Source organism: Consotaella salsifontis (assembly GCF_900167365.1).
GTDB classification, from domain to species: Bacteria; Pseudomonadota; Alphaproteobacteria; order Rhizobiales; family Rhizobiaceae; genus Consotaella; species Consotaella salsifontis.
Genome location: NZ_FUXL01000006.1, coordinates 1 through 53236 on the forward strand (window position 1 = coordinate 1; position 53236 = coordinate 53236).

General features: G+C 62.4%; 64 protein-coding genes and 1 tRNA gene (1 of these 65 cut by a window edge). 9 read left to right on the forward strand and 56 right to left on the reverse strand.

Annotated elements, in window-relative coordinates; all coding sequences use genetic code 11:
• Nucleotides 1-233 precede the first annotated feature (233 nt).
• A complete protein-coding gene (gene trmFO / locus B5D38_RS09855; RefSeq protein ID WP_078708262.1) occupies nt 234-1628 on the forward strand; it encodes a methylenetetrahydrofolate--tRNA-(uracil(54)-C(5))-methyltransferase (FADH(2)-oxidizing) TrmFO in 1395 nt (464 codons plus the stop codon).
• On the opposite strand, the gene B5D38_RS09860 is transcribed toward trmFO, so the two are convergent.
• The 5 genes from B5D38_RS09860 to yajC form a co-directional block, all read right to left on the reverse strand.
• Entirely contained in the window at nt 1602-3428 is a 1827-nt protein-coding gene (locus B5D38_RS09860) for a DUF4153 domain-containing protein (RefSeq protein ID WP_165690825.1), read from the reverse strand. The genes trmFO and B5D38_RS09860 overlap by 27 nt on opposite strands.
• A gap of 37 nt (nt 3429-3465) precedes the next feature.
• Entirely contained in the window at nt 3466-4305 is an 840-nt protein-coding gene (locus tag B5D38_RS09865; RefSeq protein WP_078708264.1) for a phytoene/squalene synthase family protein, read from the reverse strand.
• A 24-nt stretch (nt 4306-4329) separates the two neighbouring features.
• Nucleotides 4330-4716 (reverse strand): Mth938-like domain-containing protein, encoded by a 387-nt coding sequence (locus B5D38_RS09870; RefSeq protein ID WP_078708265.1) that lies wholly within the window; start codon nt 4714-4716, stop codon nt 4330-4332.
• A gap of 79 nt (nt 4717-4795) precedes the next feature.
• Nucleotides 4796-7366, reverse strand: coding sequence for a protein translocase subunit SecDF (secDF, locus tag B5D38_RS09875; RefSeq protein WP_078708266.1), 2571 nt, complete (start codon nt 7364-7366; stop codon nt 4796-4798).
• A 126-nt stretch (nt 7367-7492) separates the two neighbouring features.
• A complete protein-coding gene (gene yajC, locus B5D38_RS09880) occupies nt 7493-7834 on the reverse strand; it encodes a preprotein translocase subunit YajC (RefSeq protein ID WP_078708267.1) in 342 nt (113 codons plus the stop codon).
• A gap of 151 nt (nt 7835-7985) precedes the next feature.
• Between yajC and B5D38_RS09885 the strand changes: the two genes are divergently transcribed.
• Complete coding sequence (locus tag B5D38_RS09885) at nt 7986-8885, forward strand: ATP-binding protein (protein ID WP_078708268.1); 900 nt, start codon at nt 7986-7988, stop codon at nt 8883-8885.
• A gap of 69 nt (nt 8886-8954) precedes the next feature.
• On the opposite strand, the gene B5D38_RS09890 is transcribed toward B5D38_RS09885, so the two are convergent.
• From B5D38_RS09890 to B5D38_RS09940, 11 genes are all read right to left on the reverse strand, one after another.
• Complete coding sequence (locus tag B5D38_RS09890; protein ID WP_165690826.1) at nt 8955-10406, reverse strand: peptidoglycan DD-metalloendopeptidase family protein; 1452 nt, start codon at nt 10404-10406, stop codon at nt 8955-8957.
• A gap of 298 nt (nt 10407-10704) precedes the next feature.
• Entirely contained in the window at nt 10705-11355 is a 651-nt protein-coding gene (locus B5D38_RS09895) for a protein-L-isoaspartate(D-aspartate) O-methyltransferase (RefSeq protein WP_078708270.1), read from the reverse strand.
• Nucleotides 11355-12110, reverse strand: coding sequence for a 5'/3'-nucleotidase SurE (gene surE / locus B5D38_RS09900; protein ID WP_078708271.1), 756 nt, complete (start codon nt 12108-12110; stop codon nt 11355-11357). Before surE ends, B5D38_RS09895 begins: the two co-directional genes overlap by 1 nt.
• Nucleotide 12111: 1 nt before the next feature.
• On the reverse strand, nt 12112-13404 hold the full coding sequence (gene serS / locus B5D38_RS09905; RefSeq protein ID WP_078708272.1) for a serine--tRNA ligase: 1293 nt from the start codon (nt 13402-13404) through the stop codon (nt 12112-12114).
• A gap of 84 nt (nt 13405-13488) precedes the next feature.
• Complete coding sequence (gene tatC / locus B5D38_RS09910; RefSeq protein WP_078708273.1) at nt 13489-14295, reverse strand: twin-arginine translocase subunit TatC; 807 nt, start codon at nt 14293-14295, stop codon at nt 13489-13491.
• A 4-nt stretch (nt 14296-14299) separates the two neighbouring features.
• Nucleotides 14300-14791, reverse strand: coding sequence for a Sec-independent protein translocase protein TatB (gene tatB / locus B5D38_RS09915; RefSeq protein WP_078708274.1), 492 nt, complete (start codon nt 14789-14791; stop codon nt 14300-14302).
• 80 nt (nt 14792-14871) lie between these two features.
• The gene (locus B5D38_RS09920) at nt 14872-15102 is read right to left on the reverse strand and encodes a twin-arginine translocase TatA/TatE family subunit (protein WP_078708275.1); all 231 of its coding nucleotides are present in this window, start codon (nt 15100-15102) and stop codon (nt 14872-14874) included.
• 457 nt (nt 15103-15559) lie between these two features.
• On the reverse strand, nt 15560-16588 hold the full coding sequence (locus B5D38_RS09925) for a glycoside hydrolase family 3 N-terminal domain-containing protein (RefSeq protein WP_078708276.1): 1029 nt from the start codon (nt 16586-16588) through the stop codon (nt 15560-15562).
• Between the two features lie 101 nt (nt 16589-16689).
• Complete coding sequence (locus tag B5D38_RS09930; RefSeq protein ID WP_078708277.1) at nt 16690-19383, reverse strand: SPOR domain-containing protein; 2694 nt, start codon at nt 19381-19383, stop codon at nt 16690-16692.
• An 87-nt stretch (nt 19384-19470) separates the two neighbouring features.
• Nucleotides 19471-21222 (reverse strand): arginine--tRNA ligase, encoded by a 1752-nt coding sequence (gene argS, locus B5D38_RS09935; protein ID WP_078708491.1) that lies wholly within the window; start codon nt 21220-21222, stop codon nt 19471-19473.
• A 101-nt stretch (nt 21223-21323) separates the two neighbouring features.
• On the reverse strand, nt 21324-22541 hold the full coding sequence (locus tag B5D38_RS09940) for a deoxyguanosinetriphosphate triphosphohydrolase (protein WP_078708278.1): 1218 nt from the start codon (nt 22539-22541) through the stop codon (nt 21324-21326).
• Nucleotides 22542-22649: 108 nt separating this feature from the next.
• On the opposite strand from B5D38_RS09940, the gene erpA reads away from it, so the two are divergent.
• Nucleotides 22650-22997, forward strand: a complete 348-nt coding sequence (gene erpA, locus B5D38_RS09945; RefSeq protein WP_078708279.1) for an iron-sulfur cluster insertion protein ErpA — start codon at nt 22650-22652, stop codon at nt 22995-22997.
• Between the two features lie 60 nt (nt 22998-23057).
• Nucleotides 23058-23837 carry an exodeoxyribonuclease III gene (gene xth / locus B5D38_RS09950; RefSeq protein ID WP_078708280.1) on the forward strand — a complete coding sequence of 260 codons (780 nt, stop codon included), beginning with the start codon at nt 23058-23060 and terminating at the stop codon, nt 23835-23837.
• A gap of 141 nt (nt 23838-23978) precedes the next feature.
• On the opposite strand, the gene B5D38_RS09955 is transcribed toward xth, so the two are convergent.
• Complete coding sequence (locus tag B5D38_RS09955) at nt 23979-24818, reverse strand: tetratricopeptide repeat protein (RefSeq protein WP_078708492.1); 840 nt, start codon at nt 24816-24818, stop codon at nt 23979-23981.
• Between the two features lie 490 nt (nt 24819-25308).
• Here B5D38_RS09955 and B5D38_RS09960 point away from each other — a divergent pair.
• The 3 genes from B5D38_RS09960 to B5D38_RS22015 all read left to right on the forward strand — a co-directional run bounded on the left by B5D38_RS09960 (nt 25309) and on the right by B5D38_RS22015 (nt 26688).
• Nucleotides 25309-25384: transfer RNA gene (locus B5D38_RS09960), tRNA-Lys, on the forward strand.
• Between the two features lie 355 nt (nt 25385-25739).
• The gene (locus B5D38_RS09965; protein ID WP_078708281.1) at nt 25740-26492 is read left to right on the forward strand and encodes a hypothetical protein; all 753 of its coding nucleotides are present in this window, start codon (nt 25740-25742) and stop codon (nt 26490-26492) included.
• Nucleotides 26485-26688 carry a hypothetical protein gene (locus tag B5D38_RS22015; RefSeq protein WP_131829892.1) on the forward strand — a complete coding sequence of 68 codons (204 nt, stop codon included), beginning with the start codon at nt 26485-26487 and terminating at the stop codon, nt 26686-26688. The genes B5D38_RS09965 and B5D38_RS22015 overlap by 8 nt, the downstream gene beginning before the upstream one ends.
• A 343-nt stretch (nt 26689-27031) precedes the next feature.
• Here B5D38_RS22015 and B5D38_RS09970 read toward each other — a convergent pair whose 3' ends face one another.
• The 16 genes from B5D38_RS09970 to B5D38_RS10045 form a co-directional block, all read right to left on the reverse strand.
• The gene (locus tag B5D38_RS09970) at nt 27032-27472 is read right to left on the reverse strand and encodes a hypothetical protein (protein WP_131829893.1); all 441 of its coding nucleotides are present in this window, start codon (nt 27470-27472) and stop codon (nt 27032-27034) included.
• 83 nt (nt 27473-27555) lie between these two features.
• Complete coding sequence (locus B5D38_RS09975; RefSeq protein ID WP_078708283.1) at nt 27556-27777, reverse strand: hypothetical protein; 222 nt, start codon at nt 27775-27777, stop codon at nt 27556-27558.
• Nucleotides 27774-28169, reverse strand: coding sequence for a hypothetical protein (locus B5D38_RS09980; RefSeq protein WP_131829894.1), 396 nt, complete (start codon nt 28167-28169; stop codon nt 27774-27776). The genes B5D38_RS09975 and B5D38_RS09980 overlap by 4 nt, the downstream gene beginning before the upstream one ends.
• An 11-nt stretch (nt 28170-28180) precedes the next feature.
• Nucleotides 28181-29209 (reverse strand): phage major capsid protein, encoded by a 1029-nt coding sequence (locus B5D38_RS09985; RefSeq protein ID WP_131829895.1) that lies wholly within the window; start codon nt 29207-29209, stop codon nt 28181-28183.
• An 82-nt stretch (nt 29210-29291) separates the two neighbouring features.
• Nucleotides 29292-29552 carry a hypothetical protein gene (locus tag B5D38_RS09990; RefSeq protein WP_078708286.1) on the reverse strand — a complete coding sequence of 87 codons (261 nt, stop codon included), beginning with the start codon at nt 29550-29552 and terminating at the stop codon, nt 29292-29294.
• 412 nt (nt 29553-29964) lie between these two features.
• Complete coding sequence (locus tag B5D38_RS22830) at nt 29965-30279, reverse strand: DUF6074 family protein (RefSeq protein WP_425349327.1); 315 nt, start codon at nt 30277-30279, stop codon at nt 29965-29967.
• Nucleotides 30280-30418: 139 nt separating this feature from the next.
• Nucleotides 30419-31003, reverse strand: coding sequence for a hypothetical protein (locus tag B5D38_RS09995; protein ID WP_078708287.1), 585 nt, complete (start codon nt 31001-31003; stop codon nt 30419-30421).
• Nucleotides 31000-31890 (reverse strand): hypothetical protein, encoded by an 891-nt coding sequence (locus B5D38_RS10000; protein WP_078708288.1) that lies wholly within the window; start codon nt 31888-31890, stop codon nt 31000-31002. The genes B5D38_RS09995 and B5D38_RS10000 overlap by 4 nt, the downstream gene beginning before the upstream one ends.
• Before the next feature lie 202 nt (nt 31891-32092).
• The gene (locus B5D38_RS10010; protein WP_078708290.1) at nt 32093-32392 is read right to left on the reverse strand and encodes a hypothetical protein; all 300 of its coding nucleotides are present in this window, start codon (nt 32390-32392) and stop codon (nt 32093-32095) included.
• The gene (locus B5D38_RS10015; protein WP_078708291.1) at nt 32389-32763 is read right to left on the reverse strand and encodes a hypothetical protein; all 375 of its coding nucleotides are present in this window, start codon (nt 32761-32763) and stop codon (nt 32389-32391) included. The genes B5D38_RS10010 and B5D38_RS10015 overlap by 4 nt, the downstream gene beginning before the upstream one ends.
• Nucleotides 32760-33074, reverse strand: coding sequence for a hypothetical protein (locus B5D38_RS10020; RefSeq protein ID WP_131829897.1), 315 nt, complete (start codon nt 33072-33074; stop codon nt 32760-32762). The genes B5D38_RS10015 and B5D38_RS10020 overlap by 4 nt, the downstream gene beginning before the upstream one ends.
• A gap of 4 nt (nt 33075-33078) precedes the next feature.
• On the reverse strand, nt 33079-33648 hold the full coding sequence (locus B5D38_RS10025; RefSeq protein WP_078708293.1) for a KilA-N domain-containing protein: 570 nt from the start codon (nt 33646-33648) through the stop codon (nt 33079-33081).
• The gene (locus B5D38_RS10030) at nt 33645-33842 is read right to left on the reverse strand and encodes a helix-turn-helix transcriptional regulator (RefSeq protein ID WP_078708294.1); all 198 of its coding nucleotides are present in this window, start codon (nt 33840-33842) and stop codon (nt 33645-33647) included. Before B5D38_RS10030 ends, B5D38_RS10025 begins: the two co-directional genes overlap by 4 nt.
• A 67-nt stretch (nt 33843-33909) precedes the next feature.
• Nucleotides 33910-34431, reverse strand: a complete 522-nt coding sequence (locus B5D38_RS22025) for a hypothetical protein (protein ID WP_131829898.1) — start codon at nt 34429-34431, stop codon at nt 33910-33912.
• The gene (locus tag B5D38_RS10040) at nt 34431-35651 is read right to left on the reverse strand and encodes a tyrosine-type recombinase/integrase (protein WP_078708296.1); all 1221 of its coding nucleotides are present in this window, start codon (nt 35649-35651) and stop codon (nt 34431-34433) included. Before B5D38_RS10040 ends, B5D38_RS22025 begins: the two co-directional genes overlap by 1 nt.
• Before the next feature lie 337 nt (nt 35652-35988).
• Complete coding sequence (locus B5D38_RS10045; RefSeq protein WP_078708297.1) at nt 35989-36210, reverse strand: hypothetical protein; 222 nt, start codon at nt 36208-36210, stop codon at nt 35989-35991.
• Between the two features lie 230 nt (nt 36211-36440).
• On the opposite strand from B5D38_RS10045, the gene B5D38_RS10050 reads away from it, so the two are divergent.
• Together B5D38_RS10050 and B5D38_RS10055 are read left to right on the forward strand one after the other, a co-directional pair.
• Complete coding sequence (locus B5D38_RS10050) at nt 36441-38042, forward strand: helicase HerA-like domain-containing protein (protein ID WP_078708298.1); 1602 nt, start codon at nt 36441-36443, stop codon at nt 38040-38042.
• 212 nt (nt 38043-38254) lie between these two features.
• The gene (locus B5D38_RS10055; protein ID WP_078708299.1) at nt 38255-38785 is read left to right on the forward strand and encodes a GNAT family N-acetyltransferase; all 531 of its coding nucleotides are present in this window, start codon (nt 38255-38257) and stop codon (nt 38783-38785) included.
• 6 nt (nt 38786-38791) lie between these two features.
• Here B5D38_RS10055 and B5D38_RS10060 read toward each other — a convergent pair whose 3' ends face one another.
• From B5D38_RS10060 to rplP, 23 genes are all read right to left on the reverse strand, one after another.
• Nucleotides 38792-40141, reverse strand: a complete 1350-nt coding sequence (locus B5D38_RS10060) for a replication-associated recombination protein A (protein ID WP_078708300.1) — start codon at nt 40139-40141, stop codon at nt 38792-38794.
• Nucleotides 40142-40190: 49 nt separating this feature from the next.
• Complete coding sequence (locus tag B5D38_RS10065; RefSeq protein WP_245319096.1) at nt 40191-41603, reverse strand: DegQ family serine endoprotease; 1413 nt, start codon at nt 41601-41603, stop codon at nt 40191-40193.
• A gap of 263 nt (nt 41604-41866) precedes the next feature.
• Nucleotides 41867-42127, reverse strand: coding sequence for a hypothetical protein (locus B5D38_RS22375; protein ID WP_131829899.1), 261 nt, complete (start codon nt 42125-42127; stop codon nt 41867-41869).
• A 142-nt stretch (nt 42128-42269) separates the two neighbouring features.
• A complete protein-coding gene (locus B5D38_RS10070; RefSeq protein WP_078708302.1) occupies nt 42270-43289 on the reverse strand; it encodes an NAD-dependent epimerase/dehydratase family protein in 1020 nt (339 codons plus the stop codon).
• A gap of 100 nt (nt 43290-43389) precedes the next feature.
• Nucleotides 43390-43815, reverse strand: a complete 426-nt coding sequence (rplQ, locus tag B5D38_RS10075; RefSeq protein ID WP_078708303.1) for a 50S ribosomal protein L17 — start codon at nt 43813-43815, stop codon at nt 43390-43392.
• A gap of 146 nt (nt 43816-43961) precedes the next feature.
• On the reverse strand, nt 43962-44984 hold the full coding sequence (locus B5D38_RS10080; RefSeq protein ID WP_078708304.1) for a DNA-directed RNA polymerase subunit alpha: 1023 nt from the start codon (nt 44982-44984) through the stop codon (nt 43962-43964).
• Nucleotides 44985-45100: 116 nt separating this feature from the next.
• Nucleotides 45101-45490 (reverse strand): 30S ribosomal protein S11, encoded by a 390-nt coding sequence (gene rpsK, locus B5D38_RS10085; RefSeq protein WP_078708305.1) that lies wholly within the window; start codon nt 45488-45490, stop codon nt 45101-45103.
• A gap of 75 nt (nt 45491-45565) precedes the next feature.
• Nucleotides 45566-45934, reverse strand: a complete 369-nt coding sequence (gene rpsM, locus B5D38_RS10090; protein WP_078708306.1) for a 30S ribosomal protein S13 — start codon at nt 45932-45934, stop codon at nt 45566-45568.
• Nucleotides 45935-46129: 195 nt separating this feature from the next.
• On the reverse strand, nt 46130-46777 hold the full coding sequence (locus tag B5D38_RS10095) for an adenylate kinase (protein WP_078708307.1): 648 nt from the start codon (nt 46775-46777) through the stop codon (nt 46130-46132).
• Nucleotides 46774-48117 carry a preprotein translocase subunit SecY gene (secY, locus tag B5D38_RS10100; RefSeq protein ID WP_078708308.1) on the reverse strand — a complete coding sequence of 448 codons (1344 nt, stop codon included), beginning with the start codon at nt 48115-48117 and terminating at the stop codon, nt 46774-46776. The genes B5D38_RS10095 and secY overlap by 4 nt, the downstream gene beginning before the upstream one ends.
• Nucleotides 48118-48196: 79 nt before the next feature.
• Nucleotides 48197-48673 carry a 50S ribosomal protein L15 gene (gene rplO, locus B5D38_RS10105; RefSeq protein ID WP_078708309.1) on the reverse strand — a complete coding sequence of 159 codons (477 nt, stop codon included), beginning with the start codon at nt 48671-48673 and terminating at the stop codon, nt 48197-48199.
• 16 nt (nt 48674-48689) lie between these two features.
• Nucleotides 48690-48893, reverse strand: a complete 204-nt coding sequence (rpmD, locus tag B5D38_RS10110) for a 50S ribosomal protein L30 (protein ID WP_078708310.1) — start codon at nt 48891-48893, stop codon at nt 48690-48692.
• A gap of 57 nt (nt 48894-48950) precedes the next feature.
• Nucleotides 48951-49502, reverse strand: a complete 552-nt coding sequence (gene rpsE / locus B5D38_RS10115) for a 30S ribosomal protein S5 (protein WP_078708311.1) — start codon at nt 49500-49502, stop codon at nt 48951-48953.
• A gap of 88 nt (nt 49503-49590) precedes the next feature.
• Nucleotides 49591-49953 (reverse strand): 50S ribosomal protein L18, encoded by a 363-nt coding sequence (gene rplR, locus B5D38_RS10120; protein ID WP_078708312.1) that lies wholly within the window; start codon nt 49951-49953, stop codon nt 49591-49593.
• A gap of 11 nt (nt 49954-49964) precedes the next feature.
• Entirely contained in the window at nt 49965-50501 is a 537-nt protein-coding gene (rplF, locus tag B5D38_RS10125) for a 50S ribosomal protein L6 (protein WP_078708313.1), read from the reverse strand.
• A gap of 35 nt (nt 50502-50536) precedes the next feature.
• Nucleotides 50537-50935: a 30S ribosomal protein S8 gene (gene rpsH / locus B5D38_RS10130; protein WP_078708314.1), complete on the reverse strand. Its 399-nt coding sequence runs from the start codon at nt 50933-50935 to the stop codon at nt 50537-50539.
• A 13-nt stretch (nt 50936-50948) separates the two neighbouring features.
• Nucleotides 50949-51254: a 30S ribosomal protein S14 gene (gene rpsN, locus B5D38_RS10135; RefSeq protein WP_078708315.1), complete on the reverse strand. Its 306-nt coding sequence runs from the start codon at nt 51252-51254 to the stop codon at nt 50949-50951.
• A 24-nt stretch (nt 51255-51278) separates the two neighbouring features.
• Nucleotides 51279-51848: a 50S ribosomal protein L5 gene (gene rplE, locus B5D38_RS10140; RefSeq protein WP_078708316.1), complete on the reverse strand. Its 570-nt coding sequence runs from the start codon at nt 51846-51848 to the stop codon at nt 51279-51281.
• Nucleotides 51841-52155, reverse strand: coding sequence for a 50S ribosomal protein L24 (rplX, locus tag B5D38_RS10145; protein WP_078708317.1), 315 nt, complete (start codon nt 52153-52155; stop codon nt 51841-51843). Before rplX ends, rplE begins: the two co-directional genes overlap by 8 nt.
• Before the next feature lie 12 nt (nt 52156-52167).
• Nucleotides 52168-52536 (reverse strand): 50S ribosomal protein L14, encoded by a 369-nt coding sequence (gene rplN, locus B5D38_RS10150; protein ID WP_078708318.1) that lies wholly within the window; start codon nt 52534-52536, stop codon nt 52168-52170.
• 59 nt (nt 52537-52595) lie between these two features.
• A complete protein-coding gene (rpsQ, locus tag B5D38_RS10155; RefSeq protein WP_078708319.1) occupies nt 52596-52841 on the reverse strand; it encodes a 30S ribosomal protein S17 in 246 nt (81 codons plus the stop codon).
• A gap of 11 nt (nt 52842-52852) precedes the next feature.
• Nucleotides 52853-53053, reverse strand: a complete 201-nt coding sequence (gene rpmC, locus B5D38_RS10160) for a 50S ribosomal protein L29 (protein ID WP_078708320.1) — start codon at nt 53051-53053, stop codon at nt 52853-52855.
• 10 nt (nt 53054-53063) lie between these two features.
• On the reverse strand, nt 53064-53236 hold the final stretch of the coding sequence (rplP, locus tag B5D38_RS10165) for a 50S ribosomal protein L16 (RefSeq protein WP_078708321.1). Its footprint extends 241 nt past the window's final position; only the last 173 of its 414 coding nucleotides appear in the window; its start codon lies off the right edge, out of view; the stop codon is at nt 53064-53066.

The following is a 53236-nucleotide window of genomic DNA, read 5'->3' on the forward strand; positions in this document are numbered from 1 at the left end:
CGCCTGCGGTTCTCCTCCTCCCAATACCGCAGGCACCCTAACGACGCTCGCCGGATCCTCCCCCGGCGGGCGTTGTTGCTTTTGGGGCCTCCTTCACTCTCGAACAGATTGTCCCCGCGATGGATAACGACGGAGGAATGGAAGCCGCGCCCGCTTCCACCCAAGGTGGATGTTCACATTGCAAGGATGCGATGGCTCTCCCCAATCGGCCGCAAACTGCGTTAGAAGACACCATGACCGATCACACCATTCACATCGTTGGCGCCGGCCTCGCTGGCAGCGAAGCCGCCTGGCAGATCGCCGAGGCTGGCCTTTCCGTCGTCCTGCACGAGATGCGCCCATCGCGCTCGACCGACGCGCACAAGACCGACGGGCTCGCCGAACTCGTCTGCTCCAACTCCTTTCGCTCCGATGATGCGACGGCCAATGCCGTCGGCGTGCTTCACGCAGAGATGCGGCTCGCCGGCTCGCTGATCATGGCGTCGGCCGATGCCAATCAGGTGCCGGCCGGTGGCGCGTTGGCTGTCGACCGCGAGGGTTTTTCGCGTGCCGTGACCGAGGCGATCGCTCGCCATTCGAGGATCGAGCTTCGCCGCGAGGTAGTGAGCACAGTTCCTCCAGAGGAGTGGGGCTCGACGATCGTCGCCACTGGCCCGCTGACAGCGCCGGAGCTTGCCGAATCGATCAGGCTGGCGACGGGTGCCGATTCTCTGGCGTTCTTCGACGCCATCGCGCCGATCGTTCACTTTGATTCGATCGACATGAACAAGGCTTGGTTCCAGTCGCGTTACGACAAGGTCGGCCCCGGCGGCACGGGCAAGGACTACATCAACTGCCCGATGAACCGAGAGGAGTACGAGGCTTTTGTCAACGCTCTGATTTCGGGCGAAAAAACAGCCTTTCACGAGTGGGAAGGCACACCCTATTTCGACGGCTGCCTGCCCATCGAGGTGATGGCCGATCGCGGCATCGAGACCCTGCGCCACGGCCCGATGAAACCGATGGGGCTGACCAACGCCCACAAGCCGGACGAAAAGCCCTATGCGGTGGTCCAGCTTCGGCAGGACAACGCGCTCGGCACGCTCTACAACATGGTCGGATTCCAGACGAAGCTGAAATACGGCGAGCAGACCCGCATCTTCCGTACGATTCCCGCGCTGGAAAACGCGGAGTTCGCGCGCCTCGGCGGCCTTCACCGCAACACCTATCTTGATTCGCCGCGCCTTCTGGACCAAAGCCTGCGACTCAAGGCGCTTCCACGTCTGCGTTTCGCCGGTCAGATCACCGGTTGTGAGGGCTACGTCGAATCGGCGGCCGTCGGCCTGATGGCCGGGCGCTTCGCAGTCGCCGAAGCAAACGGGCTGTCGGTCACGCCACCGCCGGTTACGACCGCCACCGGCGCTCTTCTGGCGCATATCACCGGCGGTCATCTCTCGGCCGAAGAGGAGGGCGGCAAGCGCTCCTTCCAACCGATGAACGTCAATTTCGGCCTGTTTCCGCCGGTTCAGATTCCGCGTCCGGAAGGTCGGCGCTTTCGGGGCAAAGAGAAGACCACGGCCAAGAAGCGCGCACTCGCCGAACGGGCGCTCGACGATTTCGCTTCATGGTTGGCCGGCGGCCAGCCCTGATTCCGACCAGAGCCCCTCGGCCCACTCCGCACGTCGCAGGAGGACCGCCGCATCGGCGCTGACCAGGACGTCTCCATCCTCGATCTGCGCCGACGCAACGAACAACCGTATTTGCCGTCCGCTTTGGCCTGTCAGGTCAAAGCCGATCGGACCCTGCGCGGACGGTCCGTCATGTCGCGCCAGCAGACCCTGGACCACGTCGTCGAGAGGGAATCGATCAATCTCCGCCGCTTTCGTCCACACCATGAGATCACCGTCCTTCAGGGCGAAGTGTGCCATGCCGTCCTGGGGGCCAAAGCCGACATCGCGGGAAAGCGGCACCTGGACCAGGGCCATGTCATAGCCGCTAAGGTCCAATGCCGTTGTCCAGGACGCGCGAAGGTTCATCCGCTTTTCCGGATGCGGATCGATGGCGAGCGCGGCAAGCAAATGCCGGGCGGCATCCCTGCGTTCGCCCGGAGTCGCGCGCTCGGCCGCTTGCCGCGCTTGACCGTCAAGCAAGGGGGCGAGCCGGTCGAGCTGCCCGACGTCGGCGAGCGCCATGATCCGTGATCGCAGTTCGTCTCGCCTCCGAAGCGCCCGACGATCGGCTTCCAGGCGACCATTGCGCGCGAATTCGGCGGCGATCCGCGTCGCCTGACTGCGCCCCACGATGTCGACCACACCCCACGGGCCAAATGACGAAAGAAGCAGCAGAGCGACCGGGACACCCCACATCATTCGGATATCACCGCTCCAGCGCGGCGCGAGTTGCGTGAGGACGACAATCCCGCCAGCCAGCGCGGCAAGCGCGAGATAGTAGCGCTCCTCCGTCACTCCCTCGGCGGTGACACGCTGAGCCAAGGCAAATACCATCAGCCCAAGCGGCACCAGCAGCATGGGCGCCCAGACGAAGGCGAACGTCGCGGTCAATCCCCGACGCGCGTCGGCAAACGGATCGATCATCACCCGTAGCGAGAGCACCAGCGCCAGGAAGACGAGGGTGATCCATCCGATCTCGTTCTTCGGCACGGCGCCGGATAGGACGATCTTCGCCGCGTAGAGGTGAAGCACCACGCCGGCAGCAAGAACCAGGGGCACCGCCACCCAATTGAACAACACCCGCACGCCGATCAGCAGGCTGTCGCCGCGAGCCGTCCGGCTGTCAATATCGATCCCTTCCCGCTCCAAATTCACTTCAGGAACGCGGCCCAGCGCGAAAAGCGGGCCTACGAAGGCGAAGGCGGTCGTAAAGATGTGCGAGTCGATCCGGTTGTCGAAATCCACCTCGAACAGGAAGGCGCACATTTTCAAAATGGCCCAAAAGCCGAAGGCGAAGAGCAGCACCGAGAGGAATGCCAGCCCGGCCCCTACGCCGAGTTCGAACGAAAAGAACCAAAATCGCTGGGGAGACCCGCGACCGAAGGAAGATGCCAGCGGAATCATCAGGAAGACGGAGGCTGCCAGCGCAGCCGGATAGACCGCGATGTCGAGGCCAAGCCACATGAGCAGCAAGGTGGGCAGGGCAGCCGCCAGCGAAAGAACATGCCGCACGACCGATCGTGCGGAGTAGGCCTCCGCCGCAAGAGAGGCGGCGACAGAGACGGCGGCAGCTCCGGCAAGGGCGCCGATGAGCGCGTCGTAACGAGCCTCGTCTGGAAAGTAGACGCGTTGGGCGGCACAATTGGCCAAAACGCCGATCGTGGCGATCAGCAGGGTCGCAAGCGGGAAACGCGCGATCGCCGCGCTCGTCTTGCTCCAAAGCGATTCGAAGCGATCGTGCCAGCGGCCGCCGAGATACTGCGTTGTCTCGTTGGTCATTGAAGCCCCTCGCGACAGTCCGCGAGGCAAGCGGTCCTCAGCGGCGCATCGCTGTCCAATACTCCCACAGGCGGCGGAACGTGCCGGCCTCAACCCGCCCATCACCTGGCAAGCCATGCCGGGAGATTCGATCGAGAATGAGGCCGCTGAGCATTGGCGCGAGAAACGCCGGGCGAATCGACCTCGGAAGAGACGCGAAGGCAGACTTGGCCTTGGCAAGATGCTCCCGACCGAAGGCGGTCATGGCCGCCACGGCCCGCGCCGTGGGCTCGGCCTCGCCCGCGAGAAGCGCCTGAGGGGAACAGCCGGCCGCATCGAGGATGTCGCCGGGAATGAAGATCTGCCCACGACTGCGATGGAGAGGCAAGAGTTGCAGAACCCCCGCCGTCAACTGCGCCACACCGGCGTGTCCCGCCGCCTCGGCCGACTTTGCGGCTTCATCGCGGTCGAGCACCATGACCGCGAGCATGATGAGCGCCGAGGCGGTCTCTCCCGCATAGGCCTCGAACGCCGACCGCTCGGGCATCGGATCATCATAGAGGTCGAAGATGCGCGCCTCGAGGAAGCGGTCGAAGGCATCCAGCGGAAGATCATGCCTCTTGATCGTTTCGACCAGGGCTTCGGCGTATGGATTCCCTGCGCCGCCCTCACCCGCTTCACCCGCCGCGCCAACGACCGTGTCGCGCCACCACTGAAGCCGTATCTCGCCCGGCAGCGGTTGGCTGACCCGATCGCGCACCCGCCCCGTCTCGATGTTGAAGGCATAAAGCGCGTTCAGCGAATCGCGCTTTTCAACGATCGCGAACAGCGTGGACAGAGCCCTGTCCGGGTCCTCGTCCCGTACAAGATCGGTGCTTGGTTGGAAGTCGGCGGTCATCGGATGGCTCGCCTCTCGGCCCGATCAATCAATGGCGACCAGCGCCGCAGCCACGGGACGATTTTCCGCCACCATCACGTTGAAGGTGCGCACGGCCGCGCCCGTCGACATGGGATCGCAGGACAGGCCCGCCTGTCGTAGCCGCGCCGCAAGAGCCGGCGGCAGCCGACGAATGTCCGGTCCAGTGCCGTAGATAAGAAAGCGGAAACTCTCCGCTTCCTTGAAGATCAGATCGAAGCGGTCTCCGCCGAAGGGCGATTCGGGCGTGGCGTCCCAACCATAGATGCCCGACGGCAGGCAAAGCAGCGACCCACGGTGCGACATCTCGGCAAACCGGAAGCCACCGTTGCCATAGGCTTCGATCGGCGCACGGCCGGGGAAATGGGCTTGCCGGACTTCCATCGCACTCATGACTCCAGGGTGGGTATGAGCCGAACGGCCTCACCCGAGTGATGTTCCACGCGCCGTGAGCGGCGCGTGGATGGCCTGATCAGGCCTTTCCGGTGGAGGCCTGATTGGGCGGAACCGGGTCTTCCTCCGCCGGCGGCATGACGTCGACAGGCCTCAGCTTGAAGAAGATCAGCATGGGCGCGGCCACGAAGATCGACGAGCCCGTGCCGATCACCACGCCGAACATCATCGCCGTGACGAAGGACCGGATGACCTCGCCGCCGAAGAAGAACAGGGCGGCGAGCGCCAGGAACGTGGTGAGCGACGTGAGCGTCGTTCGCGACAGCATCTCGTTGTCCGAGAGATCGAGTAGCTGGCCGAGCGGCATCCGCTTGTACCGCCTCAGGTTCTCACGCACCCGGTCGTAGACGACCACCGTATCGTTCAGCGAATAGCCGACGATGGTCAGAATCGCCGCGATCGAGGAGAGGTTGAACTCGATTTGCGTCAGCACCAGAAAGCCGATCGTGAGGATCACGTCGTTGACGGTCGAGACAATCGCGCCGATGGCGAACTGCCACTCGAAACGGAACCAGATGTAGATCAGAATTGCCACCAGCGAGGCGACAACGCCGATCGTTCCCGCCCAGGCGAGTTCCCCCGAGACAGTCGGCCCGACGACCTCGGTGCGCTGGAAATTGTAGTCCGCGTCAAGCGCGGTATGAACGGTGTTGACCGTCTGCACCTGCTGGGCATCTCCGCCCTCACCCTGAGCGCCGATACGGATCAAGGCTTCGTTGGGAGAGCCGAACTCCTGAACCTGAACGTCGCCGAGACCCGCGGCCCCTAGCCGCTGGCGAATGTCGCCGATATCGGCAGCACCATTCTTGGCCTGGACCTCGACCAGAGAACCGCCGGTGAAGTCGATGCCGAGGTTGAGCCCCACGGTCGCAAGTCCGCCCAAGGACACCACGCACAGCAGCAGCGAGATGGCAAAGAACTGGAGGCGAACCTTCATGAAGGGGATTCGCGTCACCTCGGGAACGAGGTGTAGATAGCCGCGAGGCAGCTGCTTCGGCCGCCGGCGCCGAACCCACTCCGACACCATCCAGCGCGTCAGCGTGAAGGCGGTGAAAACGGTGGTCACGATACCAACGGCGAGCGTCACCGCGAACCCGCGCACCGGACCGGATCCCAGGAAGAACAGGATGACGGCGGCGATGAGGGTTGTGATGTTGGAGTCGACGATGGTGGCCAGAGCGCGTTCGAAGCCTGTCGAGATGGCCTGAATCAGCGGCTGCCCCTTGCGACGTTCCTCGCGAATGCGCTCGTAGATCAGAACGTTCGAATCGACGGCCATGCCCACAGTGAGGACGATGCCGGCGATGCCCGGCAGCGTCAGCGTCGACCCCAGAACGGAGAGCGTCGCCAAAAGCAGGACGATGTTTCCGATCAGCGCGATGTTCGCGATGATGCCGAGGAAGCCATAGGCCGCCAGCATGAACACCACGACGAGAATGGCGCCAATGATGCCGGCGATCTCACCGGCGGCAATCGAGTCGGCACCGAGGCCGGGGCCGACCGTCCGTTCTTCGATGATATCGAGCGTGGCCGGCAGCGCGCCGGCGCGGAGCAGCACCGCGAGATCGTTGGCGGATTGCGTCGTGAAGCTTCCGGAAATCTGCGCCTGACCGCCGAGAATCGGCTCGCGGATGTTCGGGGCCGAAAGCACCTTGTTGTCGAGGACGATGGCAAAGGGCCGCCCGACGTTCTGTTGCGTCACCGCGCCGAAGCGTTGGGCGCCGCGCGTGTCGAAGCGGATGTTGACCACGGCTTCGTTGGTCTGGCTGTTGAAGCCCGCCTGCGCATCGGTGAGGTTCTCGCCCGAGACCATGACCTGTCGCTTCACGACGATCGGGCGGCTCGGATTGTCGTTGGTATAGAGCAGCTCTGAATCAGCCGGCGCCCGCGCGGCGCCGCGCGCCACGTCCTCGCCGGAAACCGTCGTGTCCACCAGCCGGAAGGTCAGCTTCGCTGTCTGGTTCAGCAGCGACTTCAAACGCTGCGGGTCCTGGAGTCCCGGCACCTGGACCATGATGCGGCCGGTGCCCTGGCGCTGGATCAGCGGCTCGGTCGTACCGAGTTCGTCGACGCGCCGCCGCACCACCTCGATGGACTGATCGACGGCGGAAGAGATGTAGTAGGCGACCCCCTGGTCGGTCAGCGCAAGATGGAAGGTGCCGGGCCTCGGCTCCGTCACGGCTACCGGCGAGACATTGCCGCGCCCGAGAATCCCGGCGGAGACAGGTTGAGCGAGAGCCTGCAACGCCTGACGCGCCGCATCGACCTGCCCCTCGTCGCGGACAGTCACCTCAACCGAGCGGCCCGACGTGCCGAGGCCCGTATAGCCGATGCGAGCCTCGCGCAGCGCCTGGCGGGCATCGTCGCGCAGCGTCTGAAGATGCTCGTTGACCAGCGAAGCCTCGTCGACCTCCAGCAGGATGTAGGACCCGCCCTGCAGATCGAGGCCGAGGGTGATCTGATCCTTCGGCAACCAGGACGGCAACGCCGCCAGCTGTTCACGGGTAAAGAGATTCGGCAGCGCCAAGACCACGCCAACGACGACCGTCAGCCAGATGAGAATGGTCTTCCATCGCGAAAAGTAGAGCATCGGGAGCCCGATCGTTCAGCCGCCGGGGGCGCATCAACCCGGCTGGCACTTCATTCGTTGCCGCTCGGCGCGCCGACCGTGCGACGTTGCTGGACCAGCGGAAAGCCGGTGCTCAAAGCAACCCGACTACTTGGCGTTAGCCGCCGCCGGCTCGCCCTTCACCCGGACGTCCGTCACCATCGTCTGGAGCACGCGGACCTTGACCTGCTCGGCGATCTGCACCTCGAGCTCGCCGTTCTCGAGAACCTTCGTCACCTTCCCGATGATGCCGCCGCTAGTGACGATGGTATCGCCACGCCGGATCGACTTCAGCATGTCTTCGCGCTTCTTGGCCTGAGCGCGCTGCGGCCGAATGATCAGGAAGTACATGATCACGAAAACGGCGACGAAAGGCAGAACGCTGATCAGAAGATCGCCGCTCCCCCCCGCAGCGCCAGGGGTCTGTGCGAAAGCAGGCGAAACGAACATCGGGAACTCCATGGAAAACCGCCGCGCGGGGCCTTTGCTTGTTAGGCCTTTACGTGTTGCGCGGAATATACGAACGGTGCGGCTGAATGCAACAGACCGCAGGCGGCAGTGAAGACCTTCTGTCCCGGCGACAGCATCAAAGGAAGCGGAGATGGATGCGCAGAAGGATCACGCTCTCGTCATGCTCATGGAGCGGATTGCGCAGAGCCTGGAACGTATGGCGCCCGGCCCCCTGCCCCCACCTGACTTCGAGGCTGCGGACTGTTTCACCTTCGATCCACCCTCTAAGCTTCGCCCTGTCGCCCGCGTCAGCCGCGTGGATATTGCGCTGTTGAAGTCGATCGACCGCTCACGCGATATCCTGCTGGCGAACACAGAGCGCTTTGCGCGTGGCTTCCCCGCCAACAACGCGCTGCTGTGGGGCTCGCGCGGGATGGGAAAATCGTCGTTGGTCAAGGCGGTTCACGCGGCCGTCAATCAGGATCGGCCGGACGGCGTCGCGCCTCTGAAGCTTCTGGAGATTCATCGCGAGGATATCGCGGCGCTGCCCACCGTCCTCAGAATGATCCGCGACGCGCCCTATCGGTTTCTCCTGTTCTGCGACGATCTGTCCTTCGACCACGACGACACATCGTACAAGTCCCTTAAGGCCGCGCTGGAGGGCGGCGTCGAAGGCCGGCCTGACAACGTGCTCTTCTATGCGACGTCCAATCGCCGCCACCTTCTGCCGCGCGACATGATGGAGAACGAGCGGTCCACCGCCATCCACCCCGGCGAGGCGGTGGAAGAGAAGATTTCCCTGTCGGATCGATTCGGATTGTGGCTTGGCTTCCACCCGTGCAGCCAGGACGACTTCCTTGCGATGGTCAAAGGCTACATGAGCGCGAATGCGCTCGACGGGGATTGGGAAGTGGTGCGCAGGGACGCTCTGGAATGGGCGACGACGCGCGGCGGACGTTCCGGCCGTGTCGCGTGGCAATTCATTCAGGATCTCGCCGGCCGCCTCGGCCGACCGCTGGACCATTTCGATGCGAAATCCGAGACCGAATAAGTCACGAGGATAGAAAGCGAAGAGGCCGGCTCATGATGGCCGGCCTCTTGGATCAGTAATCCAGGCGCGTCAGAGAAACTTCATCGGATCGACCGGCGCCGAATTCTTGCGCACCTCGAAGTGGAGAATGGGAACGTCCGTGTCGCCCGACATGCCGGACTTCGCGATCTCCTGGCCGCGCTTCACGTTCTGGCCGCGAGAAACCTCAAGCTCGTCAGCGTGGCCATAGACCGTCACAAGCCCGTCGTCATGCTTGATCAGGACCGTCTTGCCGAACTCCTTGAGGCCTTCGCCGGCATAGATGACGACGCCGTTTTCGGCGGCCTTCACCGGCGTGCCGCGCGGCACCGAGATGTTGAGCCCGTCGTTGCGGCGGGAACCGACGCGATCGCCGTAGCCCTTGAGGACGCGTCCCTGGACCGGCCAGCGCAGCTGCCCGATGCCTGTGCTGTCCGGCGCGATCGACGCCTCCTGGGTCGCCTCGACCTTGGCCGCGACGGACCCTGAGGATGCGGCAGGAGCGGGCGTTGATGCGGCAGGAGCGGGTTCGGCGCGGCTCGCCTGAACAGGCTCTCGCTTTGCCGGCGCCGAATCGCTCGACGCAGCCGCCTGAGCGGGCGCGGCTTCCTTGGCAGGCATCGGCGGCTGGTAGGCTCGCGGCTCCTTCGGCGCAGCGGACGGCGTCGGCAACATGGAGGCGCCGCGAACGGCACCGCCCGAGCTGACGCTCATCGTTCCCAACGGCTTCTCGGGAGCACCGCGGCCTGGCTGAGGCGCGGAATAGCTGGCCGGCGTCTCCAGGGACGCGACCTGCGTCTGGCCGCCTGCCGGTATCGTCAGCGTCTGGCCGATGCGCACGGTGTCTCCGGACAGCCCGTTTGCGCGCTTCAACTCGGCCACCGACACGCCGTGCTGTCGCGCGATCCCGGTCAGGGTGTCGCCGGTCTCAACAGTGACACCTGATCGACCTGACGCCGAGGGCGCAGGCGATACCACGGCGGAGGCTTGGCGCGTCTTCGGGTTGTGGTCAGGCGCGGAAACGGGCGCCTTCTGAGCATAGTTGTAGGACGGGATCACGACGCTGCTGCCAGGCGCGACCTGACGCGCGTCTCTCATGCCGTTGGCGGAGAGAATCGCATCTGCGGGCACGCCGTAGCGCTTCGAAAGCGTATAGACCGTCTCGCCCTGTTGGACCGCAACGCGGGTGCCGGCGCCGCCCCAACCCGGAGCGGACGAACGCCTGTCGAGAGATGGCGAGGCCGTCTGGGCGGGGGCGGCGGCAGGCGCCGCCGACGCCGATAGTGAGCCGGTCAGGGAAGCATTACCGGCGGGCGGAGTTGCGGAGGTCGAGGGAGGCGCGAGTTCGGCGCGCTGGACGCCGCCCGTCGCGGCCGGGGCCGAGCCATAAGAGGCAGTGTCGCCGGCAGAATCACCGCTCGCCGGCGCAGAGTAGCCCTGGTTCTGGTTGGTCTGGCCGCCGGAATATCCGCCATTCGCCGACTGCGTGCCGTAGGACGCCACGGCGGTCTGCGAAGTTTGCGGGACCGCCCCCGTATAAAAGCCGTCGTCGAATCGAACGACGTCGGCGCTGCATCCGGCTGCAATCCCCGCCAGCGAAACAATCGCAGCTGTCCGAACCAGACGACTCCGGACAGATCTCAGCACGTACAAAGGCATTGCCGTCCCCGTAGACACTCAACCAAGCTTGGGGGACATTGAAGCGCGTTAATCTTACTGCCCGGTTAAATACCCCTGCCGTCGACAGAATTTCGTTTGCCATATTCGCGGCGTGCCCACGCGGCAACATGTCAAACGGCTATCAAAGGACGGTGGCCACGCCCGGCTCGAGAGGCAGATAGCGCACAGGGCGGAGGTCCTCGCGCTCAAATCGGCTTCCTACCTTCTGCATGCGCACCAGCATTTGCTCTTCCCTGGCCGGCCCGACGGCGCAGATCAAATATCCGTGCGCAGCGAGCTGTTCCAGGAAAACCCGAGGCACCGCATCGAAGGCGCCGTGCAGAATGATGCGGTCGTAGGGTGCCATCGAGGGGTATCCGCCACGGCCGTCTTCCAGCTCGAACACCGCATTCGCAAGGCCCAACTCCTTGAGCCTTGCGCCCGCCGCAGCAATCAGGCGCCGGTATCGGTCGAGTGAGGCGACCCGCGCGCCGAGTCGCGCAAGGAGTGCGGTGACGTAGCCGCTGCCGCTCCCCACCTCGAGAACACTATTTCCTTCCTCGATGTGTAGGGCGGCAACCAGACTCACCGCGAAGTGGGCGCCTGGCATGGTCTGGCCGCAGTCGATGGGAAGCGAGGCATCGCCATAGGCATTGGCGACGCCCGCCATCACGAAGTTGCGGCGGGGCACCTTTTCGACCGCGGCAAGCAGTCTCGAATCGAGGTGCTCGCTGCGTAGCCGCAGCAGGAACGCGGCGAGATCCTCACGATCGCGGGGGTCGACGGACTGCATCACGAGAAGAGCGCGCGAAGGTCGTCCATGAGCGCATATTCGGTGAGGTCCAGCTTGAGCGGTGTCACCGAAATACGATTCCGCGTGAGCGAGGCGAAATCCGAATTCTCCACCTCCCCTCCCGCATGTCGTCCGAACTTCAGCCAGAAATAGGGAAAGCCGCGTCCATCTTGCCGCTCCTCGATCCCGATGGAATATTCGAGCTTGCCCTGACGGGTGACGTCGACGCCCTCAACCGCCTCTGGCGCAACCGCCGGAAAATTGACGTTGACGAGGGTGCCCTTGCGAAACTCGGAGGATATCAGCCGATCGATGATCCCCGGCGCGTGGCGCTCGGCCGTTTCCCAGAACACGTGGCGATTGGCGCGCGAATCGTAGGATTGGCTGAGAGCGATGGAGCGGATGCCGAGCATCATGCCTTCCATCGCGCCGGCCACCGTTCCGGAGTAGGTCACGTCATCGCAGATGTTCTGACCGGCATTGACGCCGGAAAGCACCAAGTCCGGCGGCTCGGGCATCACGCGCCGTACCGCCATGATCACGCAGTCGGTGGGTGTGCCCGACAACGCGAATTTCCGCTCGCTCACCTCCCGCAGACGGAGCGGCGACGACAAGGTCAGCGAGTGCGACAGGCCGCTCTGATCGCCTTCGGGAGCCACTGTCCAGATGTCGTCGGAGATCGTGCGGGCGATGCGTTCCAGGACAGCAAGTCCTTCCGCATGGATGCCGTCATCATTGGTCAGCAGAATACGCATGTCAGGCCACCTGCCCGGCCGCCACGATGCGCTCCTGTCCGCCGAGATAAGGCCGCAGCGCCTCCGGGACTGTGATCGAGCCGTCCTCGTTCTGGTAGTTCTCGATGACAGCGATGAGCGCGCGACCAACCGCAATTCCCGACCCATTCAGCGTATGCACATAGCGCAGCGCCTTGGAGTCGGCGGCGCGGTAGCGCGCGTTCATGCGTCGCGCCTGAAAATCGCCGCAGACAGAGCAGCTGGAAATCTCCCGGTAGGTCTTCTGTCCCGGTAGCCATACCTCGATGTCATAGGTCTTGCGAGACGCAAACCCCATGTCGCCCGTGCAGAGAACGATGACGCGATAGGGCAAGCCCAGCCGTTTCAACACTTCCTCGGCCGAGGCGGTCATCCGCTCGTGCTCGGCCAGAGACGTTTCCGGCGTCGTGATCGAAACGAGCTCAACCTTGTAGAACTGGTGCTGGCGCAGCATGCCGCGCGTATCGCGCCCGGCCGATCCCGCCTCGGAACGGAAGCATGGCGTCAGCGCGGTATAGCGCAGCGGTAGCGCGCTCTCGTCGAGCGTTTCCTCGCGGGCGAGATTGGTCAGCGGCACTTCGGCCGTCGGGATCAGCCAGCGCCCTTCAGTCGTATGAAAAAGGTCTTCCTCGAACTTCGGCAGATTGCCGGTGCCGAACAGCGCCTCGTCGCGCACCAGAAGCGGCGGCGAAACCTCCATGTAGCCATTCTCGCGCGTGTGCAGATCGAGCATGAACTGACCGAGAGCCCGTTCCAGCCGCGCCAGATCACCCTTCAGGATCGTAAAGCGAGCGCCGGCGATCTTGGACGCCCGATCGAAATCCATGAGGCCAAGCGCCTCTCCGACTTCGAAATGCTCCTTGGGCTCGAATGGGAAGCGAGGCGGCTCGCCGACGCGGCGGAGCTCGACATTGGCCGTTTCATCCGGCCCGACCGGCACCTCCTCAAGAGGCACGTTGGGGATACGGGAAAGGGCGTCCTCCAGCGCCTCGTCCAGGCGGCGCTCCTTCTCCTCGCCCTCCTGAATTTTTTCCTTGAGTTCCGCGATCTCGCGGATCAAGGCGTCGGCAGCCGCGGCATCCCCTGACCCCTTGGCCCGCCCAATCGCCTTGGACGATTCGTTCCGCCGGCTCTGAAGATCCTGGAGCGTCTGAAGATGGCTGCGGCGAGCTTCGTCAAGTTTCAGGAGTTCGGCTGCGGCCGGCGACGCCTGACGTGAGGTCAGCGCCTTATCCAAAGCCTCAGGATTTTCGCGTATCCATTTGATATCAAGCATTTCAAAAACCGCTCCGCCAGCATGCGCCGATCGGCCGGCATCCGCGTGACGGCAGGCAAGCGACGCTTAGGCGAAGAAGGTCTGTCAGCCTTGCGCTTCGCGCTCGGCCTCGCGCTCGGCCCGCCGGCGCTCGATGAGCCGCGCCGTCCATACGGAAATCTCGTAGAGAAGGATGGTCGGCACCGCAAGGCCGATCTGCGACATCGGATCAGGCGGCGTCAGCACGGCAGCAGCCACAAAAGCCAGGACGATGGCGTATTTCCGCTTACCACCCAGATCCTTCGAAGTGACGATGCCGGCGCGCACGAGGAGCGACGTCACCACCGGCAGCTGGAACACCAAGCCGAAAGCGAAGATCAGCGTCATGATGAGCGACAGGTACTCCGATACGCGCGGCAGAAGCTGAATGATCGGCTGATCACCAGCGCCCGACTGCTGCATCGACAGGAAGAACCACATCACCATCGGAGTGAAGAAGAAATAGACAAGCATCGCCCCGAGCAGAAACAGCACCGGCGTGGCGATGAGAAACGGCAAGAATGCCTGCCGCTCGTCGCGGTAAAGACCGGGCGCGACGAACTTGTAGATCTGAACGGCGATGAGCGGAAAGGCCAGGAAAAAGCCGCCGAATGCGGCGATCTTCACCTGCGTGAAGAAGAATTCCTGCGGAGCCGTGTAGATCAGTCGAACCTGGTCCTCGGGCAGTCCCGACCAGCCCACAGCGATCTGGTACGGAACGACGAGCAGATTGAAAAGCTGCTTGGCGAAGATGAAGCAGAAGAGGAAGGCAAGGAAGAAGCCGAGAAGGCTCCAGATCAGCCGACGCCTGAGTTCGACAAGATGTTCGATCAGCGGGGCGGACGACGCCTCGATTTCGGTTTCGTCGCGCATGTCGTCAACCCGCCTTCCCGACAGGAGCTTCAGTCGGCTTTTGCGAGGGGGCCTCTACAGCAGAGGGAGCGGCGACAACCGAGCTTCCGGCATCCTGATCAGCGGCTGCCTGCGCGGTCGCCCCGGGGTCAGCAACTCCAGGCTCCACCGGCTTAATGCCTTCGCTGGCGGACGGAACCTTCGGCTCCGGCGCCTTCGTGGCTGCCGACAACGACGAGCGTATCTCGTCACCGACGGCGCGGATCGGGTTGAGAGCCTTGCGAATATCCGAGGCAGGATTGAGGTTCCGTACGTCCTTCATCGTCGAGCGAACCTCGTCGAGCTCCGCATCGCGCAATGCATCGTCGAACTGACGGCGGAACTCGCCCGCCATCCTTCTCATCTGCCCTGTCACCCGGCCAAAGGTGCGCAACATACGCGGTAGATCCTTGGGTCCAACGACGATCACCAGGACCATCGCTATGACCAGGAGCTCCGTCCAGCCGACATCAAACATGGCGGCAACAACTCCGCTGAGACATCCGATTCACGGTCTTGCACCCGCCGATCATCACATCGCGGAGCCGAACCCGGCCTTTAGCTCCGGGTCTTCTCGACCTTCACGTCGTGGGCAACGACCTCATCGTCGCGCCGGTCGATGGCCCGACGCTCGGTCACGACTTCTTCGTCGTCGTCAGCCATGCCCTTCTTGAAGTTCTTGATGCCCTTGGCGACATCGCCCATCAGATCCGGAATCTTACCCCGGCCGAAAAGCAGAAGAACGACGGCGAGAACAATGAGCCAATGCCAGATGCTGAAGCTACCCATTTTCCCAAACTCCTTGTGTTGAAGGCCCCGCGCGCTCCTAAGCTAGGGACCGCGTGAACCTCTTTCAAATTCCCGAGTTCCGACCCACCACCGATGGCGGCGATCCTGCCGGGCCTCTCGATTGATCTGCTCGTCGATGCCTCATAGCGCGTCGAAAGCTGTCGCCAAAGGACCTGCCGAGCCAATGCCCCAAAAAAGAGGTCGAAGCGGCACGTTGGCGACGTGCTTCACCGCTCTCACGCCTGGGCGCCACGCGCCGCAATCGTATCGCATCGTCGACTCCATCTCTCGTTTCGCCGCACGATTCGATCCAAATTTGCCCTTCGCAAAGGCAGCTTCACAAAGGAGAAAGCGTTCGAGGACCCCTTTCCTCCGCTTTCTGCCCTATCAAACAGACCTCAACATTGTCGCATCTCAATATACAGGGAAAGTGCTGCTCACGCCGAGCCATTGATTTTCACGCTATCGCGAGCCTGCCTGTAAGCTCGTTGAATTCCGCGCGAACGGTATCCTCATCATCCATGGCAGGGCTGACGGCAAGAACGCGTTGAGCCTTCTCGGCGCGGGCCAGGGACTTGCCGGCGATAACGGGCACCGCCGAGGCAACCTTGCGCATCTCGCTCATGTCGCCGTTGCAATGAAGGGCGACATCGCAGCCCGCCGCAATCGCAGCCCCTGCTAGATCGCCAATGTCGCCGGCCAGCGCCTTCATCGAGAGGTCGTCGCTCATCAGCAGGCCGTCGAAGCCTATGGCGCCGCGGATCACCTCGCCGATCACCTTCGGCGAGACAGTTGTGGGACGAACGGGGTCCAGGGCCTTGAAAAGAAGATGAGCCGTCATGCCGCACGGAAGGTCGTTGAGCGCCTTGAACGGCACGAAGTCCACGGCTTCGAGTTCCTCGAGCGAGGCCGCTACGACGGGCAGATCGAGATGGCTATCGGCGTTGCCGCGACCGTGGCCGGGCATATGCTTCATCACCGGCAGAACAGCGCCCGCCATCAACCCCTCGGCGGCCGCGCGGCCAAGCGCCGAGACGGCTTCCACGGTGGTGCCATAGGCCCTGTCGCCGATCACCTGATGGCTTCCTGGCGCAGGAACATCGAGGCAGGGTACGCAATCCCCGTTGAGGCCGAAGCGCCGAAGATCGATCGCGAGAATGCGCCCATGAAGATACGCGGCCCGCTGTCCCGCCTCCCTGTCGAGGGCGAAGAGCCGGCCGAGTACGGCAGGCGCCGGATGATCCGGAACCAGTGGCGGGCGCAGACGCCGCACGCGGCCGCCCTCCTGGTCGACAAAAATCGGCGCGTCCGGCCGATCGACGGCGGCTCGCAGGGCAGCGGAAAGATCGCATAGCTCCTCCGCCTCACGAACGTTTCGACCGAAGAGAATGAAGCCCCATGGCCGCTCGTCCGCGAAGAACGCCGCCTCGTCCGATGCGAGGCGCGGGCCGGAGCAGCCTGCGATCCACGCCTTGTTCTGCGTCATGCCGTTTTATCCGAACCAAACGACGGTCCGAGGCCACCAGGGCGGCGGAACGTCCATGAATCACGGGAGCCAAATGCGCGCGAACGCCCGAGCCTCGTCGCTCACCTTGAGACGAAGCAGCTCCCGCCTGCGGCCTTGAGCTGGCTGCACAGATTGGAAGCATCGCTCTGCGACGCGGCCGTAACCCTCACGCGATAATATGTACCGCGGCCCGCGATCTCAGCGGACTGGATGACGATGCCATGGCCGCTCAGAATATTCCCGTACTTCGACGAGAGATTCTGGAAGCTCTGACGAGCCGCTTCCTCACTGGGCTGAGAGGCGATCTGGACATAGTACCCACCCGACGCAGGCTGAGCTGTTGGGGCGGCCGGTTGCGAAGAGGCGATCGTCGCGGCTGCCGGATGGCTTGGTGGCTGCGGGGTCGCGCTCGCAACCTGGACACGGTCCAGAGGCTGCGTTCCTGGCCGCGCATGAGGTACGGGCACGGTGAGAGGTGCCGAGACGGTTGCCGGCACCGGCTCTGCGGCGGCCTCAGCCGGTGTGTCAGGCGCTGCACTGGCCACGTTCTCAGGCGCTGCATTCTCGGACACGGGCTCTTCGGACACGGGCTCTTCGGCAGGAAGCGCCGCCTCGCCTGACGCCGCCGCGGCTTGCGCCAAAGGTGCCGTGTCCTCGGCCGGCGGATTGATCGCAGGCGAAGGCATCACCGGCGCGGCGGTTTTAATCAGGCCGACTTCTCGCGCTTCCGGCGATTGAGCAAGGCTTGCCATCTGCTGTTGCGCAGCGGCGGGTCCTGGCTCATCCTGGGTATCGCTTCCCGGTACGACGGAGCCATCCGCGCGCACGGACACGGTTCGTACACGGCGTGGCTGAAGAATCGGAACCGGAGAATCCTCGCCCGAACTGGCATTCTCGGCGAGGCGTGCGTCCTCTTTCGAAGGAACGACGTCCTGCTCCATCATTCCCACGCCAGGAAGTGCATCAACCTGGTCTTCTTCCTCGGGAGCGATGTCGACCGGTTCTTCCTCGCTGGCGATGAGCGTCTTCTGGACCCGCTCGGGCGGCGTAATCGTGCCGCGATCGGCGTCAACTCTTTCGTATACCGCCTTGTTTTGATTCGGGATCGACTGGCCGCCGGGATTTTCCGGCTTGATCTTCACCGGCTCCATGTCGGCTTTTACGAGAAGTGTCCCTCCGTCTCCGCCGCCAGACGACGATCCTGCGAACTGCCATGCGGCACCGCCAACGATCATCAGCGCCACGACGCTCGCTGCCACCAGCGCGCTCCTGCGATGAAGCATCAAGCGCTTCGGAGGAGCCTTGTGGGCCACATGATTGGCCGCATACCAGCTCGGCAGAGGCTGCTCCTCGAACGAATGCGCCGCCCCATTCGCATCTTCGGCAATCTGCAGCTTGGGCGACTCGGAGACATGGTCGTCAGCGGTCTCAGCATTCGGCTCTTCGTCGGCGCCGACTTCACCCTGCTCTGTCGTGGACAGGTTCGGGTGGCCGCGCAAAACGGCGAGCTGACTGGCGATCAACTCGTCGAAATCATCAAGCGGCAAAGGTGCAGGCTCCGGCTCGCGCCTGCTCGCCGCCTCGGGCGCGAAGCTGGGCGTGACGACGACGGAAGAATCGCGAGGCCGCAAGGGAGCACTCAGACTCTGGAGAGCCAGCTCAAGCTCCTCGTCGTCCGCAAAGCGTGGTTCGTCCGGAGTCTTCGGAGAAGACGTCACGGCGGCTTTCGCCCCAGCCGAGTTTGCAACAGGAGAAACGTCCGGCTTCGCAGCAACAGGCGCGGTTTCGACCTTGGGGCGCACCCAGCTTGAATAGGCAGAAGGCGATATCGGGTTGGCCACCCGCTCCTCACCTGCATTCCGGTTGATCTGCCCCGCGGCTGCACCGCCACGTCCGCCGTCCAGCGAAGAGGTGGCCGCCGAGACGGAGGCGACCTGTTGCAACTCCGTCTCCAGATCCGCAAAGGCCCCTTCCAATTGAGCGTCGTCGAGATCGAAATCGCGCAGATGGGCCTCAAGTTCGTCCGCGAGCTGCTGATCGAGCCCCTCGAATGCCAGCACCTCGGCTTCCGGCGCCGTGCGAGCTTTTTCGGGCAGCTCGTGGTCGGTGTCCGCGCCAATCTTGGAGAATATTTCACCGACAGACTGCTCGAACGAAGCAGCCCAAGCAGAGTCGTCAAAGTCACCACTCTTGTGCGGATCGATGGCGCGCTCGGCCTCAGCCGAAACCAGCGACTCGGATTCCGCCGCAAACATCTCCGGTTCCGGCTGCTCGTCCGCGGCAAGGATCTGAGCTTCGCCGTCTTGCGCTTCTTGCGAGAGCGCCGCGTCGAATTCAGACCAGTCCCCCTCGTCGCCAAGCCAGGAGTCGTCAAAACTGGAATCGTCGAGGTCGGACAGTTCCGCGGCTTCTGCGCTCGCGGTCACCTCCGATGCTGGAGACGAGGCGTCAGCACTGCGCTGTGCTTCGTCAGGGGCTATGCCGAAGGAGGCGTCCCCTCGTGCATCGGTAGGCTGGTAGCCCTCGTCGGCCGGAGCGAACGCCGTCCGATCGACGGGGTGATTCTCAGGCCGTGACGCGCGAAAGACGGCCGGTTCAGCGGCGTCTTCCATCTTTCTGGCGGACTGGCGCTCAGGCACGGAGGCGCGAGCTTCCGCCTGGGGCCAATGCCAAAGCGGTTGCTCGACCAGCTTGGCAAGCTCGGCGAAGGGATCATCATCGGCCGCATCGGCTTCAAAGGTGATTCCGCGCGCCAAGCCTTTCGTGTCCGCCATCACCGTGCCCCCTGTATGCCTGTCAACCGTTGGAAAAAGCCAAGGATGTCATGGCCCTAGAAGATGAAATTGTCGAAAGGATGGTCCTCACCGCATTTCTTCTGGCGCTTCGGCACCCACAAGTCTCAAGCCTGAAGCCAAAACTGATGCGACGGACAAGACCAATGCCAGTCTCGCCTCCGTCAGTTTTGGATCATCAACCTTAACGAAGCGTAAGTCGGGCAAATCCTTACCGCGGTTATACTGCGCGTGGAACATTGAGGCGAGATCATAAAGGTAGAACGGAAGCCTATGCGGCTCCTTGGCCTGGGCAGCGCTCTGAATCACACGCGGGAACTCGGCGAGCTTCTGGATGAGGCCCACCTCGCCCTCATCTGTGAGGCCGGCCAATGCCTCCTCTGTCAGCGCGGCCGCTTCTGGCGGCGAGATACCCTCGGCAGCCGCCTGGCGCACCACCGAGTGGGCGCGGGCGTGGGCATACTGGACATAGAAGACCGGATTGTCTTTCGACTGCTCCGTCACTTTCTGGAAATCGAAGTCCAGCGGCGCATCGCTCTTCCGGAACAGCATCATGAAGCGAACGGGATCGCGCCCGACCTCTTCCACGACTTCGGCCAGGGTCACGAAATCGCCCGAGCGCTTCGACATGCGCACGGGCTCGCCGTTGCGGAAGAGCTTGACCAGCTGACACAGAACCACGTCCAGCTCCGCCTTGCCGCCCGACACGGCGCGCGCGACGGCCTCCAGCCGCTTCACGTAGCCGCCGTGGTCTGCGCCGAGCACATAAACCATCTCGTCGAAGCCGCGATCAAACTTGTCCTTGAAGTACGCGACATCGGCGGCGAAGTAGGTGTAGCTACCGTCCGACTTGATCAGCGGCCGGTCCATATCGTCGCCAACCTCGGTCGACCGGAACAGGGTTTGCTCGCGATCCTCCCAGTCTTCCGGCAGCTGGCCCTTGGGCGGCGGCAGGGTCCCGGTGTAGATGAAGCCCTTCTCCCGAAGATCCTCGACCGCCTCGGCGATCCGCCCAGGCTCCCCCGCATGAAGGGTGCGCTCCGAGAAGAAGACGTCGTGACGGATGCCGAGAGCCTTCAAATCATCGCGGATCATCATCATCATGGCGTCGATGGCGAAGTCCTTCACGATCGGAAGCCATTCGGCCTCGTCCATCCCCTCCAGCCTGTCGCCATACTTGATGGCGAGCGCGGCACCGACGCTCTTCAGGTAATCGCCGGGATAGAGGCCGGCGGGTATCTCGCCGATCGACCGGCCGAGCGCCTCGCGATAGCGCAGGAAGGCGGAGTGGGCGAGCACGTTGATCTGCGCGCCCGCGTCGTTGACGTAATATTCCTTGGTCACCTCATTGCCGGCAAAGGCCATGAGGTTGGCGATGGCATCCCCGACGACGGCGCCCCGGCAGTGCCCCACATGCATCGGTCCCGTGGGATTGGCGGAAACGTATTCGACGTTGATCTTGCGACCCGTCGCCTGGCCACGTCCGTAATCTGCACCCGCCACCAGCAGAGACTTGAGATGGGCGGTCCAGAACGTCTGCTTCAGCCGCATGTTGATGAAGCCTGGACCCGCGATCTCGACGGATTCGACGTCCGAATCGGCCGAAAGATGTCCAGAAATGATCACGGCCAGCTCGCGCGGGCGCAACTTGAGGGGCTTTGCCAACACCATCGCCGCATTGGTCGCAAGGTCCCCGTGGGCGGGATCGCGCGGCGGCTCGACCGTCACCTTCTCGAGATCGACAGGCCCTTCGTTGCGTCCACGGACGATGGCCTCGACCACATTCCTGATGCGGGTCTCGAAGTCTTTGAAGATATTCATGATCGGGTTCCGAAAGTTGGTCGGACGTGCTGTCGGCGCATGATGGCGCATCGCGCGATTCGACGAAGGATCGCGAAAGCTATTCGACGGTCGCGCGGCGCCTATCGCATATCTGGTGTGTGGTCAAACAAACGACGGTGTTCGGCGAGCGCATAGGTGTCCGTCATTCCGGCGAGATAGTCGGCCACGCGTCGTGCCAGCCGCGCCGGTCCGAGCGTCGTGCCCATGCCGCACCACTCCGCCGGCATTTCCTCGGGCGCGGCCAGATACCGGTCGAAAAGATCGGAAACGACGGCTTCCGCCTGCCGCATGACTCGCATCACGGTTTCATGGCGATAGACGTGCTCGAAGAGAAAAACGCGGGTCTGGCGCTGCGCCGCCTCCATCTCGGGCGAAAAGTGGAGCAGCGTCTGTCCGGCCCGACGCACGTCATCGGCACTCGCGGGGGTGAGGCGCGACAATTCGGCCGAGGTCGTGGCGATGACGTCCTCCACCATGCGGGTGATATGGCGGCGCATGATCTCGTTGATCAGCCGCGGCCGTTCCAACCCGGGGTAGCGAGCCTCAACCTCGGCCAAAATCGAGCCCGCCAGCGTCAGGCTACGCATGTCCTCGATATCGAAGAGGCCGGCGCGCAGGCCGTCGTCGAGGTCGTGCGTGTTATAGGCGATGTCGTCCGAGATCGCGGCCGCCTGCGCCTCCAGACTGGCGAAGCTCGAAAGGTCGAGGGGAAACACCGCGTCAAAGTCGAGGATCGGGCGTGTCGGCTCGGGCGCGCCCGCCTGACGATGCGGGCCGAGCATCGGACCATTGTGCTTGACCAGGCCCTCCAGCGTTTCCCAGCTGAGATTGAGGCCGTCGAATTCGGCGTAGCGCCGCTCCAGCGCCGTGACGATGCGCAGAGACTGGGCATTGTGATCGAAGCCGCCGAAGTCCGCCATCTTGGCTTCCAAGACGCGCTCGCCCGCATGGCCGAAAGGCGTATGGCCGAAATCATGCACCAGGGCGACCGCTTCCGTCAGATCCTCGTCCAGGCGGAAGGCTCTCGCGAAGGCGCGCGCGATCTGGGAAACCTCGATCGTATGGGTGAGACGCGTGCGGAAGTGGTCGCCCTCATAGGCGACGAAAACCTGCGTCTTGTGCTTGAGGCGCCGGAACGCGGCCGAATGGACGATGCGATCCCTGTCTCGCTGATAGGGCGTACGCGTCGGGCTGGAAGTCTCGGCATGGACGCGCCCGCGAGAGTTTTCCGCCCGCACCGCCCACGGCGCCCTTTCGCCGGTGCCCATGCCGATCCCATTCATCCGACTCTCACTCATCGGCCGTTGCCTTCCTCGGATTGACCCACCCGTTGCCGCTTCATACTTATGAGACAGTCAAACGCCAGGGAGCCGGGCGATAATTCCGATCCGCCCGCCAAACGAGATATGAGCGAAACCGCAGCGCCCGCCAAGCCGATCGTACTTTCCAAGGCCGCCGCGAAGCGAATCACCGCTATCGCCACCAAGCGCGGTGCGCCCACCGCCCTTCGTGTTTCCGTCGAAGGCGGGGGATGTTCCGGCTTCTCCTACAAGTTCGAGTTGACCGCCGACAGCGCGCCGGACGATCTGGTCGTGGAGGCAGACGGCGCGAAGGTGCTGGTCGACCCGGTTTCCTTGGACTTCATGCGCGGCTCGGTGATCGACTTCGTCGACGATCTCATGGGGCAAGCCTTCCAGGTGCAAAACCCCAACGCCACCTCGTCATGCGGATGCGGAACGAGCTTTTCCATCTAGTGTCATTCGCCGCCGCATTCGGCGCCCTGCCCGCTCGTCTCTCAAGGATATTCGTCCGCGATGCTGATCGCCACATGGAACATCAACGGCGTCAAGGCGCGGCTCGACAATCTCATCAACTGGTTGGAACAGCACTCGCCAGACATTCTCTGCCTTCAGGAGATCAAGTCGGTGGACGAGGCCTTTCCACGCGCGCCCATTGAGGCGCTCGGCTATCACGTGGAAACGCACGGCCAAAAGGGCTTCAACGGCGTCGCTTTGCTCTCCAAGAGCGCGCCGATTTCGCTTGTGCGCGGGCTCGACGGCGAGGAGAGCGACGAGCAGGCGCGATACATCGAGGGCCTCTGGCAGGACGGCGCAAGGGCGCTGCGGGTTGCCTCCATCTACCTGCCCAACGGCAACCCGGTCGGAACGGAAAAGTTCGACTATAAGCTGCGCTGGATGGCGCGCCTGGAAAAGCGGGCGAAACAGCTCCTCGCCGACGAGGGCGACGTGGTGCTGGCCGGCGACTACAACGTCATTCCCGAGCCGATCGACGCCAAGCGCCCGGATGCCTGGCTTGGGGATGCCCTGTTTCAGCCCGAAAGCCGCACCGCTTGGCGCCGTCTCGTCAACCTCGGATATACGGATGCGGTGCGCGCGGCCACGGATGCCGCAGAAACCTTCACGTTCTGGGATTATCAGGCGGGCGCCTGGCAGAAGAACAACGGCATCCGCATCGACCACATGCTGTTGTCGCCCGAGGCCGCATCACGCCTTACCGGCGTCGGCATCGACAAGGACGTGCGCTCCTGGGAGAAGCCGTCTGATCACGTGCCGGTACTAATCCAGATCGGTTAGAGCTTGGCACTGAAAAGGTGCCGGTGTTTTCGGAAAACCTCCTGCTCAATCAGAGTTCTAGGGAGAAATCCCGATTCTGATTCTTCGCATTTCGCTTTAAAGCGCGGCACGGTGAAAACTCCGCGTAAAGTCTTCAAATTCTCAGTTTTTCCGGGCGGCTTCCGTGGTCGCGATGGAGGCGAGCGCGGTCCGGCGGTCGGTCTCGTCGGCCAGCGCGAAAGCTTCTTCCTGAAGGGGCCTGATCCACTCCTGATCGGCCGGCTGGGCCTTGGCAAGAGCCGAGGTGAGAAGGCTGAGCCCCTTAGCCGGCTGCGGATGAAGTGAAATCATCTCGCCATTGAAAAGTAGATAGCCGAGAAGGGCCTGAGCTCCGACATGCCCCTTCTCGCCTGCGAGCTTCAGCCACCGGGCGGCTTGGCGAGGATCCGCCTTGCCGCCTTCGCCGTAGAGCAGCATCCGGCCAAGCTGAAACTGGGCCTCGCAATCTCCGAAGAAGCTGGCGGCATGAAAATAGAGCTGCCGGGCCTGGGGCAGATCTATCTTGACAGGGCTGTGGGGAATGCCGCGACGAAGGTATCCGGCAAGCGACACGATGGAGCTTGCGACGTAGGCCGCGTTCGGAGAGGTGGAGGTATCGTCCTCCTGATCCCTCACGATATCTTCAAAGATCTTGAAGGCCTCGTAGTCGTCCTCGGTGATGCCGTCGCCATCCGCGTACATGCGGCCAAGCTTCCAGCGGGCGCCAGGGTGCCCCTTGTCGGCGGCAAAGCGCAGCGCCTGAGCGGCGGCGGCCTTCTCACCTCTTTGATAGGCTTTGAAGCCTTGAGTGAAGAGTTCGAACGGCCCCGCTTCCTTTGCGGTGACAGAACTGGGATCAAGCGCCTGGAGGGTCGTCGCCGGGAATGTGGCGGCGACGGACGTGAAAACAGCCAAACGCAAGAGCTTGGCCGCAAGCGTCATGCATGATGATGATGATGCCATGCCATTCTCCAGCGGCAGAGCGTAGCCCTGCCTTGCCGGCGCGCCGAAGCGTGCAGGCTTGAACGAAATTGTTTTCATTACCCCCTCACGCCCCTCGGGTCGTGCATGCACAGTGAACCGAGGCCCACGTTGGTCGCACGACCCTGACGTCGCCTGTCTTTGTGGCGGCAGCACGGCGCGGTTCCAATGTCGGAAGTATAATAGATGCAGGATCGCCGCACTGTTGCACGGAAAGCACAACTCGGAATCGCTGATTGAGAAGACTCTTGAAGGAGCCGTTCGGCGCTCCCGTGCTTCGCCTGCAGTGCCACGGCTCGGCATCCTCTTCGATCGCGCGCCTCCTGCCAACGTCCTGCCATGTCCCATGTTTTGGGACTTTTCGGCCAACTCGGAAGAAGGCAAGGAAAGGCGGTTGATGGACCGTGGCGAAATGGCTACAAGGCGACGATCATCCGAACGAGGGCCCGCAACTGTGGGGCCGTCATGGTTCGAGCGCGTAGCTCAGTTGGTAGAGCAACTGACTTTTAATCAGTAGGTCCAGGGTTCGAGCCCCTGCGCGCTCACCAAAAACACCTTGTAAATCAAGAGGTTACGGCCCGACTTCTACTGATATTTTTGATCAGAAGCCGCTCGGGTTCCGAGGGGGTTCCGCTACCGTGACGCATTTAGGCGACGGCGTTTTCCGGCGACACTCGGCAAATTTACGTGACATGGAATGCCCCGTGGCTTCTGTGTTCGTATAGCCCGCTCATGGAATGGCGATGACGAATCGAGTAGCAATCGTGCAGTGACGTCTTCTAGTTTGAGGTGTGATGGATGACCGTTTGCGTCGCAATCGCAGTGAATGACTGTCTAGTTTTTGCAGCTGACTCAGCCTCATCGTTGGTGTCCACTGACCAATCAACGGGCGCTAGCACGATAATGAACGTTTACGCGCACGGAGACAAAGTTTTCAACCTTCACAAGAAGCTGCCGATATCTGCGATGACATGCGGCATGGGCAATATCGGTGCCGAATCCATTGGCACCATCGCCAAGGATTTGCGCAGACGCTTGTGCGGCGACAGGCCTGAGTGGCGTATCGATCCAGCGAACTATACTATTGAAGAAGTCGCCGCGAAGGCGCGACAGGTGATATTCGAGGAACGTTACGCGAGCTTAGCGCCAGCACCACCCGCACCGCACTCGCTAGAGTTCTGGGTGGGCGGCTATGGCTCCACCATTTCTGATGGTCATCAGGTCTGGAAGGTCCGGATCGAAAATGGCGTGTGTCCCCCTCCTGAGTTGCACGTCGACTTCGGGGGGACTGGACTACTCGTAGGCGGTCAACCAGCGCCGGTTATGCGACTGGTCCTCGGCATCGATCCTGCGGCGCCGCAGGTTCTGCAAAAGGCTGGCATGGCATCACCTGACGCGAACTCGGTGGCAAACTGTCTTCGCAACGGATTGGAGGCTCAATTAGTTATGCCGACAATGCCCGTTCGCGACGCAATTGAGCTCGCAGATTATTTGGTCGACGTGACCAAGCGCTTCTTCCGATTCCTGCCGGGTGCCGATATCGTCGGAGGAGACACAGACATCGCCGTCGTAACGAAGTATGAAGGGTTCAAGTGGATTCGTAGGAAGCATTTCTACCCTTCCAATCTCAACCCCCTGGAGACTGGTCATGCCTGATGCACGCAAAGCTCAAGTTGATCGCAGCCGAGAGTTGCCGCGAGAGCTCGATATGCCCGTTTACCGGTATCAGCATGCAGATAGTCGTAGCTTCACGCTGACCTACAGCGAGCGGCAGAATGAGGAGAAAGCAGGGACTGATAAATCGACGGAGCAGATGGAGCCGATTTTATCAGCCTTGTCGTTTTCCTGCTAACTCGGACCCCGCTTCGGCGGGGTTTTTATTTGTCCTCTTGTCGCCGTTCGCTCCCGCGCGTAGCCACATCGAACTAATAGAGCACGACCCAGGCGAGGCGATAGAGGCCAGCGCACCTAAGCCGCCAACCTCACTTCCCCTGTGATCCTGGCGCCCTGCTGCACGAGCACGAAGTTGAACCGCGATGGGATGATCTCGCACGGTGCCGTCTCGTGCCCCGCGTGAGAAGCAGCGGTTGCCCCCCCAAAGGTGATGAACCGGGAGTAACGCCGCGCCTGATCTTCCACGGACATCCGCGCCCCGAGCGATATCGGCTCATGCGCCCGGTCATAATCGCGATAGATTAGGCGCGCCTGTCTTCGTCGGTGTCCCAAGGACGCCGCCCGTCAAACGAGCCACGCGTCGCCCGCCCTGCCGTCTCAGGCCTAATCTGGGAATGCTTGGTGATACGCAACGCCCGCGCGGTTGCGATCATCGCGCGGCTCTCGCGCTCTCGCATGGCTGTCAGCTTATCTAGGCGCTTCAGCCCGTCTTCGTCCTTCAACCATTCTGCTTCGTAACGGTCGATCTCGTACGAAATCAGGCGATGCGTCGTGGCATGGCGGCAAAAAGCCTTCAGGATGCCGTGCGTCTCGCGAGGGAACCAGTCGGCGGGCATTCGCCGCACCACGGCCCGCCACTCGCCTTGTTGATCGTCGGTCAGGTCTTCCGGCGGCAAGGGTCGCGATTCGGTCAGGGGAGCGACAAGTGCCAGTGATGCCGCCGATTTAGGTCCTCGCTTCATCAGAATTGTCCACGTTTCTGTTTGTCGAGTGAGAGGCGCGGTACATGCCGGCGAACGATTTCCATCGTAGATCGCCCCCCCGGTCACTGAAGCGGCTGGCCACCGCGCCGCAACCATCCCTCAAGCTTCAACAACATCGCGGCGCGATCTCGTGATAACTCTTCATCCAGCCAAGCGAGCATCGTCCGCACCTCTTCCTCCGAAGCGCCATTGCTGCGAAGCGTGTCTTCGCTCTCGATGCGGTTGATTTCCGCCTGCTCGTCATATTGGCGGGCGGCTCTGTCGAGTTCGTCTTGCAACGTCATTGCCTCGCCCCTTTCGCTGCAAGCTGCCAAGCTTCGGGCGCCTTGCCTGGTTGCTCGCCTTCGGACGCATCACGCAAGGCGATCCACAAGCTGCCGTCGCTCGTGACTGCCGAGCCTTTGCGGTACGCGAGAGCGCGTTGATGCACTCCACAGAACTTCACGCCGCCCTGTTCCAGCTCTGAGATGCGGTGATTCAAAGCCTCCATACGAGCACGGTAATCCTGATTGTTTCGCTTTGTGATCTCAGTAAATGTCGCGAACATTTCCATGACATATCCATAGGTCGCATAAGCACTCATGACCTTGTTCGCATCAGGCGTTTCTCGCCTCCATTTAGCGAGGGAAGCGTCGACACTTTTCTGAATTTCATCTAGCCATTCTTCGTCTTCCATAGCGTTGCCCATCAGCTAACCGGCGTTCCCCATTCAATGCCCGTCACTTCAGCAACGGCATTGGTGCGCAGACGACGAACACCGAAGGCCACCTTCGCGAGAAGAGCCGTCGAATCCGTCTGAAACATCGAAATGAGTTCGGTCGGCGTTGGCGCGTCAGATGAACCCGAAGGATCGGTTTCCATTTCGAGCGCCGCTTCGTTGCTGGCGTCGAGAACGATTGGATCGGCGTTTGCCGCGATGGCACCAGCATTAACGAGCCGAAGCGTTCCCGCCGGCATGGTGGAGCCAACAAGCGCCGGCCAGTTGAGAAACTCGCCGCCGGTCCCGCTCATGGCGCCATTCGGCATTTGCATCACGGTGACGCGATTCGCCAGATCGGGCGACATGACCCAAAAGAGCGGGCCGACCCCCTTGGTGTTCACGCTCTCCAGCAAGAATGCCAGATCGCTTCTCATGCCATCCTGATCGTTACCCGCTGAGACAGTGCTCGGCGTTCCCGAATCGATCATCAAATTCCAAAATTCGGCGTCGACCACGTCGCTAACAGCGCCGCGAAGCTCAGCATTGACGAGATTGGTCGCCTCGTCGGTCATCGAGCGGGCGACTTCATCCGTAACGACGAGAATCGCCGCCGCCGTCACCGGCTCCAACCCGGCACCGGCCAACGCAAGCCGGGAAATCGGAAGCGCATTCCCTCTCTGCTGAATATAGCCCGTGGCATTGGTCCCCACGATGCCGACGCGAGTGTTCAGCGGAACCTTGCGAAATCCGCCGTCCAACATCCGAAAGAAAATGGAGCGCGTCCGCAGAGAACCGAAGAAACCCGCTGACGAAATCCGCCAATCAGCGAGAACATCGCCCGAATCTCCATCGCCAAGGGAAGACGCGGCGATAGCGCTCTTCTGGATCATCCGCCCCACGCGCAAGGGCGCGTCGATCATCTTGGCCGCGTTCATCGCCCCGATTCGATCTGAAGGCGATGCAAGCAAGCATTTCGCGAGAATGCCAATTTCTGAATGTGCTGTGTCGAATTTCATTGTCACTACCCAACCTGTCACGGTCAGATAATGTCGAGCAAAACGCGAGTGGAACAGGCCTGATTACTCGCGTTTCTCGCGTTTAAGCGTCGGATCGATACTTTCTAAGGGCGGCAGCGTCTAGCATCCAACGCCCACCAATCTTTTCACCCAGGCCCTTTTCTCTTGCCAGCCATCGGCATGTGTCGGGCGGAAGGTTGAAGCGCTCAGAAGCTGTCGCGGTATCGATCAGCGTTTCACCGGGCGCGAATTCCGGTTCGACTTGCGGCCTGTCAGTCTCCAGCGCCGCGCGAAGCTCGGTCAAGTCAGCGATCAGGCGATCTAACAGGGCGATATCAATCATTCCAGCGCCTGGAACCTTTCACCAAAACTTGCGGCCTCTGCATTGGAGGGGGACGCGCGGCGCATCCGGTCGGCGGTTTTTCTCTTCAAGGTGCCCCCGGTTCGAATTGGCCGCTCTGCACATCAATCTGGCTTTGCGCCTGTTTTTGGTGGAGCGCGGTACACAGACCGAACGGCTTCGACCTAGCCGATACCCCCCCGACCGATGATCCTTCGCCTTCACCAACCTGCCGAAGGCTTGGCCACCGACCGGTCCGCCTGACCAATTCGCCTCAACTTGAGACAAACGGCCGAGCCGGGCGTAAGTCGCCAAGTTGGCGGCACACATGACCGCGCGGAAACGGATCGCTTCACCACCGACAACGCCGCGAAGACAGCCAAGAGCGGGCGCTCTGTCCAAGGCGTCGGACATTTCACGCCGCGCCATCACCGTTCCCATGACGGTTGCCAAAGCCGCCATGGCGATGAACCTCCTTCAGCACCTCTCCGAAGAAATCCTCGATCTCGGCTTCAATCCGTTCCGCCGAAATTCCGGCTCTCGCCATCTGGCGCGCCATGTCATCTGTCAGTCGCCGCCAATATGCAGCCGCACCTCGGTCAGTCGTACTTTCGAGCATCTCGGCAGCGCGCCGAATTTTGGCGACCCGATTTTTTCCAGGGAAAGGGATGATCTCGCATTCAGGCTGTTGCCATTGGAAGAGCGGAAGATCGCAGTCAGGCGTTCTCATGGCGTACCCCCCGAGAATATAGAAAGGACTCCCTTTTGAGGGACTAGGTATGGATTACCGTTTGAGGGAGTAGGGAACGGGCAAACCATTACCGTTTGAGGGAGTAGCGATTCCCTGTTTAGGGAGCGAGGATCGCAAATCATGCTGCCCCCGAATTTCTCTGCCGAGCGGCTTCAGCTCTCCCGGCAATGCTACCGCTCTTGTAGGCCGGCCGCCGGTTTGGGCGCTTTGGTCGGGCGGCATCCCATTCGGCTTTTTTCCGGGCAATCCGATCCTTCGCCTCATCCAGCGATTTGATGGCGAACCATTCGTGCGTTTGTGGCGCATTGCGGCTGTTCGGGAAGGTGAGCCGGAACTGACTAGGCAACCGGGTGTCGCCAAACGAGCGCCCGCCCTGCTGCATCATCTCGATAAAGCCGAGAGCTTCGTTCTCAATGAGAGCCGGCTTGACCGAGTTATGGCCGATGCCGAACGCGACAAACTGGCTATGCGTGACCTTCAACTTGCCGTTCTCTGCCCCGCCGTGTTCCAGGTGCTCAATGCAAAGGCGCATCAATACCCGAAGCGCTGGAGCGCTAAGAGCGGCAAAGGCGGGCGACTCCAACATCTCGCGGGGAATGGAAAGCCATTGGTTCGATGGCAGGTTGACGAGCGGCTTGTGCCGCTTCGTCTTTCCTGTGGTGCGGCCGGTAACGTCGACCTTACGCGCTCCTGCCCCGCTCATCGCGTTCCCCCGAAGCCGGCCATCCGGTCGAAATAGTCCCGCGCCGACTGCTCCTCGACCTTGGCGACCGCGAGCGCATCGGCTGGCAAGAGCGCCTCGATCTCGTCCCGCAGGAGAGCCCGCAGGACGCCGGCAGGCATCGCCTCCGCTTCGACAGTCGAGCGGATATGAAGCGCTCGCCTGTCGGTTTCCTTGCGCGGCTTGGTCGGCAGATCGTGCGCCTCGATCTGTTCTTCGGTGATGGCGATCCGAGCGAAGCGGAGTTCGATGTCGGCGTCCAGGTGCTCGCGAAGCTCCCGCTCCAACGCAACGTCGATTAAGACGCCCGCCGGGTCGTAGTCGCCGATGTAGAAGATGACGACGGGCCGCCCTTCGGCGTAGTAGTTGATGACTTCCGCCGACTGATAGGCAAGGGTTATGCTGGAGAAACCGCCGGCCGGGTAAAGGGAGACGGCGAGTTCCTTGCAATCGTCCTCAATGACGCCAGCGATGGAACGGCTCTCGGTCCACACCTCGCAGTAGGATGCGGCATCCTTCCAAAGGTCGGCGCGATAGAGCCCCTTCACGCTGCGCAGGAAGTCGCCTTTGTCGCGATAGGTCGGCGTGTGATAGCCCCGCCGGCTGGCGTCGGTGATCCAGCCGAACGGAAGCCGCTTCGCCCGCCGGAGTTTGACGATGCGGTCTTGAACATGACGATAGCCGCGCTCGGTCTTCTCCACCGGCTCCGACAGGCGCGGGTCGGTCATCCTGTAGAACACATGGCGCACACTCTGCGGATGATCCTCGCGGAGAACCGCGAGAATCTGGTTATCGAGCTGCTCAATCCGGGCATTCGTTCGCCGCTCGCGTTTTACCGTGCCTGCACGATAAATTCCGGAGACCGTCATCGGCTCGCCCTCGCTCTGCGAAGGTTCGCTTCCGCAATGGCCTGACACGCCTCAAGCGGCGAGAGCCCGAACCGGCGCCGAAGCTCTGGGATGACAGGCTGTGGCTTCTCGTGCGGCTCCAAGTTCGTGAGCCAAGTGGCGGCTTCCTCCATCGCCGCCGAATGCTCATGATCAAGGCCAGCGGTTCCAACGATTGGGACCGTCATGCACGGCCCCCTTCGCCCATTGTCAGGAGCGCGCGGTTCTTGCACCCCCTGATGATCTCGCGTTGGATTACGAGGCTCGCCTGTTCGATGTCGGCTTCGGGGAGCCTCGCCGCTCTTGCCTCTTCGACGAATCCGTTCACTGCCGCATCAACCGCCATGCTGGCGATTTCGGGGAAGTTGGAGGCGTCGGCGTGAACGACCGTCTGACTGAAAACTACGTCAGCTAGGATGCTGCCAAGCTCGACAAGGGCCTCATGCGCGGGACGGCCCTCTCCTTCGTGGGAAAGCTCACTCATGACGCCGCGCCTTCGAAATAGGGGAGCGCCGCGCCGATCAGCGATCTCATCATGTCTGGGTCGCCGAAGTGCTCATACTCGTTCGCAAGGCGAAGCGCCTCGATAGCTCCCTCTTCGGTCGTCGCCTGCGGAGCGTTCCAAACCAGTTCGTCATACGGCGGGTTGAATGTCTCGTCGGCCAGAGCATCCATCTCCTCGTCTGTCTCGGCATCGGATGCGTTGAAGACCGCGAGTTGCCGCCGATATTCGCGGATAAGCTCAAGAAGCGGATCGGGCTCGCTGGCCAGGGCAACAGCGGGAACCGTGACAATCACGGGGATGGATGCCGCACCTCCCAGGAAGGCGCGGCGGTGGAGATTATTCGCTCTCATTGGCTCATCCCCCGAAGCTGGAAGGCGAGCGTGTTCACGCCTTCCCAGGCGGCATAAAGATCCTTGACCAGCCTCTCGGTTAGGATGGTGCTCCAGAGGATCGCCTCCGACGTATCTTCGCCGAGAAGCACCATCCGATCGGTGCCGATCTTGGTGAAGCAACTCATGTTGTTGTCGGCGAGGAGGCTCGCAACGTTGGCGGCGTTCGCGACTTCTCCGAGTGGAGTCTCCAGCCGGTGAACAGCCTCGATCAATGCCCTGAGGCTGACCTCACTTGCCGTAGAGGCGGCTGTGGTGCTATTTGTGTCCATGTTCTCAGATCCTATTGCGGGGTTTTGAACGCTGGCTCGGAGAGGTTGCCGCCTCTTCCGGGCCGTTTCTTTCGATCTCGATCACCAGCCGCGCGGCGGGCGCGTTCTGGTTCGCACTGGCGAGGAAGGCTTCGAGCGCCTTCTCGATCTTCGTCACCTTGCCGCTGAGTTGGCGGGCGATGCCATCCGTGCGCCGGATCATCGCCAGGACGTCGGGCGATATGCCGTGAGCCGGGACGGGTGCGACGGCTCGGCTTTCCATGTGAGCGCGAACGATCTCGTTGCACCGAACCGCAAAGGCGGGATCGAGGTAACGGGCATAAGCCATGGCGATGTGCCAATGCGCATATGTACCCGCCCGCTTTTGCCCGCTCACGAGTTTATCGTGGGAATTTCCCACAATAAGCGAGACATGCTCGATGAACTCGATCGCCTGAGAAAGCCGGAGCCATTGAGCCGGGGCTTTGGATGGATCGGAACCCGCCGCTTTCCACAGCCCGGTCAAGCTAACCATCTCGCCTTTCAGCGAAACGTCGTTGCCGTCCATGTCGATGTGCTGGATGGCCGTGCTCATCGCGCACGCCCCCCGTCACGTGCGGCGATGCGGGATGCGATCCAGCTATCGATTTCGGAGCGGACGAAAGCCTTGCGCTTCGCCGTCACCGGCACGAGGCGGGGAAAACCGGCCTCTTCCTTTTCCAACTGCCAGAGCGTCGTGCGGCTGACGCCGATCCTCTGGCAGACTTCCTTGATCGAGAGAAATTCCATTTCGCGTTCACCTCCGTAAGAGATGACGCGATTATGTCCATTTCACCTGTGACGCTGGCCGGCGGTGTTACAACTTTCTTCCTAAGTGCCGATACCAGAGTGTCCGGTTGGCCTCGCCGCTCGTGCCAAGACCTTTGTTGAAGACGATCTTGCCGGCACTCGAAACGGTTTTCCCTTTGTCCACCAGGGTACGCATCTCATTCACAATGCGCGAACGTGTGCCCTCGAACATAAGGGAACGTGCCTTGCCGCCGCTGGCGGCAGACGCCACGGTCGTTCTGCCGCGCACCAGATCGGGACGGTTTAGAAGATCCTTCACATGCTGCCGTTCCGCATCGAAACGCTCGATCCGCTCCAGCGCTGTTGCCAATTTACCGGCGCGATAACATGCTCTGACGTGATTGACTGCACCCCGTATGCGTCGCGGATCACTCCTTTCTAGCACCCACTCCCGGACCACAGGATCGCTGAACGAGTCCGCTAACTTCTCCAACTCAGGGGGGCGCCCTTGTGACGCACACTGCAAATAACTGTCCATGATCGACAGCCAAACTTCTATTCGTCGCAAGTAATATTCTTCACCGGCCATCACAGCGCCGCCTCCGCCTTCATCGGCACGACGACGCTCTCTCGCTTCGAAATGATCGCTTCCAGGTGCTCGGCCCACATATCCAGCGCGCGGCGCTTCTCCGGTTCGTATCGAGCGCGGTTATAGACGCCGGCCACCCCTGCCCTGAAGCCGCTGATGTGGTTCAACGTCGCCTCGACAATGTGCGGCATGACGCCCAGGTCGGCCATACCGGTTGCGACGGTGCGGCGAATGTCGTGAGGGGTCCATCGCTCATCCAGAACCTGGAGCTTTAGTCGGGTCGCTTGCGCAATCGCGTTGCTCTCGATTGGCGCACCAACATGGGTGAATAGCGGTGCATCTCTGTCATCATCGGCCTTGTCCAGCGCCGCGCCGACGATCTCGACGGCAGCGTCAGACAACGGCACGACATGCGCCAAGCCATTCTTGGTTCGCTCGCCGGGAATGGTCCATGTCGCCGCGTCCAGATCGATTTCTGAACGGCGCATTCCGCAGACCTCGCCGGAACGCTGTCCGGTCAGGAACAACAGCCGGATCACGTTCGCCGTCACTGGCCGCAAAGCAGCCCCAGGGAGCGCCTTCCATATCGCCTTGACCTCGGCAGCGGAAAGCACGCGATCGCGCTTCACGGCCTTTGCGCGCGGCTTGATGCCCGTCGCTGGAGACAGTTCGAGGTAATCCTCATCAACCGCCCATCCGAACATCTTCCTGACGACGGCCAGGATTTGCGTCGACTGCGCAGCGGCGCCGGCTTCGGCTTTGGCGTCGATGATGTCGAGAAGGTCGCGCCGCTTCACCGCCGCCGCCTTGAGCTTGCCGATCTTCGGAATAACCTCGACCTTGAGCAACCGCTCGTCTTCCCTCCACGTCCGCTTGTTCCGTTTGGAGTAGCGTTCGATGAAGATGCCAGCCAGTTCCTCGACGGTCATAGCCTCGCGTCGGGCGCGCTTGTCACCGGCAGGGTCTTGGCCATCCGATACGGCCGCAACCGCGTCCAGTGCCTTCCGACGCGCCTTCTCCAGCGACAGCGCCGGAAACTTGCCGAGCGTGACGCGGCGCTTCTCGCCGTCAGCTTCGCGCGTATAGACGACGGTCCAGGCTTTGACGCCGCTCGGCGAGACGCGAAGCACCAGACCGCGAACCGTCGCGTCCCAGAAGTCGGTACGGGTTTCGACCTTCACGCTCTCGATGAAGCGGGCAGTCAGGTTCTTTCGAGGCATTAGACGAACCTACTGAAAATTTCTCAGTTTTTTCGTCCGGGGTTCCGAGGGGGTTCCAGAAATGCAAAACTCGCCCGAACGACAATAAACAACCATGAACACGGAAACCACTGCAATGCAAGGCTTTCAACCGTCCATCACGGTTCAGCCGCGTTCGCTTTTGTTCTACTTTTTGCCTCTTTTAATCAGTAGGTCCAGGGTTCGAGCCCCTGCGCGCTCACCAAAATATATCAGTCCCTATAAATCCTACGATGTGTCATGCGGTCGGCGGCCTCGAAGAGGCGGATGCCGGGCGGCGTGAATTCTTGGAACCGCCCGACATGCTGGCTCACCTCGCTCAGTTTGCGGCGTCGCCCTCCACAGCCGAGGTGTCCCAAACCGAATCGAGCAGCTCGGCCGCGTCGCGGGCGTCGTCCGGCTTGAAGATGATGCCGATCGGCATGTCGCCATTGCGAATGATGAGGGCGACGTTGCCGTCCGGCAGTTGCGAAACGCCTTCCACCTTGTCGACCAGCACCCCTTGGATGCCCTCTCCGTTGGCTCCAGAATCGTCAGACATTGAATCTCCTTCAGTTTTTTCCAGGCTGAAGCCTATCAGTGCGGTGATACCTTTTGCAAAAGAACGCCTCCGACGGCCGATACCGGTCGCATGTCAGCGCGCAGGCTGATCGGTGCTCCTTCCGCCGCTCTCGACATCCGATTGCGATCACGTAGGGTGAAGGCGCGCCGTCAGGGCAAGCGCCTATGTTCCAAGATTAGGCTTGTAAGGCGCGGGAAAAGAGGTCGACGATGACGGAGCGCATATTCATCGGGTCGGCGTGTGGCGAGCCGCAGATGCTCGAACTGAAGCGCGCCAACCGCCATGGCCTCATTGCCGGAGCAACAGGCACCGGCAAGACCATCACCATCCAGGGCATCATCGAGGCGCTTTCCGCTGCGGGTGTCCCGTCGTTCGTGGCTGACGTGAAAGGCGATCTCGCAGGCCTGGCCATGGCCGGCTCGCCTTTGTCGAAGCTCCACAAGACCTTCGTCCAGCGCGCCGCAGAGATCGGCGAGTTGGACTTTGCCTATGCCGACAATCCGGTTCAATTCTGGGATCTCTTTGGCGAAAAGGGGCATCCCGTCCGCTCCACCATCTCCGAGATGGGGCCGCTTCTGCTTTCGCGCATGCTCGACCTCAACGAGGTCCAGGAGGGCGTTCTCACCATTGCCTTTCATGTCGCGGACAAAGAAGGGCTTTTGCTCCTCGATCTCGACGACCTCCAGGCCATGCTGGCCCACTGCGCCGAGCGGGCCGACGAACTGACCATTCAGTACGGCAATGTCAGCAAGGCATCTGTCGGCGCCATTCAGCGCGCTCTGCTCCAGTTGCGCAGCCAGGGCGGCGATGCGTTCTTCGGCGAGCCGGCGCTGGCCATCGGCGATCTGATCGGCTGCGACGAGAAGGGCCGTGGCCTTGTCAACGTTCTCGCCGCCGACCGCCTGATGGCGAGTCCGCGGCTCTACTCCACCTTTCTGCTCTGGCTCCTGAGCGCCCTGTTCGAGCATCTGCCCGAGATCGGCGATCCGGATAAGCCGGTTCTCTGCTTCTTTTTCGATGAGGCGCACCTGCTTTTCGATCATTCGCCCAAGGCGCTTATCGAGAAGATCGAGCAAGTCGCCCGGCTCATCCGCTCGAAGGGCGTCGGCGTCTACTTCATCACACAGAACCCGGTCGACGTACCCGACACTGTCGCAGGACAACTTGGCAATCGCGTTCAGCATGCGCTGCGCGCCTATACGCCCCGAGATCAGGCGGCTGTGCGCGCCGCCGTTGCCACGTTTCGCGCCAATCCGGAGATCGATGTCGCTGAGGCGATCACAGAGCTGAAAGTCGGCGAGGCGCTGGTGTCGCTGCTTCAGGCGGATGGCGCGCCGTCGCCCGTCCAACGCACGCTGATCAAGCCGCCGCGCTCTCGTGCGGGTCCGATCACACCGGAGGAGCGGAAGATCCTCATGGACACGGATGCGGTCGGCGCGAAATATGACGCAGCGATCGACCGGGAGTCGGCCGAGGAACTGATAAAGGCGAAGACGGCAGAGGCGGCTGCGGCGGCCGCTGAGGTACAGGCGGCAAACGAGGCCGAGAAGACGGCCGCGCATCAGGCAAAGGAAGAGGCGCGGGCGGCCAAGGAGGTCGAGCGCCAGCGCATTGCGGCCGAACGAGCCGAGAGAAATTCGCCGTTCAACCAGATCGTGCGATCGGCGACCCGCTCGGCATCGTCGGCAATCGGGCGGGAGGTGGCCAATCAGGTCGCCAAGCAGGTCTTCGGCTCGTCGCGCGGCGCGGGCTCCAACATCGTGCGCGGCATCTTTCGCGGCGTTCTCGGCGGCCTCTTCAAGGGTCGCTGACGAATCGGTTGACATGCCGAGCCCACCGGACCATTGCCTCGCCCCATGATCGCGCTTCGCACCATGATCGTAACGACCGGCACACGCCCGTTTGGGTGTGCGGCGTCGTCGCGGCCATAGCCGTCGATCGTTCCCGCAGACCCCGCCGCGACGGTCAGGGGTCTGAAAGGCATTCGCCCTCTCCGTCCGGCCAAGACCGAAGGAGAATTGGCATGGCACAACATGACCAGGACCGAGAGCTTTCCGCGCCGGCGGGGCTCGTCGTAAGGGCGAGCCGCCCGAGTGATGCCGAAGCGCTGGCCGAGATCAAGAATCTACCGGCAGTGCGGGCCGGCACCTTGCGGCCGCCTTTTCAAAGCGTCGAGAGCGTTCGTGATTGGCTGGAGCACCTGAGCCCGCAAAGCCTGCACCTCGTCGCGGAACTGGATGATCGCGTCGTCGGCGAGGCCAGCCTTCGTTGCCAGGAGGGTCGGCGGCGTCACGTCGCAGACTTGGGAATGGACGTTCATGACGACTTCGCTGGCAAGGGAATTGGCACCGCCCTCCTCGCCGCACTCCTGGACGCGGCCGACAACTGGCTCGACATCCGACGCATCGAACTGACGGTCTTCGCGGACAACGCACCCGCCATTGCGCTCTACCGGAAATTCGGCTTCGAAACGGAGGGCACGCTCAGAAGCTGGGCTTTCCGCGACGGCGATTATGCCGATGTTCTGGCCATGGCGCGGCTGCACCGCATCTGAAGTCCGTCAGCCGCCGCGTTCAGTGCGCAGGCGCGCCCAATGGTCGAGCCGCCTGCCGATCTGGGCCTCCAGGCCGCGCCCCGTCGGCCTGTAGAAGGTCTGACGCCCCATTTCGGTCGGGAAATAGTCCTGTCCCGAAAAAGCGTCAGGCGTGTCGTGATCGTAAATGTAGCCCGACGAATAGCCCTCGGCCTTCATCAGCTTTGTCGGGGCGTTGAGAATGTGCTTTGGCGGTAGCAGCGATCCGTGCTCCTTGGCGGCGCGCTGCGCCGCCTTGAACGCCTTGTAGACTGCGTTCGACTTTGGCGCCGTCGCGAGATAGACGACGGCCTCCGCGAGCGCGAGTTCGCCTTCCGGAGAGCCGAGATAATCGTAGGCGTCCTTTGCGGCATTGGTGATGACGAGCGCCTGGGGATCAGCGAGGCCGATATCCTCGCTCGCCATCCGGACCATTCGGCGGCCGAGATAGAGAGGGTCCTCGCCGGCATCGAGCATCCGGCACAGATAGTAGAGAGCCGCATCGGGATCGGACCCGCGAACGGCCTTGTGAAGCGCGGAAATGAGATTGTAGTGGCCGTCCTGGCTCTTGTCGTAGAGCGGCGCGCGGCGCTGCACGACCTGACGAAGCCCCTCCGCTCCGAACACTTCCTCAGGTTTGGCGGCCCGCCAAACCTCCTCCGCAAGGCTTAGAACCGCCCGCCCATCGCCATCGGCAAGGCGCAGCAGCAGCTCTCGCCCGGCTTCATCCACCGGCAACGCCCGGCCCTCTGCCGCTTCGGCGCGCGTCAGCAGCGCGCCAAGCGCTTCGGGCCCCAACGACTGGAAGACAAGAACCCGCGAACGCGAGAGAAGCGCCGCGTTCAGCTCGAATGACGGATTTTCGGTCGTCGCACCGACCAGGACCACCGTGCCGTCCTCCATCACCGGGAGGAAGGAGTCCTGCTGGGCGCGGTTGAAGCGGTGAATCTCGTCGACGAACAGCAGCGTCGTGCGGCCGTTCTGGCGGCGAAGGCGCGCCGCCTCGAACACCTTCTTCAGATCGGCGACGCCCGAGAAAATCGCAGAAATCTGCTCGAAGGCGAAATCCACCTCTCCCGCCAGAAGCCGCGCGACGGTCGTCTTCCCCGTGCCCGGCGGGCCCCAGAAGATCATGGAGCCGAGTGACCGGCTCGCCAGCATCCGCGACAAGGCGCCGTCCGGGCCCGTCAGGTGCTCCTGACCGACGACCTCGGAAAGGTGCTGCGGGCGGAGACGATCGGCCAGCGGGCGCGGCGCCTCACGCCCCTCGCGTCGGGTTGGGCGCGAAGCCGATGTGCTCGCTTGAGCCTGTGGAAGATCACCGAAGAGGTCGGTCATGGCATTCGGTCTCGGAGCCCTCCCGGCATGGCGATCATGCCGGTCGGCGTCATCTTAGGACGCGGCGGATGCGCTGGCCATCGCGCTCGATCTCGAAGTCGAAGCCGCGAGGATCGCCCGCAAGCAAAGCCGCGAGCGCCTTCGTCGACTGGACCTTGCGGCCGTTGAGCATAACGAAGATATCGCGCGGCTGGAGCCCGATCTGTGCGGCGTAGGACCGGCCATCGATGGCGGAAACCACGACACCGCGCTTATCGGCTGGAAGGTTCAGCTCCTGCGCCACCTTGGGTGAGAGATTCTCGACCTCCGCCCCGGCGAAGGGATTGGGTCCGGATAGGGTCAGTCGCTCGCGCGCAGGCACCTCCGGCGCCGCAACAAGATCAAGGGTAAGCTGACGCTGACGCTCCGACGAGCGCACCGACAAAGTCACCGTTTTGCCGATTCCGGTCGTAGCGAGCCGATAAGCCAGCGCATCAGGGCTATCGATGGCAAAATCACCGACGGCCGTCACCACGTCTCCCGGCTCCAGGCCGGCCTTCTCCGCCGGGCTTTGCGCGGCGACATTCTCGATCAGCGCGCCAGCCGGACGGGCCATGCCCATCGCCTCCGCGATATCTCCCGTCACCGGAGCGAAGGTCGCTCCCACATAGGGACGCTCAAACTCCTTGCCGCCCTTCGCTGCTTCCACGAATACGCGCACCATGTTCGACGGAATAGCGAAGCCGATGCCGTTCGAGCCGCCCGAGCGGGAGAAGATCGCCGTGTTGACGCCGACCAGGCGCCCTTCCATGTCGATCAGCGCTCCGCCCGAATTGCCGGGGTTGATGGCCGCATCGGTCTGGATGAAATAGCCGAAATCGTTGGTACCGATATGGGTGCGGGCGAGCGCCGAGACGATGCCGCTCGTCACCGTCTGGCCGATGCCGAACGGATTGCCGATAGCTAGCACCAGATCACCTATCTCCAGCCGGTCGGAATCGGCCAGCGGGATCGTCGGGAATTTCTCTCCCGCATCGACCTTGAGGACGGCAAGATCGGCCTGCGCGTTCTTCGACAAAATCTGCGCGTCGAACTCGCGTCCGTCGGCAAGAGAGACTTTCACCTCGTCGGCGTTCTCAATGACGTGGTTGTTGGTGATGATGAGACCGCTGGCATCGACGATCACCCCTGAGCCGAGCGACTGCTCGATCCGCGGCCGACTGTTGAAGCGCCCCCCGAAAAACTGCTCGAAGAAGGGATCGCCCGCAAAGGGTGAGCGCGAGGGCACTTTGCGCGCGGCATAGACGTTGACCACCGCCGGCGCTGTTTCCTTGACCAGAGGCGCGAACGACAGCTGGAGCTCGGTCGCGCTCCGGGGCGCCTGGCGGTTGTTTGTCGGTTCGACTGGCTTGGCCGGAACGGGCCTTGCCGGGGGTTCAGCGGCAGCCGCCTCACCGGCGCGCGCAACCTTCGCCGTATGCACCTCGCCAGTTCGTCCGTCCGCAGTCATTCCAGCAGCCGGAGGTTCTGCCGAAGGACCAGACCCAGGCGACATCGGAACAAAGGATGCGCCGCCCACGAGGGCGAGCGCGGCGACGGCAACAATGAATGCTCGTTTCACCGAAAGACCCTGCTGTTGTTACGGCACCGCGCGGAGCGGCGCTCTTGCGGCTTCATATAGGGCTGCAACGAAAAAGGGGCCCCGAAAAGGGCCCCTTCGATTTAATTTCTGGCGCACCGGTTTGGTTAATGCGCGACCGTCTCCACCTCAGAAGCCGAGGCCGCCTCAGGAAGATCGGCCGTCGCATAGCTGGCAGTGAGAACGCCGAAAGCAGCCACAGCCGCCAGCAGTGTCAGAAGAGTTCGACGCATGGATGATTCGCCTTTGGAGAAGTCGTCGCCGATATTATTCATGAGAATTGTTGAGCCCGGGTTAATGTTTGCCGCATTTGCGCCAGATTTGGCGACCGTTGCCACAAGAATGCCGGCTGGGGCAGAAGGTTGCATGGGCAGCGAATAAGTTCCTGCCCCGTTGGAAGCTGCAATCGCACAAGACGCCGGTGAGCGCGAGAACAGTTTTGCCACAGCGCCGAAATGTTCACCGGGATTAATTTGTCAGGGGATATCTGCCGGTTCGCTCGACGGCGTATCATCCCAGACCAAAGGAACGCAGTGAGCAGGCCGTCGCCGAGATCGCTTCCTCGCCCGGACGCGCCGAGATACCGAGAACTTGGCGCGTGGGGCCGGTGTCGTAATCGCGCCGGCCCCCGAGTTCCGGCACGACATGCCGAAGCTGGCGCGAGAAGATCGCGGCGCCCTTGACCAGAACGTCCGGCAGCGTCACGCGCGGCAGACGCTTGCGGAGGTCGGGGTATTCAGTGCCGACCACCGAGGCAATCTCACCAAGGGAAAAGCTTCCCGCCGCCAATATGAAGCGCCGCCCGTCCGCCCCGGGAGCCGTCATCGCAGCAACATGGGCGGCGGCAACGTCGCGCACGTCGACGATGCCAACCGATATGCGCGGGACGAAGGGCATACGCCCTCGCATCATCAGGCGGATCAGTTCCAGTGAGGCGGCGCAGTGGCTGTCCAGCGCGGGGCCGAGGATCACGACAGGATTGATCGAAACGAATTGCGTGGCGGATCCAGCCAGCGCCTCGCGCGCCCCGACCTCCGCCAACGTCTTTGACACCGCGTAGGGCGAAATCCCCGGTCCATCGACGTTTGAAAAATCCGACTCGGTTACAGGGCGATCGAGCGGTGGCCGATGACCGTAGCTCATGGCGGCGATCGAGGATGTCATGACGACGCGCTCTACGCCCGCCGCTCGCGCGGCCTCCATCACGCGGATGGCGCCCCCTCGCGCCACGGGAACAAGAGCTTCCCGGCTCTTCGGCTGCAGCACAGGGAACGGCGACGCCGTATGAAGCACGAAGCGGCAGCCCGTTGCGGCATTTCTCCAGCCATGGTCGCGTGTCAGGTCCGCTTCGATGATCTGGAGACGCGAAACATCCCCATCCGCCGCCGCCACCGTCTCAGTCAGTTCCTGCGCCTTGGCGCCGCTGCGCACGGTTGCGCGGACAGAGAAGCACCCAGAGATAAGCCCGACGACGATGTGTTTCGCGAGAAAGCCGGTTCCGCCGGTTACGAGAACGATGTCCTGGCTCATCCCTCTTCTTCCACATCTCCACCGCTGAAGCAGCATCCCGCCAGAAACAACAAAGGGGCCACGCGGGCCCCTTCGATAAACTAGAAATGATCGGATCCGATCAGTCCTCGGTTGCCTCTGCTGCCTCGGCCTCGAGACGCGCGCGATCAGCGGCGCCCTTGGCATCGGGATCGCGGTCGACGAATTCGATCACCGCGAGCGGCGCGTTGTCGCCACGGCGGAAGCCGGCCTTCAGGACGCGGGTATAGCCGCCGTTGCGCTCGGCATAACGCGGAGCCAACGTGGTGAAGAGCTTCGAAGCGGCTCCCTCGTCGCGGAGCTGCGAAATCGCCTGACGGCGGGCATGAAGATCGCCCCGCTTTCCGAGGGTGATGAGCTTCTCGACGATCGGACGCAGGTCCTTCGCCTTCGGGAGCGTGGTCACGATCTGCTCGTGAACGATCAGCGATGACGCCATGTTGGCGAACATTGCCTTGCGGTGGCTGGCGGTGCGGTTGAGCTTCCGTCCGCGATTGGCGTGGCGCATGGTGCTTTCCTCAATAGTTCAGGTGGCCGGACGTTGCCGGGAGTCGGTATCTTTGCGTCCCTGCCGATCGCGACAGGTCGCCGTGCCTTTGAAAGATGAGAGGCTCCCGCCGGCACGGCGCCGCCGGGAGCAGAAAGGGCATACCCTTAGTACTGGTCTTCGTACCGCTTGGCGAGGTCGTCGATGTTCTCGGGCGGCCAAGCCGGCACTTCCATGCCGAGGTGGAGCCCCATCGAAGCCAGGACTTCCTTGATCTCGTTCAGCGACTTGCGGCCGAAGTTCGGCGTGCGAAGCATTTCGGCTTCGGTCTTCTGAATGAGATCGCCGATATAGACGATGTTGTCGTTCTTCAGGCAGTTCGCCGAACGGACGGAGAGCTCCAGCTCGTCCACCTTCTTCAGAAGCGCCGGGTTGAACGCGAGCTCAGCGATCTGCTCCTCGGCACCGCCGCGCGTCTCGCGCTGCGGCTCCTCGAAGTTCACGAAGATCGAAAGCTGGTCCTGCAGAATGCGGGCAGCATAGGCCACGGCATCCTCACCGGAGATCGAGCCATCGGTCTCGATCTCCATCGTCAGCTTGTCCTTGTTGAGATCCTGGCCCTCACGGGTGTTCTCGACCTTGTAGGACACCTTCTTGACCGGCGAAAACAAGCTGTCGACCGGAATGAGGCCGATAGGCGCATCCTCGGCCCGGTTCTGATCGGCAGGAACGTATCCCTTGCCGGTGTTGACCGTGAACTCAATGCGGATTTCAGCACCCTCGTCCAGGGTGCAGATCTCGTGCTCGGGGTTCAAAACCTCGACGTCGCCGACAGTCTGAATATCACCGGCGCGAACGACCGCGGGGCCCTGCTTGCGCAGAACCATGCGCTTCGGACCCTCGCCCTGCATCTTGATGGCGACTTCCTTGACGTTCAGGACGATGTCGGTAACATCCTCGCGCACACCAGGGATCGACGAGAACTCATGGAGAACGCCGTCGATCTGGATCGCGGTGACCGCCGCGCCCTGAAGAGAAGAAAGAAGAACGCGGCGAAGCGCGTTGCCAAGCGTCAGGCCGAAGCCCCGCTCGAGAGGCTCGGCGACCAGCGTCGCCTTGGTCCGGCTGCCGCCGTTTTTGAACTCAACCTGATTCGGCTTCGTCAGGTTTTGCCAATTGCTTGCAATCATGGCATCAGCCTTTCAGTTTCCTCGCCACCATCAAATCGTGGCGACGGTTCTGAGGGAAGAAAACGCCTTCCCTTCCGGCCAAAAGAGCCCGGCGGGCCGGGCTCCAAAAAAATCAATTAAACGCGGCGCTTCTTGCGAGGCCGGACGCCATTGTGCGGAATTGGCGTCACGTCGCGGATCGACGTGATGGTGAAGCCCGCGGCCTGAAGAGCGCGCAAAGCCGATTCACGGCCCGAGCCGGGTCCCGAAACCTCGACCTCGAGGGTCCGCATGCCATGCTCCTGCGCCTTCTTAGCGGCATCCTCGGCTGCGATCTGCGCGGCGAACGGGGTCGACTTACGCGAACCCTTGAAGCCCTGCGACCCGGCCGACGACCAGGCAATCGCATTGCCCTGGGCATCGGTGATCGTGATCAGCGTATTGTTGAACGAGGAGTTAACGTGGGCAACGCCCGACGTGATGTTCTTGCGCTCGCGGCGGCGAACGCGTTGGGTGTCCTTGGCCATTTCCGTATCCTTGATCTCAACACCGCCGTAGCACCGGCGGCTCCACCAGACCCGCGCATTTGGCGCGGGCCGGACTTACTTCTTCTTGCCGGCGATCGCCTTGGCGGGACCCTTGCGCGTGCGGGCATTGGTGTGCGTGCGCTGACCGCGAACCGGCAGGCCGCGACGGTGACGCAGGCCACGGTAGCAACCAAGGTCCATCAGCCGCTTGATGTTCATCGCGGTCTCGCGACGAAGATCGCCCTCGACCTGATAGTCGCGATCGATGATCTCACGGATCTGCAGCACTTCCGCATCGCTCAGGTCATGAACGCGACGGTCGTCGGCGATATTCACCTTGGCGACGATCTCCTTGGCGAAGGTCGGACCAATGCCGTGAATATACTGCAGCGCGATCACAACGCGCTTGTTGGTCGGGATGTTGACGCCAGCGATACGAGCCACGTCCGTTCTCCTCAGAATTTCAGGGCCGATCGCCCACGATGGCGACCAGCAAAGCCGATACACGAAAACGACCGGACTCGGGTTCCGGCCAAGCAAACCCGCGCCGATCGCTTAAGATTCGCGAATAGGCGCGTGATATAGTGGGTGGGCCATGCGCCGTCAACCGCCGCATGGCCCCCTTCAAGGATCACCGCCTCAGGAAGCGAGGATCTTGTCGATCTCCGCAGCGACCTGCTCGACGGGCTGCATCCCGTCGACCGCCCGCAAAAGACCCTTGCAGTAATAGAATCCGACCAAGGGCGACGTCTCTTTGTAGTAGGCCTTGAGCCGCGTCACCATGGTCTCGGCGTTATCGTCAGGGCGACGCTTGAACTCCGTCGAACCACAGACGTCGCAAACGCCTTCCATCTTCGGCTTGCGATCCAGGTCGTGATAGACAGCGCCGCAGTTGGCGCAGGTGAAGCGTCCGCTTACGCGATGAACGAGCACGTCGTCGTCCACCCGTATCTCGATCACATGATCGAGCGGCTGGCGCAGAGATGCCATCATGCGATCCGCCGCTTCCGCCTGGTTCAGCGTCCGAGGATAACCGTCGAAGATAAACCCGCGCGAACAATCGGGCTGGCTGATTCTCTCGGCAACAATGGCATTGACGATCTCGTCCGAAACCAGCTTGCCCGAGTCCATCGCCGCTTTGGCCTGAAGACCGACCGGCGTTTGCTCAGCGACCGCGGCCCGAAGCATATCGCCCGTCGACAGCTGCGGGATGCGGTACTTTTCGACAAGCCTGTGCGCTTGCGTTCCCTTCCCCGCCGCCGGCGGCCCCAACAGAATCAGTCTCATCGCGTCCCTCTTCGTCCACCGCGAAGCTTTGCCTTCTTGACCAGCCCTTCGTACTGGTGCGCCAAGAGATGTCCCTGAATTTGAGCAACCGTATCCATCGTCACCGAAACGACGATGAGAAGCGAGGTGCCGCCGAGATAGAACGGCACGCCGGCGGCCGAGATGAGAAACTCCGGAAGCAGGCAGATGAGGACCAGGTAGATCGCGCCGATCACCGTGATACGGGTCAGCACGTAATCGATGTACTCAGCGGTGCGCTCTCCGGGGCGAATGCCCGGAATGAAACCGCCATGGCGCTTCAGATTGTCCGCCGTATCCTTCGGATTGAAGACAACCGCCGTGTAAAAAAACGAGAAAAAGATGATCAGGCCCGCGTAGATCAGCATGTAAAGCGGCTGCCCATGCCCCAGTGAAGCAATGATCGCCGTGGCCCAACCCGGCAGAGTCGTCGTGTTGGCAAAGTTCGCGATCGTCACCGGCAGAAGCAGCAGCGAGGACGCGAAGATCGGCGGAATGACACCGGACGTATTGAGCTTCAATGGTAGATGCGACGTATCGCCCTGGAACATGCGATTGCCGACCTGACGCTTGGGATACTGGATCAGCAGACGGCGCTGGGCGCGCTCCATGAACACGATGAAGCCGACGCAGAGGATCGCCACGACGATCACCGTCAGGATGATGCCGGTCGACAGGGCACCGGTGCGCCCGAGTTCCAGCAAGCGCGCGATTGCTGCGGGCAAGTTGGCGACGATGCCGGTGAAGATGATCAACGAAATTCCGTTGCCGATGCCCCGCGAGGTGATCTGCTCACCCACCCACATCAGAAACATGGTGCCGCCAACCAGCGTGATCACCGTCGACACCCGAAAGAACCAGCCCGGATCGACAACGATGTTGGCACCGTGCTCCAGCCCGACCGAGATCCCGTAGGCCTGAGCCGTAGCAAGCAAAACGGTCCCGTAGCGGGTGTATTGGTTGATGATCTTGCGGCCCTGCTCGCCCTCCTTCTTCAGCGACTCCAGAGAGGGAATCACCGACGTCATCAACTGAATGATGATCGAGGCGGAGATATACGGCATAATACCGAGCGCAAAGATCGCCATCCGCCCGACGGCGCCGCCCGCAAACATGTTGAACAGGCCGAGAATGCCGGTCGACTGTTGTTGGAAGGCTTGCGCCAGCGCATCGGGGTTGATGCCGGGCATCGGGATATACGTACCCAGCCGATACACGACAAGCGCACCCAGCGTGAACCAGATGCGCTTCTTGAGATCCTCAGCTTTCGCGAAAGCCGAGAAATTGAGATTTGCGGCAAGTTGTTCCGCTGCCGAGGCCATCGCTTGTTCTCCGTCGCAGGTCAGCGTCTCGCGAGAAGGGCTCGCGCCGCAAAAACGCAACGCGAGCCCAAGCGAGGTGCTAGGCCTCTACTTCGGCCTTGACCGTGGTCGTCACCGAGCCACCGGCCTTCTCGACCTTCTCGATGGCCGACTTCGACGCGCCGGCGACGGTAATGTCAAGCTTCACAGAAATTTCGCCGTCACCGAGAAGACGGACACCGTCCTTCGTGCGACGAAGAACGCCAGCCACCTTGAGTGCTTCGGCGTCCACCGCCTTGGAGGCGTCGATGCGTCCGGCATCCACCGCCTGCTGCAAGCGGCCGACCGAGACGACGTTGTACGACTTGGCGAAAATGTTGGTGAAACCGCGCTTCGGCAGGCGCCGATAGAGCGGCATCTGGCCACCCTCGAAGGCGTTGACGGCAACGCCCGAACGGGACTTTTGGCCCTTTACGCCGCGTCCGCCGGTCTTGCCCGAGCCTGAGCCGATACCGCGTCCCAGACGCTTACGGCTGTGGGTCGCGCCCACCTTGTCGGAGAGTTCGTTGAGCTTCATGGCGATATCTCCCGGCTCAGGCTCCCTCGACCACACGGACGAGGTGCTGCACCTTGGCGATCATTCCGCGCACTGCGGGCGTGTCTTCCAGCGTGCGGCGGCGATTCATTTTGTTCAGACCCAGGCCGATCAGCGTTTTCTGCTGGTCGTCCGGGCGGCGAAGCGGGCTGCCGATCTGCTCGACGGTGATCGTCTTGCCCGAGGTCGTCTTGGCTGCCATCTCAAGGCTCCTTTGTCAGTTCGTCCGCGCGGCTCAAACCGCAGCGGCCAGTTGCCTTCAGTCTTCCGCGCCCACGAGGTCGCGGCGGCGAGCCTGCAGCGTCGAATACTTGATTCCACGCTTTGCGGCGACGTCCTTCGGATGCATCTGGTGCTTCAAGGCGTCAAAGGTGGCGCGAACCATGTTGTAGGGATTGGAGGACCCCAAGGACTTCGCGACCACGTCGTGCATGCCCACGGCTTCGAACACCGCGCGCATCGGGCCACCCGCGATGATTCCAGTACCGGCTTCAGCCGACCGAAGAAGCACACGGCCCGCTCCATGGCGGCCAGCGACGTCGTGGTGGAGCGTACGCGCGTCACGCAGCGGCACGAAGATCATGTCGCGCTTGGCAGCCTCGGTCGCCTTGCGAATGGCTTCCGGCACCTCGCGTGCCTTGCCATGGCCGAAACCGACCCGGCCCTTGAGATCGCCGACGACGACGAGAGCTGCGAAGCCGAAACGGCGACCGCCCTTCACCACCTTGGCAACGCGATTGATGTGGACGAGCTTGTCGACAAACCCGTCATCCCGCTCTTCGCGGTCGTTTCTTTCGTTTCTAGGCGCCATGATCCTGTCCTTGTTCTTTTCCGGAGGCGTCCAACGTTAGAGCGCCGGACGTAGCCGGCGCTCGGTGAACCTGCTTGGTGAGCAGGATTTAGAAGTTCAGCCCGCCTTCGCGGGCCGAGTCGGCAAGCGCCTTGATCCGGCCGTGATAGATGAACGAGCCGCGATCGAAGACCACGTCCGTGACCCCCGCCGCCTTGGCCCGCTCTGCCACCAACTTGCCGACCGCCGCGGCCGCAGCCACGTCCGCGCCCGTCTTCAGATCGCCACGCAAACCGGTGTCCAACGTCGACGCGGACGCGAGGGTGCGCCCCGCGGCGTCGTCGATGACCTGAGCGTAGATGTTCTTCGACGAACGGTGAATAGAAAGGCGCGGACGACCGTTCGCCGCGGCCTTCAAGGCCCGGCGGACGCGGCTCGCGCGCTTTCTCATGATTTCCTTCTGAGTCGCCATGATCGCGTGCCTTACTTCTTCTTGCCTTCCTTGCGCACGATCTTCTCGCCCGCATACTTCACGCCCTTGCCCTTATAGGGCTCGGGTCCGCGATACTCGCGGATTTCGGCGGCGACCTGCCCGACGCGCTGCTTGTCGATGCCGGAAATCACGATTTCCGTCGGCTTGGGCACCACAATCTGGATGTCCGCCGGCACCGGATACAGCACCTCGTGGCTGAAGCCCAGGGCGAGCTGAAGATTCTTGCCCTGCATGGCGGCGCGATAGCCGACGCCGCTGATCTCCAGCTTCTTCTCGAAGCCGTTCTTCACGCCGTTCAGGATGTTCGAGATCATGGTCCGCGACATGCCCCACTTGGCGCGCGACTCCTTGGTCTCGAACTTCGGATCGACCTTGATCGCTCCGTCGTCCTGCATCTTGACCAGCACCTCGTCGTTCACAACGAACGAGAGCTCACCTTTCGGGCCCTTGGCCTTGACGGTCTGCCCGTCGACCGAGGCGGTCACTCCGGCGGGCACCTGGACCGGTTTCTTGCCAATACGAGACATCGTCTATCCTGCCTTCTCGAGAGATCCGTACCGCGTCAGACGACGCGGCACAGCACCTCGCCGCCCACATTCTGTTCACGCGCCATATGATCGGCCATGACGCCCTTCGGCGTCGACAGGACCGAAATCCCGAGGCCATTGGCCACATGAGGGATCGTCTTGGCGGAAACGTAGACACGGCGGCCTGGCTTGGAAACGCGCGCGATCTCCCGGATCACCGGCGTTCCCTCGAAATACTTCAGCTCGATCTCGAACTCCGACTTGCCATTGCCGTATTCGGTCAAGGTGTAGCCGCGAATGTACCCCTCGTCCTTCAGGACGTCGAGCACACGCGCCCGGAGCTTGGAAGCGGGCGTCGAGACGGAGCTCTTGCCGCGCAAAACCGCATTGCGGATGCGGGTCAGCATATCGCCGAGCGGATCAGACAAAGACATGGTCGCCCCCCCTTTACCAGCTCGACTTGACGACGCCGGGGATCATCCCCTCGTTGCCAAGGTCCCGGAGCGCGATACGGCTCATCTTAAGCTTGCGGTAGTAGGCGCGCGGACGCCCCGTCACCTCGCAACGATTGCGCACGCGGACGCGAGCACTGTTGCGCGGCAGTTCGGCGAGGTCCAACTGTGCCTTGAAGCGCTCTTCCATCGGCGCTTCCTGGTTCATAGCGATCGCCTTCAGCGCAGCGCGCTTCTCGGCGTAGCGCTTGACCAGCTGCTCGCGATGCTTGTTCTTCTCGATGGCACTCTTCTTTGCCATGTCCTGATCCTCTCTCGCCGGCCGTTACTGGCGGAACGGGAAGTTGAACGCCGTCAAAAGCGCCCGAGCTTCCTCGTCGGTCTTCGCCGTCGTACAGACGATAATGTCCATGCCCCAGATCTGATCGACCTTGTCGTAATTGATCTCGGGGAACACGATGTGCTCCTTCAGACCCATAGCGAAGTTGCCATGGCCGTCGAAGCTCTTGGGATTAAGCCCGCGGAAGTCACGAACGCGCGGCAGTGCGATCTGAACCAGACGGTCCAGGAACTCGTACATGCGCTCACGCCGCAGCGTCACCTTCGCGCCAATCGGCATATGTTCACGCAGCTTGAAGCCGGCGATCGACTTCCGGGCACGCGTCACCACCGCCTTCTGGCCAGTGATTTGAGCGAGATCTTCGGCGGCCACCGACGGCTTCTTCGAGTCGCCGGTCGCCTCGCCGACGCCCATGTTGATCACAACCTTCTCGATGCGAGGAATCTGCATCTCGTTGGGGTAACCGAACTTCTGGTTCAGCTCCTGGCGAATGGTCTCGCTGTAGTAGCGCTTCAAACGCGGCGTATAAGCCGCTGAGTTTGCTGCCTCAGCCATCGATCTGTGCTCCCGAGCGCTTGGCGATGCGCACCTTGCGGCCGTCATCGAGAACCTTCACCCCAACCCGCGTCGCCTTGCCGTCCTGGGGATCGGCCAGCGCGAGGTTCGAAAGGTGGATAGACGCCTCCTTGGCGACGATCCCGGCTTCCTGACTCGCCGTCTGCTTCTGGTGGCGGCGCACCATATTGATGCCGCGCACCACAGCGCGATCTTCCTTCGGCTTGACCTGAATAACTTCGCCGCTGCGGCCCTTGTCTTTGCCGGCCAGCACGACGACGGTGTCGCCTTTTTTGATCTTGTTCATCGTGCGGTCCTTCTAGAGCACTTCGGGCGCCAGAGAGATGATCTTCATGTGGTTCTTGGCGCGAAGTTCGCGCGGCACCGGCCCGAAAATGCGGGTGCCGACCGGCTCTTTCTTGTTATCGACGAGAACCGCCGCATTCCGGTCAAACCGGATGACGGAACCGTCGGGCCGCCGGATGTCCTTCGCGGTCCTGACGACCACGGCCTTCATCACATCGCCCTTCTTGACGCGACCCCGCGGAATAGCCTCCTTGACCGAGACGACGATGATATCGCCGACCGAGGCATACTTCCGCTTGGAGCCGCCCAGCACCTTGATGCACATGACACGACGGGCGCCGGAGTTATCCGCGACGTCGAGGTTTGTTTGCATCTGAATCATGTCAGGCCGCCTTCAAAATATCTCATCGGGAAAGGCGGGCGCCCTTCCCGGCTTCCTGTTCAGTTCGCCGCCGCTTCGTCCTTGAGGACGACCCAGCTCTTATCCTTCGAGATCGGACGAGTCTCCTGAATGAAGACCGTATCGCCGACCTTGCACTCGTTCAGCTCGTCGTGCGCCTTGTACTTCTTGGACCGACGCACGGTCTTCTTGAACAAGGGGTGCGTGAAGCGCCGCTCGACGAGCACGACGACCGTCTTGTCGTTCTTGTCGGAGACGACGGTCCCCTGCAAAACGCGTTTGGGCATCTAACTTTCCCTCAGGCCTTCGCCTCGGCCGCCTTCTGGCGGGCGATCGTCTTGATCCGCGCGATGTCGCGGCGCACCTGGCGCACGCGGGCGGTGTTTTCGAGCTGACCCGTGGCCCGCTGGAAGCGCAGGTTGAACTGCTCCTTCTTCAGCTTGGCGAGCTCATCGGTGAGCTCGTCTTGGGTCTTGGTCAGAATTTCCGACGCATTCATCCCCGATCCCCTATTCCGCGATGCGCTGAATAAAGCGCGTTCTGATCGGCAGTTTGGCCGCGCCGAGACGGAGGGCCTCACGCGCGATTTCCTCAGATACGCCGTCAAGCTCAAACATGATACGCCCCGGATGAACGCGAGCGGCCCAGAAGTCAACTGCGCCCTTGCCTTTACCCATGCGAA

What these genes read in the sequence shown, in the direction of transcription:
- trmFO (WP_078708262.1), top strand. Translation starts at nt 234, where the DNA reads ATGACCGATCACACCATTCACATCGTTGGCGCCGGCCTCGCTGGCAGC.
- B5D38_RS09860 (WP_165690825.1), bottom strand. Translation starts at nt 3,428, where the DNA reads ATGACCAACGAGACAACGCAGTATCTCGGCGGCCGCTGGCACGATCGC.
- B5D38_RS09865 (WP_078708264.1), bottom strand. Translation starts at nt 4,305, where the DNA reads ATGACCGCCGACTTCCAACCAAGCACCGATCTTGTACGGGACGAGGAC.
- B5D38_RS09870 (WP_078708265.1), bottom strand. Translation starts at nt 4,716, where the DNA reads ATGAGTGCGATGGAAGTCCGGCAAGCCCATTTCCCCGGCCGTGCGCCG.
- secDF (WP_078708266.1), bottom strand. Translation starts at nt 7,366, where the DNA reads ATGCTCTACTTTTCGCGATGGAAGACCATTCTCATCTGGCTGACGGTC.
- yajC (WP_078708267.1), bottom strand. Translation starts at nt 7,834, where the DNA reads ATGTTCGTTTCGCCTGCTTTCGCACAGACCCCTGGCGCTGCGGGGGGG.
- B5D38_RS09885 (WP_078708268.1), top strand. Translation starts at nt 7,986, where the DNA reads ATGGATGCGCAGAAGGATCACGCTCTCGTCATGCTCATGGAGCGGATT.
- B5D38_RS09895 (WP_078708270.1), bottom strand. Translation starts at nt 11,355, where the DNA reads ATGCAGTCCGTCGACCCCCGCGATCGTGAGGATCTCGCCGCGTTCCTG.
- surE (WP_078708271.1), bottom strand. Translation starts at nt 12,110, where the DNA reads ATGCGTATTCTGCTGACCAATGATGACGGCATCCATGCGGAAGGACTT.
- serS (WP_078708272.1), bottom strand. Translation starts at nt 13,404, where the DNA reads ATGCTTGATATCAAATGGATACGCGAAAATCCTGAGGCTTTGGATAAG.
- tatC (WP_078708273.1), bottom strand. Translation starts at nt 14,295, where the DNA reads ATGCGCGACGAAACCGAAATCGAGGCGTCGTCCGCCCCGCTGATCGAA.
- tatB (WP_078708274.1), bottom strand. Translation starts at nt 14,791, where the DNA reads ATGTTTGATGTCGGCTGGACGGAGCTCCTGGTCATAGCGATGGTCCTG.
- B5D38_RS09920 (WP_078708275.1), bottom strand. Translation starts at nt 15,102, where the DNA reads ATGGGTAGCTTCAGCATCTGGCATTGGCTCATTGTTCTCGCCGTCGTT.
- B5D38_RS09925 (WP_078708276.1), bottom strand. Translation starts at nt 16,588, where the DNA reads ATGACGCAGAACAAGGCGTGGATCGCAGGCTGCTCCGGCCCGCGCCTC.
- B5D38_RS09930 (WP_078708277.1), bottom strand. Translation starts at nt 19,383, where the DNA reads ATGGCGGACACGAAAGGCTTGGCGCGCGGAATCACCTTTGAAGCCGAT.
- argS (WP_078708491.1), bottom strand. Translation starts at nt 21,222, where the DNA reads ATGAATATCTTCAAAGACTTCGAGACCCGCATCAGGAATGTGGTCGAG.
- B5D38_RS09940 (WP_078708278.1), bottom strand. Translation starts at nt 22,541, where the DNA reads ATGAGTGAGAGTCGGATGAATGGGATCGGCATGGGCACCGGCGAAAGG.
- erpA (WP_078708279.1), top strand. Translation starts at nt 22,650, where the DNA reads ATGAGCGAAACCGCAGCGCCCGCCAAGCCGATCGTACTTTCCAAGGCC.
- xth (WP_078708280.1), top strand. Translation starts at nt 23,058, where the DNA reads ATGCTGATCGCCACATGGAACATCAACGGCGTCAAGGCGCGGCTCGAC.
- B5D38_RS09955 (WP_078708492.1), bottom strand. Translation starts at nt 24,818, where the DNA reads ATGGCATCATCATCATCATGCATGACGCTTGCGGCCAAGCTCTTGCGT.
- B5D38_RS09965 (WP_078708281.1), top strand. Translation starts at nt 25,740, where the DNA reads ATGAACGTTTACGCGCACGGAGACAAAGTTTTCAACCTTCACAAGAAG.
- B5D38_RS22015 (WP_131829892.1), top strand. Translation starts at nt 26,485, where the DNA reads ATGCCTGATGCACGCAAAGCTCAAGTTGATCGCAGCCGAGAGTTGCCG.
- B5D38_RS09970 (WP_131829893.1), bottom strand. Translation starts at nt 27,472, where the DNA reads ATGAAGCGAGGACCTAAATCGGCGGCATCACTGGCACTTGTCGCTCCC.
- B5D38_RS09975 (WP_078708283.1), bottom strand. Translation starts at nt 27,777, where the DNA reads ATGACGTTGCAAGACGAACTCGACAGAGCCGCCCGCCAATATGACGAG.
- B5D38_RS09980 (WP_131829894.1), bottom strand. Translation starts at nt 28,169, where the DNA reads ATGGAAGACGAAGAATGGCTAGATGAAATTCAGAAAAGTGTCGACGCT.
- B5D38_RS09985 (WP_131829895.1), bottom strand. Translation starts at nt 29,209, where the DNA reads ATGAAATTCGACACAGCACATTCAGAAATTGGCATTCTCGCGAAATGC.
- B5D38_RS09990 (WP_078708286.1), bottom strand. Translation starts at nt 29,552, where the DNA reads ATGATTGATATCGCCCTGTTAGATCGCCTGATCGCTGACTTGACCGAG.
- B5D38_RS22830 (WP_425349327.1), bottom strand. Translation starts at nt 30,279, where the DNA reads ATGAGAACGCCTGACTGCGATCTTCCGCTCTTCCAATGGCAACAGCCT.
- B5D38_RS09995 (WP_078708287.1), bottom strand. Translation starts at nt 31,003, where the DNA reads ATGAGCGGGGCAGGAGCGCGTAAGGTCGACGTTACCGGCCGCACCACA.
- B5D38_RS10000 (WP_078708288.1), bottom strand. Translation starts at nt 31,890, where the DNA reads ATGACGGTCTCCGGAATTTATCGTGCAGGCACGGTAAAACGCGAGCGG.
- B5D38_RS10010 (WP_078708290.1), bottom strand. Translation starts at nt 32,392, where the DNA reads ATGAGTGAGCTTTCCCACGAAGGAGAGGGCCGTCCCGCGCATGAGGCC.
- B5D38_RS10015 (WP_078708291.1), bottom strand. Translation starts at nt 32,763, where the DNA reads ATGAGAGCGAATAATCTCCACCGCCGCGCCTTCCTGGGAGGTGCGGCA.
- B5D38_RS10020 (WP_131829897.1), bottom strand. Translation starts at nt 33,074, where the DNA reads ATGGACACAAATAGCACCACAGCCGCCTCTACGGCAAGTGAGGTCAGC.
- B5D38_RS10025 (WP_078708293.1), bottom strand. Translation starts at nt 33,648, where the DNA reads ATGAGCACGGCCATCCAGCACATCGACATGGACGGCAACGACGTTTCG.
- B5D38_RS10030 (WP_078708294.1), bottom strand. Translation starts at nt 33,842, where the DNA reads ATGGAATTTCTCTCGATCAAGGAAGTCTGCCAGAGGATCGGCGTCAGC.
- B5D38_RS22025 (WP_131829898.1), bottom strand. Translation starts at nt 34,431, where the DNA reads ATGGCCGGTGAAGAATATTACTTGCGACGAATAGAAGTTTGGCTGTCG.
- B5D38_RS10040 (WP_078708296.1), bottom strand. Translation starts at nt 35,651, where the DNA reads ATGCCTCGAAAGAACCTGACTGCCCGCTTCATCGAGAGCGTGAAGGTC.
- B5D38_RS10045 (WP_078708297.1), bottom strand. Translation starts at nt 36,210, where the DNA reads ATGTCTGACGATTCTGGAGCCAACGGAGAGGGCATCCAAGGGGTGCTG.
- B5D38_RS10050 (WP_078708298.1), top strand. Translation starts at nt 36,441, where the DNA reads ATGACGGAGCGCATATTCATCGGGTCGGCGTGTGGCGAGCCGCAGATG.
- B5D38_RS10055 (WP_078708299.1), top strand. Translation starts at nt 38,255, where the DNA reads ATGGCACAACATGACCAGGACCGAGAGCTTTCCGCGCCGGCGGGGCTC.
- B5D38_RS10060 (WP_078708300.1), bottom strand. Translation starts at nt 40,141, where the DNA reads ATGACCGACCTCTTCGGTGATCTTCCACAGGCTCAAGCGAGCACATCG.
- B5D38_RS22375 (WP_131829899.1), bottom strand. Translation starts at nt 42,127, where the DNA reads ATGCAACCTTCTGCCCCAGCCGGCATTCTTGTGGCAACGGTCGCCAAA.
- B5D38_RS10070 (WP_078708302.1), bottom strand. Translation starts at nt 43,289, where the DNA reads ATGAGCCAGGACATCGTTCTCGTAACCGGCGGAACCGGCTTTCTCGCG.
- rplQ (WP_078708303.1), bottom strand. Translation starts at nt 43,815, where the DNA reads ATGCGCCACGCCAATCGCGGACGGAAGCTCAACCGCACCGCCAGCCAC.
- B5D38_RS10080 (WP_078708304.1), bottom strand. Translation starts at nt 44,984, where the DNA reads ATGATTGCAAGCAATTGGCAAAACCTGACGAAGCCGAATCAGGTTGAG.
- rpsK (WP_078708305.1), bottom strand. Translation starts at nt 45,490, where the DNA reads ATGGCCAAGGACACCCAACGCGTTCGCCGCCGCGAGCGCAAGAACATC.
- B5D38_RS10095 (WP_078708307.1), bottom strand. Translation starts at nt 46,777, where the DNA reads ATGAGACTGATTCTGTTGGGGCCGCCGGCGGCGGGGAAGGGAACGCAA.
- secY (WP_078708308.1), bottom strand. Translation starts at nt 48,117, where the DNA reads ATGGCCTCGGCAGCGGAACAACTTGCCGCAAATCTCAATTTCTCGGCT.
- rplO (WP_078708309.1), bottom strand. Translation starts at nt 48,673, where the DNA reads ATGAAGCTCAACGAACTCTCCGACAAGGTGGGCGCGACCCACAGCCGT.
- rpmD (WP_078708310.1), bottom strand. Translation starts at nt 48,893, where the DNA reads ATGGCAGCCAAGACGACCTCGGGCAAGACGATCACCGTCGAGCAGATC.
- rpsE (WP_078708311.1), bottom strand. Translation starts at nt 49,502, where the DNA reads ATGGCGCCTAGAAACGAAAGAAACGACCGCGAAGAGCGGGATGACGGG.
- rplR (WP_078708312.1), bottom strand. Translation starts at nt 49,953, where the DNA reads ATGGCGACTCAGAAGGAAATCATGAGAAAGCGCGCGAGCCGCGTCCGC.
- rplF (WP_078708313.1), bottom strand. Translation starts at nt 50,501, where the DNA reads ATGTCTCGTATTGGCAAGAAACCGGTCCAGGTGCCCGCCGGAGTGACC.
- rpsH (WP_078708314.1), bottom strand. Translation starts at nt 50,935, where the DNA reads ATGTCTTTGTCTGATCCGCTCGGCGATATGCTGACCCGCATCCGCAAT.
- rpsN (WP_078708315.1), bottom strand. Translation starts at nt 51,254, where the DNA reads ATGGCAAAGAAGAGTGCCATCGAGAAGAACAAGCATCGCGAGCAGCTG.
- rplE (WP_078708316.1), bottom strand. Translation starts at nt 51,848, where the DNA reads ATGGCTGAGGCAGCAAACTCAGCGGCTTATACGCCGCGTTTGAAGCGC.
- rplX (WP_078708317.1), bottom strand. Translation starts at nt 52,155, where the DNA reads ATGAACAAGATCAAAAAAGGCGACACCGTCGTCGTGCTGGCCGGCAAA.
- rplN (WP_078708318.1), bottom strand. Translation starts at nt 52,536, where the DNA reads ATGATTCAGATGCAAACAAACCTCGACGTCGCGGATAACTCCGGCGCC.
- rpsQ (WP_078708319.1), bottom strand. Translation starts at nt 52,841, where the DNA reads ATGCCCAAACGCGTTTTGCAGGGGACCGTCGTCTCCGACAAGAACGAC.
- rpmC (WP_078708320.1), bottom strand. Translation starts at nt 53,053, where the DNA reads ATGAATGCGTCGGAAATTCTGACCAAGACCCAAGACGAGCTCACCGAT.